This window comes from Roseovarius gaetbuli, from assembly GCF_900172365.1.
Classification (GTDB): Bacteria; Pseudomonadota; Alphaproteobacteria; order Rhodobacterales; family Rhodobacteraceae; genus Roseovarius; species Roseovarius gaetbuli.
In genome coordinates this window covers 1-55191 of the sequence record NZ_FWFJ01000026.1, presented here as the reverse complement: position 1 = coordinate 55191, position 55191 = coordinate 1, and the positions used below count along the sequence as shown (strand labels likewise).

At 61.9% G+C, this 55191-nt stretch carries 56 protein-coding genes, 9 pseudogenes and 1 riboswitch (1 of these 66 only partly in view); of the genes and pseudogenes, 38 read left to right on the top strand and 27 right to left on the bottom strand.

Translation table 11 applies throughout. The features are described from left to right. The 4 genes from ROG8370_RS13140 to fsa all read right to left on the bottom strand — a co-directional run. A protein-coding gene (locus ROG8370_RS13140) for a cytochrome P460 family protein (protein WP_085827646.1) crosses the window boundary here: on the bottom strand, positions 1 to 119 show its start. It extends 469 nt beyond the left edge of the window; the window shows 119 of its 588 coding nt (coding positions 1-119); it begins with the start codon at positions 117 to 119; the stop codon falls past the left edge of the window. Positions 120 to 232: 113 nt separating this feature from the next. Continuing rightward, positions 233 to 1153: a tyrosine recombinase XerC gene (locus ROG8370_RS13135; protein WP_085827645.1), complete on the bottom strand. Its 921-nt coding sequence runs from the start codon at positions 1151 to 1153 to the stop codon at positions 233 to 235. Then, positions 1150 to 1857 (bottom strand): DUF484 family protein, encoded by a 708-nt coding sequence (locus ROG8370_RS13130; RefSeq protein ID WP_085827644.1) that lies wholly within the window; start codon positions 1855 to 1857, stop codon positions 1150 to 1152. Before ROG8370_RS13130 ends, ROG8370_RS13135 begins: the two co-directional genes overlap by 4 nt. Positions 1858 to 1895: 38 nt before the next feature. After that, positions 1896 to 2549, bottom strand: coding sequence for a fructose-6-phosphate aldolase (fsa, locus tag ROG8370_RS13125; RefSeq protein ID WP_085827643.1), 654 nt, complete (start codon positions 2547 to 2549; stop codon positions 1896 to 1898). Positions 2550 to 2641: 92 nt separating this feature from the next. On the opposite strand from fsa, the gene ROG8370_RS13120 reads away from it, so the two are divergent. The 4 genes from ROG8370_RS13120 (at position 2642) to ROG8370_RS13105 (ending at position 7545) form a co-directional block, all read left to right on the top strand. After that, positions 2642 to 4843: a primosomal protein N' gene (locus tag ROG8370_RS13120; protein WP_085827642.1), complete on the top strand. Its 2202-nt coding sequence runs from the start codon at positions 2642 to 2644 to the stop codon at positions 4841 to 4843. Positions 4844 to 4962: 119 nt separating this feature from the next. Next, the gene (locus ROG8370_RS13115) at positions 4963 to 6195 is read left to right on the top strand and encodes an MFS transporter (RefSeq protein ID WP_085827641.1); all 1233 of its coding nucleotides are present in this window, start codon (positions 4963 to 4965) and stop codon (positions 6193 to 6195) included. A gap of 26 nt (positions 6196 to 6221) precedes the next feature. Beyond that, the gene (locus ROG8370_RS13110; protein ID WP_085827640.1) at positions 6222 to 7094 is read left to right on the top strand and encodes a 50S ribosomal protein L11 methyltransferase; all 873 of its coding nucleotides are present in this window, start codon (positions 6222 to 6224) and stop codon (positions 7092 to 7094) included. Positions 7095 to 7200: 106 nt separating this feature from the next. Further along, on the top strand, positions 7201 to 7545 hold the full coding sequence (locus tag ROG8370_RS13105; protein WP_085827639.1) for a hypothetical protein: 345 nt from the start codon (positions 7201 to 7203) through the stop codon (positions 7543 to 7545). Between the two features lie 108 nt (positions 7546 to 7653). On the opposite strand, the gene ROG8370_RS13100 is transcribed toward ROG8370_RS13105, so the two are convergent. Further along, complete coding sequence (locus ROG8370_RS13100) at positions 7654 to 7851, bottom strand: DUF1127 domain-containing protein (RefSeq protein ID WP_085827638.1); 198 nt, start codon at positions 7849 to 7851, stop codon at positions 7654 to 7656. Between the two features lie 309 nt (positions 7852 to 8160). Between ROG8370_RS13100 and ruvC the strand changes: the two genes are divergently transcribed. The 8 genes from ruvC to ROG8370_RS20975 all read left to right on the top strand — a co-directional run bounded on the left by ruvC (position 8161) and on the right by ROG8370_RS20975 (position 13526). After that, complete coding sequence (ruvC, locus tag ROG8370_RS13095) at positions 8161 to 8667, top strand: crossover junction endodeoxyribonuclease RuvC (RefSeq protein WP_085827637.1); 507 nt, start codon at positions 8161 to 8163, stop codon at positions 8665 to 8667. Further along, entirely contained in the window at positions 8664 to 9332 is a 669-nt protein-coding gene (gene ruvA, locus ROG8370_RS13090) for a Holliday junction branch migration protein RuvA (RefSeq protein ID WP_085827636.1), read from the top strand. Before ruvC ends, ruvA begins: the two co-directional genes overlap by 4 nt. 3 nt (positions 9333 to 9335) lie before the next feature. Next, positions 9336 to 10364, top strand: coding sequence for a Holliday junction branch migration DNA helicase RuvB (gene ruvB, locus ROG8370_RS13085; RefSeq protein WP_085827635.1), 1029 nt, complete (start codon positions 9336 to 9338; stop codon positions 10362 to 10364). Between the two features lie 118 nt (positions 10365 to 10482). Then, on the top strand, positions 10483 to 11121 hold the full coding sequence (locus tag ROG8370_RS13080; protein ID WP_170925239.1) for a hypothetical protein: 639 nt from the start codon (positions 10483 to 10485) through the stop codon (positions 11119 to 11121). Positions 11122 to 11244: 123 nt separating this feature from the next. Then, positions 11245 to 11727 (top strand): LysM peptidoglycan-binding domain-containing protein, encoded by a 483-nt coding sequence (locus ROG8370_RS21345; RefSeq protein WP_306372377.1) that lies wholly within the window; start codon positions 11245 to 11247, stop codon positions 11725 to 11727. After that, positions 11648 to 12472, top strand: a complete 825-nt coding sequence (locus ROG8370_RS21340) for a substrate-binding periplasmic protein (RefSeq protein ID WP_306372376.1) — start codon at positions 11648 to 11650, stop codon at positions 12470 to 12472. The genes ROG8370_RS21345 and ROG8370_RS21340 overlap by 80 nt, the downstream gene beginning before the upstream one ends. A 27-nt stretch (positions 12473 to 12499) precedes the next feature. Next, positions 12500 to 13120: a LysM peptidoglycan-binding domain-containing protein gene (locus tag ROG8370_RS20980; protein ID WP_245827366.1), complete on the top strand. Its 621-nt coding sequence runs from the start codon at positions 12500 to 12502 to the stop codon at positions 13118 to 13120. Beyond that, positions 13077 to 13526, top strand: a complete 450-nt coding sequence (locus ROG8370_RS20975) for a substrate-binding periplasmic protein (RefSeq protein ID WP_245827365.1) — start codon at positions 13077 to 13079, stop codon at positions 13524 to 13526. The genes ROG8370_RS20980 and ROG8370_RS20975 overlap by 44 nt, the downstream gene beginning before the upstream one ends. Positions 13527 to 13749: 223 nt before the next feature. Here ROG8370_RS20975 and ROG8370_RS13065 read toward each other — a convergent pair whose 3' ends face one another. From ROG8370_RS13065 to ROG8370_RS20965, 6 genes and pseudogenes are all read right to left on the bottom strand, one after another. After that, entirely contained in the window at positions 13750 to 14289 is a 540-nt protein-coding gene (locus ROG8370_RS13065) for an adenine phosphoribosyltransferase (RefSeq protein ID WP_085827634.1), read from the bottom strand. 69 nt (positions 14290 to 14358) lie between these two features. Beyond that, positions 14359 to 14727, bottom strand: coding sequence for a hypothetical protein (locus tag ROG8370_RS13060; RefSeq protein WP_085827633.1), 369 nt, complete (start codon positions 14725 to 14727; stop codon positions 14359 to 14361). A gap of 77 nt (positions 14728 to 14804) precedes the next feature. After that, positions 14805 to 15403, bottom strand: a pseudogene (locus ROG8370_RS13055) (LysE family translocator). A gap of 17 nt (positions 15404 to 15420) precedes the next feature. After that, the gene (locus ROG8370_RS13050) at positions 15421 to 16293 is read right to left on the bottom strand and encodes an S-methyl-5'-thioadenosine phosphorylase (protein ID WP_085827632.1); all 873 of its coding nucleotides are present in this window, start codon (positions 16291 to 16293) and stop codon (positions 15421 to 15423) included. Between the two features lie 140 nt (positions 16294 to 16433). Then, positions 16434 to 16943, bottom strand: a complete 510-nt coding sequence (locus ROG8370_RS20970; protein ID WP_245827368.1) for an isochorismatase family protein — start codon at positions 16941 to 16943, stop codon at positions 16434 to 16436. Continuing rightward, positions 16838 to 17257: a hypothetical protein gene (locus tag ROG8370_RS20965; protein WP_245827364.1), complete on the bottom strand. Its 420-nt coding sequence runs from the start codon at positions 17255 to 17257 to the stop codon at positions 16838 to 16840. The genes ROG8370_RS20970 and ROG8370_RS20965 overlap by 106 nt, the downstream gene beginning before the upstream one ends. Positions 17258 to 17388: 131 nt before the next feature. On the opposite strand from ROG8370_RS20965, the pseudogene ROG8370_RS13040 reads away from it, so the two are divergent. Then, positions 17389 to 18288 (top strand): annotated as a pseudogene (locus ROG8370_RS13040) (helix-turn-helix transcriptional regulator); the annotation flags it as partial. Positions 18289 to 18325: 37 nt separating this feature from the next. Here the strand turns inward: ROG8370_RS13040 and ROG8370_RS13035 are convergent. Further along, positions 18326 to 19717: a diguanylate cyclase gene (locus ROG8370_RS13035; protein ID WP_139838135.1), complete on the bottom strand. Its 1392-nt coding sequence runs from the start codon at positions 19715 to 19717 to the stop codon at positions 18326 to 18328. Positions 19718 to 19809: 92 nt separating this feature from the next. Here ROG8370_RS13035 and ROG8370_RS13030 point away from each other — a divergent pair, with 92 nt between their 5' ends. The 6 genes from ROG8370_RS13030 (at position 19810) to ROG8370_RS21430 (ending at position 23795) form a co-directional block, all read left to right on the top strand. Then, on the top strand, positions 19810 to 20088 hold the full coding sequence (locus ROG8370_RS13030) for a DUF3572 domain-containing protein (RefSeq protein WP_139838134.1): 279 nt from the start codon (positions 19810 to 19812) through the stop codon (positions 20086 to 20088). Next, complete coding sequence (locus tag ROG8370_RS13025; protein ID WP_085827630.1) at positions 20085 to 20795, top strand: HAD family hydrolase; 711 nt, start codon at positions 20085 to 20087, stop codon at positions 20793 to 20795. The genes ROG8370_RS13030 and ROG8370_RS13025 overlap by 4 nt, the downstream gene beginning before the upstream one ends. After that, positions 20792 to 21682, top strand: a complete 891-nt coding sequence (locus ROG8370_RS13020) for a DMT family transporter (protein WP_085827629.1) — start codon at positions 20792 to 20794, stop codon at positions 21680 to 21682. Before ROG8370_RS13025 ends, ROG8370_RS13020 begins: the two co-directional genes overlap by 4 nt. 110 nt (positions 21683 to 21792) lie before the next feature. Next, positions 21793 to 23355, top strand: coding sequence for a trimethylamine methyltransferase family protein (locus tag ROG8370_RS13015; RefSeq protein ID WP_085827628.1), 1563 nt, complete (start codon positions 21793 to 21795; stop codon positions 23353 to 23355). 5 nt (positions 23356 to 23360) lie between these two features. Next, on the top strand, positions 23361 to 23636 hold the full coding sequence (locus ROG8370_RS13010) for a hypothetical protein (protein ID WP_085827627.1): 276 nt from the start codon (positions 23361 to 23363) through the stop codon (positions 23634 to 23636). 6 nt (positions 23637 to 23642) lie between these two features. Next, positions 23643 to 23795: a WYL domain-containing protein gene (locus ROG8370_RS21430; protein ID WP_170925237.1), complete on the top strand. Its 153-nt coding sequence runs from the start codon at positions 23643 to 23645 to the stop codon at positions 23793 to 23795. 40 nt (positions 23796 to 23835) lie between these two features. On the opposite strand, the gene ROG8370_RS13000 is transcribed toward ROG8370_RS21430, so the two are convergent. The 4 genes from ROG8370_RS13000 to ROG8370_RS12985 all read right to left on the bottom strand — a co-directional run bounded on the left by ROG8370_RS13000 (position 23836) and on the right by ROG8370_RS12985 (position 26675). Beyond that, a complete protein-coding gene (locus ROG8370_RS13000) occupies positions 23836 to 24450 on the bottom strand; it encodes a cation efflux transmembrane domain-containing protein (protein ID WP_085827625.1) in 615 nt (204 codons plus the stop codon). Positions 24451 to 24512: 62 nt separating this feature from the next. Then, on the bottom strand, positions 24513 to 25268 hold the full coding sequence (locus ROG8370_RS12995; protein WP_085827653.1) for an ABC transporter permease: 756 nt from the start codon (positions 25266 to 25268) through the stop codon (positions 24513 to 24515). After that, positions 25268 to 25924 (bottom strand): TenA family protein, encoded by a 657-nt coding sequence (locus ROG8370_RS12990; RefSeq protein ID WP_085827652.1) that lies wholly within the window; start codon positions 25922 to 25924, stop codon positions 25268 to 25270. Before ROG8370_RS12990 ends, ROG8370_RS12995 begins: the two co-directional genes overlap by 1 nt. Positions 25925 to 25946: 22 nt before the next feature. After that, positions 25947 to 26675: an ABC transporter ATP-binding protein gene (locus tag ROG8370_RS12985; RefSeq protein ID WP_085827624.1), complete on the bottom strand. Its 729-nt coding sequence runs from the start codon at positions 26673 to 26675 to the stop codon at positions 25947 to 25949. A 52-nt stretch (positions 26676 to 26727) separates the two neighbouring features. Beyond that, positions 26728 to 26829, bottom strand: a riboswitch (TPP riboswitch). A 129-nt stretch (positions 26830 to 26958) separates the two neighbouring features. Between ROG8370_RS12985 and ROG8370_RS12980 the strand changes: the two genes are divergently transcribed. Both ROG8370_RS12980 and ROG8370_RS12975 read left to right on the top strand, forming a co-directional pair. After that, entirely contained in the window at positions 26959 to 27561 is a 603-nt protein-coding gene (locus ROG8370_RS12980; protein ID WP_085827623.1) for a heme NO-binding domain-containing protein, read from the top strand. After that, positions 27558 to 28613 carry a GGDEF domain-containing protein gene (locus ROG8370_RS12975; RefSeq protein WP_085827622.1) on the top strand — a complete coding sequence of 352 codons (1056 nt, stop codon included), beginning with the start codon at positions 27558 to 27560 and terminating at the stop codon, positions 28611 to 28613. Before ROG8370_RS12980 ends, ROG8370_RS12975 begins: the two co-directional genes overlap by 4 nt. Here the strand turns inward: ROG8370_RS12975 and ROG8370_RS12970 are convergent. The 3 genes from ROG8370_RS12970 to ROG8370_RS12960 form a co-directional block, all read right to left on the bottom strand. Further along, positions 28610 to 29851, bottom strand: coding sequence for an NAD(P)/FAD-dependent oxidoreductase (locus ROG8370_RS12970; protein ID WP_085827621.1), 1242 nt, complete (start codon positions 29849 to 29851; stop codon positions 28610 to 28612). The two genes, ROG8370_RS12975 and ROG8370_RS12970, sit on opposite strands and share 4 nt — an antisense overlap. Beyond that, the gene (locus tag ROG8370_RS12965) at positions 29848 to 32076 is read right to left on the bottom strand and encodes a TRAP transporter permease (protein ID WP_085827620.1); all 2229 of its coding nucleotides are present in this window, start codon (positions 32074 to 32076) and stop codon (positions 29848 to 29850) included. The genes ROG8370_RS12970 and ROG8370_RS12965 overlap by 4 nt, the downstream gene beginning before the upstream one ends. Positions 32077 to 32163: 87 nt before the next feature. Next, positions 32164 to 33174 (bottom strand): TAXI family TRAP transporter solute-binding subunit, encoded by a 1011-nt coding sequence (locus ROG8370_RS12960; protein ID WP_085827651.1) that lies wholly within the window; start codon positions 33172 to 33174, stop codon positions 32164 to 32166. 174 nt (positions 33175 to 33348) lie between these two features. On the opposite strand from ROG8370_RS12960, the gene ROG8370_RS12955 reads away from it, so the two are divergent. Next, positions 33349 to 34281, top strand: a complete 933-nt coding sequence (locus ROG8370_RS12955; RefSeq protein ID WP_085827619.1) for a LysR substrate-binding domain-containing protein — start codon at positions 33349 to 33351, stop codon at positions 34279 to 34281. 84 nt (positions 34282 to 34365) lie between these two features. Here ROG8370_RS12955 and bchO read toward each other — a convergent pair whose 3' ends face one another. Together bchO and ROG8370_RS12945 are read right to left on the bottom strand one after the other, a co-directional pair. After that, the gene (bchO, locus tag ROG8370_RS12950) at positions 34366 to 35151 is read right to left on the bottom strand and encodes an alpha/beta fold hydrolase BchO (protein ID WP_306372375.1); all 786 of its coding nucleotides are present in this window, start codon (positions 35149 to 35151) and stop codon (positions 34366 to 34368) included. After that, complete coding sequence (locus tag ROG8370_RS12945) at positions 35111 to 36010, bottom strand: hypothetical protein (RefSeq protein ID WP_085827618.1); 900 nt, start codon at positions 36008 to 36010, stop codon at positions 35111 to 35113. Before ROG8370_RS12945 ends, bchO begins: the two co-directional genes overlap by 41 nt. Here ROG8370_RS12945 and ROG8370_RS12940 point away from each other — a divergent pair. Together ROG8370_RS12940 and tspO are read left to right on the top strand one after the other, a co-directional pair. Next, a complete protein-coding gene (locus ROG8370_RS12940; protein ID WP_085827617.1) occupies positions 35975 to 36199 on the top strand; it encodes a hypothetical protein in 225 nt (74 codons plus the stop codon). The genes ROG8370_RS12945 and ROG8370_RS12940 overlap by 36 nt on opposite strands. After that, positions 36196 to 36657 (top strand): tryptophan-rich sensory protein TspO, encoded by a 462-nt coding sequence (gene tspO, locus ROG8370_RS12935; RefSeq protein WP_085827616.1) that lies wholly within the window; start codon positions 36196 to 36198, stop codon positions 36655 to 36657. The genes ROG8370_RS12940 and tspO overlap by 4 nt, the downstream gene beginning before the upstream one ends. Here the strand turns inward: tspO and crtC are convergent. Beyond that, the gene (gene crtC, locus ROG8370_RS12930) at positions 36654 to 37565 is read right to left on the bottom strand and encodes a carotenoid 1,2-hydratase (protein WP_503128343.1); all 912 of its coding nucleotides are present in this window, start codon (positions 37563 to 37565) and stop codon (positions 36654 to 36656) included. The two genes, tspO and crtC, sit on opposite strands and share 4 nt — an antisense overlap. Further along, positions 37523 to 39064 (bottom strand): annotated as a pseudogene (crtD, locus tag ROG8370_RS12925) (1-hydroxycarotenoid 3,4-desaturase CrtD). The gene crtC and the pseudogene crtD overlap by 43 nt, the downstream one beginning before the upstream one ends. 92 nt (positions 39065 to 39156) lie before the next feature. Here crtD and ROG8370_RS12920 point away from each other — a divergent pair. The 13 genes and pseudogenes from ROG8370_RS12920 to dxs all read left to right on the top strand — a co-directional run bounded on the left by ROG8370_RS12920 (position 39157) and on the right by dxs (position 51864). Further along, a pseudogene (locus ROG8370_RS12920) lies at positions 39157 to 40024 on the top strand (polyprenyl synthetase family protein). 4 nt (positions 40025 to 40028) lie between these two features. After that, positions 40029 to 41149, top strand: a pseudogene (locus ROG8370_RS21425) (methyltransferase). Between the two features lie 101 nt (positions 41150 to 41250). Further along, positions 41251 to 41957, top strand: a pseudogene (locus tag ROG8370_RS12910) (alcohol dehydrogenase catalytic domain-containing protein). Then, a complete protein-coding gene (locus tag ROG8370_RS12905) occupies positions 41954 to 42955 on the top strand; it encodes a chlorophyllide a reductase iron protein subunit X (RefSeq protein WP_085827615.1) in 1002 nt (333 codons plus the stop codon). The pseudogene ROG8370_RS12910 and the gene ROG8370_RS12905 overlap by 4 nt, the downstream one beginning before the upstream one ends. Positions 42956 to 43027: 72 nt before the next feature. Continuing rightward, positions 43028 to 44590, top strand: coding sequence for a chlorophyllide a reductase subunit Y (bchY, locus tag ROG8370_RS12900; RefSeq protein WP_085827614.1), 1563 nt, complete (start codon positions 43028 to 43030; stop codon positions 44588 to 44590). A 103-nt stretch (positions 44591 to 44693) separates the two neighbouring features. Beyond that, positions 44694 to 46169 (top strand): annotated as a pseudogene (bchZ, locus tag ROG8370_RS12895) (chlorophyllide a reductase subunit Z). 4 nt (positions 46170 to 46173) lie between these two features. Continuing rightward, complete coding sequence (pufQ, locus tag ROG8370_RS12890; protein ID WP_085827613.1) at positions 46174 to 46401, top strand: cytochrome PufQ; 228 nt, start codon at positions 46174 to 46176, stop codon at positions 46399 to 46401. Positions 46402 to 46524: 123 nt separating this feature from the next. Next, positions 46525 to 46674 carry a light-harvesting antenna LH1, beta subunit gene (pufB, locus tag ROG8370_RS12885; RefSeq protein ID WP_009819267.1) on the top strand — a complete coding sequence of 50 codons (150 nt, stop codon included), beginning with the start codon at positions 46525 to 46527 and terminating at the stop codon, positions 46672 to 46674. A 14-nt stretch (positions 46675 to 46688) separates the two neighbouring features. Then, positions 46689 to 46850 carry a light-harvesting antenna LH1, alpha subunit gene (gene pufA, locus ROG8370_RS12880; RefSeq protein WP_085827612.1) on the top strand — a complete coding sequence of 54 codons (162 nt, stop codon included), beginning with the start codon at positions 46689 to 46691 and terminating at the stop codon, positions 46848 to 46850. A 112-nt stretch (positions 46851 to 46962) separates the two neighbouring features. Then, entirely contained in the window at positions 46963 to 47802 is an 840-nt protein-coding gene (pufL, locus tag ROG8370_RS12875; protein ID WP_085827611.1) for a photosynthetic reaction center subunit L, read from the top strand. 2 nt (positions 47803 to 47804) lie between these two features. Then, positions 47805 to 48791 carry a photosynthetic reaction center subunit M gene (pufM, locus tag ROG8370_RS12870; RefSeq protein ID WP_085827610.1) on the top strand — a complete coding sequence of 329 codons (987 nt, stop codon included), beginning with the start codon at positions 47805 to 47807 and terminating at the stop codon, positions 48789 to 48791. A gap of 3 nt (positions 48792 to 48794) precedes the next feature. Further along, positions 48795 to 49886, top strand: coding sequence for a photosynthetic reaction center cytochrome PufC (pufC, locus tag ROG8370_RS12865; protein WP_085827609.1), 1092 nt, complete (start codon positions 48795 to 48797; stop codon positions 49884 to 49886). 117 nt (positions 49887 to 50003) lie between these two features. Continuing rightward, a pseudogene (gene dxs, locus ROG8370_RS12860) lies at positions 50004 to 51864 on the top strand (1-deoxy-D-xylulose-5-phosphate synthase). 11 nt (positions 51865 to 51875) lie between these two features. Here dxs and ROG8370_RS12855 read toward each other — a convergent pair. The 4 genes and pseudogenes from ROG8370_RS12855 to puhE all read right to left on the bottom strand — a co-directional run. After that, on the bottom strand, positions 51876 to 52322 hold the full coding sequence (locus ROG8370_RS12855; RefSeq protein WP_085827608.1) for a c-type cytochrome: 447 nt from the start codon (positions 52320 to 52322) through the stop codon (positions 51876 to 51878). A gap of 87 nt (positions 52323 to 52409) precedes the next feature. Continuing rightward, entirely contained in the window at positions 52410 to 53624 is a 1215-nt protein-coding gene (gene hemA / locus ROG8370_RS12850; protein WP_085827607.1) for a 5-aminolevulinate synthase, read from the bottom strand. After that, entirely contained in the window at positions 53614 to 53886 is a 273-nt protein-coding gene (locus tag ROG8370_RS21320) for a DUF3623 family protein (RefSeq protein ID WP_306372378.1), read from the bottom strand. The genes hemA and ROG8370_RS21320 overlap by 11 nt, the downstream gene beginning before the upstream one ends. Next, positions 53852 to 54433, bottom strand: a pseudogene (puhE, locus tag ROG8370_RS12845) (putative photosynthetic complex assembly protein PuhE); the annotation flags it as partial. The pseudogene puhE and the gene ROG8370_RS21320, both read right to left, overlap by 35 nt. Before the next feature lie 222 nt (positions 54434 to 54655). Between puhE and ROG8370_RS21615 the strand changes: the two are divergent. Then, positions 54656 to 55036: a DUF7830 domain-containing protein gene (locus ROG8370_RS21615; RefSeq protein WP_442475986.1), complete on the top strand. Its 381-nt coding sequence runs from the start codon at positions 54656 to 54658 to the stop codon at positions 55034 to 55036. The last annotated feature ends 155 nt before the right edge of the window (positions 55037 to 55191 follow it).

Genomic DNA, 55191 nt, shown 5'->3' with positions numbered 1-55191 from the left:
TGAGCCGCCTCAAGATCAAACGGGTCGGCGACATCGACCTTGCAATCCGAGGCCGCTGCCGTCTGGCCCATCATAAGGCTGGCAGCGAGGGTCGCGGCGGCAAAGAACTGGCGTTTCATATTAAATCTCCATTCCGGTCAAGAGGCACAGGGTTAATCCAAGCGAACCCTTGCATGTTTGAACTGAAATGGAACTTAACTATTACGTGAGGCCACGTGACAGTGATCGCGCCCTAGCCGCGCCCCTGTGGATGGGCGCGTGCGTAAACCTCAAGCAGGCGCGCGGTATCGACGCCGGTATAGGCCTGCGTGGTCGAAAGCGAGGCATGGCCAAGCAATTCCTGGATCGCGCGCAGATCGCCGCCGGCGTTCAAAAGATGGGTGGCAAAGCTATGGCGCATGGCGTGCGGGGTGGCCGTGGCCGGCAGGCCAAGCTGCATCCGGGTTTTCTCAACCACCTTCTGAATCACCCGCGGATTAAGCTTGCCGCCGCGCGCACCGCGAAACACCGGGCTTTGCGGGGTGATCTCATAGGGGCATATGGCAACATAACGCTCGACCGCATCGCGCGCCGGGGCGATCACCGGCACCATGCGTTCCTTGTTGCCCTTGCCGATGATACGAAGTGTGCTGCCAATCGGAAGATCCGCCCCGGTCAGGCCCAAAGCCTCGGATATCCGCAACCCACAGCCGTAAAGCAGGGTCACGACCGCCTGATCACGCGCCGAAATCCACGGTGTTAGGGATTGGACTTCAAGCGTGTCGATCATATCGCTTGCCGCTTCGGGCGACAGGGGACGGGGCAATTTGCGCTGAAACTTGGGCGAGCGGGTGGCGAGAACGGCGGTCGGCTCAAAGCCCTCGCGCTCTGACAGCCAGCGGTAAAAGCTTTTGACCGCCGAAAGCTTGCGCGCAAGCGAGCGCGAGCCAACATCATGGCCACGGGTAAAGGCCATCCAGCTTCGCATATCGGCGGTGCTTATTTTTGCCAGCGCACCCAAGCCTTGGGTCTGGCCGTGATGTTCGGTCATGAACGCAAGAAACCCCGCGACATCGCGCGAATAGGCATCAAGCGTGTTGTCCGAGGCCCCCTTGAGCGCCTTTTGTGACGCCAGCCAACCCTGCAACGAATCGCGGGCGGCCGGGCTAATCATGACAACCAGCGCCGCATGGACCGCTCGAACACCCCGGCAAAGAACGCCAGCAGGTCGGTGCCCTGTTGCGGGCTGAACTGATGCGGGTCTTCGGCGCCCATGGCGAGCATGCCGGGCAGGCGCTCGGGCCCGAAATCCAGCATGAGACAGGCCTCGGAGCGCACGAAAGTGGCGTCGCGGCCATAAATCCGCATGTCGCCCTCGTTGATCTGGCGCAAAGTCACCTGACGGGCAGGCACATCGCGCCCGCCGGTCAGGTAGGATTTGATAAAGCCGGGCTCGGCCACCGACAAAACATCGCCAAGGCGACGCACCGCCGGGTCGCTGTCATTTTGCACCGATTCAAGCACAAGCCGGATCGAATCGACCCGCAGGATATGCGCCACTTCGCCGCCAAGATCGCGCAGGAAGGCCTCGAACTCGACCGGGTCGAGCATCCGCAAAATCGCGCGATGCACCTGATTGGTGCCCGCGAGATTTTCGTAAGCGGCGGCAATCACGCTGCGGTGGGTGTCTTCAAGCCGGTCAAGCCGCGCCTCAAGACGATCCATCGCAATGCCGCGAAGATCAACGATATTGCCGCCCATCGCCCGCTCGTTTGCGGCGATGAGGGCACGCATAAGGTCTTGATCTTCAAGAATAACGTCGGGTTGCGCGATAATGCGTTCGCGCAAGGCGTCATTCATTTCCGGCTTGCTGCTCATGTCGGCCTCGGTCTTGTTTTTTGGTGTTATAGCACGGGTTACAGGATTTGCTGCCCTGTTTTTGCCCAGTCGGCCATAAAGGTTTCAAGCCCGGCGTCGGTCAGCGGATGCTCTGCCATCTTCTTGATCACGGCGGGCGGCGCGGTCATCACGTCGGCGCCGATCATGGCCGCCTGATAGGCGTGATTGACGCTGCGGATCGAGGCCGCAAGGATCTGGGTGTCGAAACCGTAATTGTCATAGATCGTGCGGATATCCGCGATCAAATCCATGCCGTCGAGGTTGATATCGTCAAGCCGCCCGATAAAGGGGCTGATGAATGTCGCGCCCGCCTTGGCCGCCAAAAGCGCCTGATTTGCGGAAAAGCACAGGGTGACATTGACCATGTTGCCCTCGCCCGAGAGCACCTTGCACGCCTTGAGACCATCCCATGTCAGCGGCACCTTGACGGCGATGTTGTCGGCGATCTTGGCAAGCTTGCGGCCTTCGGCGATCATCTCATCGGCCTTGAGCGCGACGACTTCGGCGCTGACCGGGCCCTCGACCATTTCGGCGATCTCCTTGGTCACTTCAAGGATGTCGCGGCCCGATTTCAGGATCAGCGAGGGGTTGGTGGTCACGCCATCGACCATGCCAAGATCGTTGAGTTCGGCAATTTGATCGGTTTCTGCGGTATCGACGAAGAATTTCATGAGGGGTGCCTCTGCGCGGGTTGGGTTTTCTGTCACAAGCGTTTACCTCATAGATCAGCCCACCGAAACCCCCTCAGAGAGAGGATGCCGCGTTGCCCCCGTCCAATCCCGACTTCTTTGACGAAGGCGCGCTTGTGGCGGTTCTGACGGCGCAGCCGCTGGATCGCCCGCTGGATTATCTCGCGCCCGAGGGCGGCTGTCATCCGGGGGCTTTTGTCGAGGTGCCGCTTGGCCCGCGCAAGGTCTTGGGCGTGGTCTGGGGGCCGGGCAAGGGCGGCTTCGACCTCAAGAAGGCGCGCAGCATCATCCGGGTGCTGGATGTGGCGCCGATGCGCGACGAGATGCAGGAATTCCTGCGCCGCGCCGCCGATTACACCCTCACGCCGATGCCCGCGATGCTGCGGCTTGCGACGCGCGCGCCGGGGCTGAGCAATCCGCCGTCGATGCAAAAGGTCTATCGTCTGGGTGAGGGCGAGCCGACCCGCATCACGGATGCGCGCACCCGCGTGTTTGAGGTGTTGCGCAGCTATGGCGGGCTTGGCTTTACCCTCAAGGAGCTAAGCGATCAGGCGGGGGTGACATCCTCGGTGGTCAAGGGATTGGTGAGCCAAGGCGCGGTGCGTGAGGAAGACACGCCGCGCGACATGCCCTTTGCCCATCTTGACCCCGATCTTCCGTCCAAGGCCCTGACCGAAGATCAGGAGGCCGCCGCCGAGGCGCTGCGCAAAGGCCTGCGATCCGGGGCGTATGGCACCACGCTTTTGCGCGGCGTCACCGGGTCGGGCAAGACCGAGGTCTACCTCGAGGCCGTCGCCGAGGCCCTGCGCCAAGGGCGTCAGGCGCTTGTGCTCTTGCCGGAAATCGCCCTCACGGCCGAATTTCTCAACCGGGTCGAGGTGCGCTTTGGCGCGCGCCCGGCGGAATGGCACTCGGGCGTGACCATGACCGAACGCCGCCGCACCTGGAAGATGGTCGGGCAGGGCGGCGCACAGATGGTGGTCGGCGCGCGCTCGGCTTTGTTCCTGCCGTTCCAGAACCTTGGCCTGATCATCGTCGACGAGGAACACGACACCTCTTACAAACAGGAAGACGGCGTTCTTTATAATGCCCGCGATATGGCGGTGCTGCGCGCGGCGATCTGCGGCGCGCGGGTGGTTCTGGCATCGGCCACGCCAAGCCTTGAGAGCTGGGCAAATGCCGAGGCGGGCAAATATGACCGGCTTGAGCTAAACGCGCGCTTTGGGGCGGCGGTGATGCCGGAGCTGGCGGCGATTGACATGCGGGGGCAGAAATTGCCGTCGAACCGCTGGATTTCGCCAAGCCTTCAGGCCGCCGCCAATGCCCGGATCGCCAAGGGCGAACAGGCGCTGTTGTTCCTCAACCGGCGTGGCTATGCGCCGACCACGATCTGCCGCGCCTGCGGTCATCAGATCGGCTGTGAGCAATGCGATGCGCGCATGGTCGAACACCGGTTTCAAAAGCGCCTGATCTGCCATCAATGCGGGGAAAGCGCGCCCTTGCCGACGACCTGCCCGTCTTGCGGGGCCGAGGATCGGCTTGCGGCGGTGGGGCCGGGCGTCGAGCGGCTGGCCGAAGAGGCGGCAGCGCTGTTTCCCGAGGCACGGATTGCGGTGCTCTCGTCGGACCTTTTTGGCTCGGCGCGCGCCCTCAAGGAACAGATCGAAGAGATTGCCAAAGGCGCCGCCGATATCATCATCGGTACGCAATTGGTGGCAAAGGGGCATAACTTTCCTCTGTTGACGTTGGTCGGGGTGATTGATGCCGATCTTGGCCTTCAGGGATCAGACCTGCGCGCCGCCGAACGGACATTTCAGCTTATGCGCCAGGTGGCGGGGCGCGCCGGGCGGGCCGAGCGGCGCGGCACGGCCCTGTTGCAGACCTTTCAGCCCGAGCATCCGGTGATCCGCGCCATTCTTGCGGGCGACGAAGAGGGGTTCTGGCGCGCGGAGGCCGATGCGCGCCGCCATGCGGGCGTGCCGCCCTATGGCCGGATGGCGGGGATCATCCTGTCCTCGCCCGATATGCAGGTTGTGTTTGATATCGGCGAGGACCTTGCGCGGCGCGATGGCCCCTTGCGCGCCGTGGGCGCGCAGGTGTTCGGCCCGGCCCCGGCGCCGATTGCGCGCATTCGCGGGCGCCACCGCGTGCGGCTTTTGGTGAAGGCGCCGAAAGGTGCCGCACTTCAGGGTGCGGTGGCGGCTTGGGTGGCACAGGTACGGCTGCCGCCGCAGGCCCGGCTGAGCGTCGATATCGACCCGCAGAGTTTCTATTGAGATCGGTTGTGGCGCGCGCGCTTTCTTGAAAAGAAAGCGGTCCGAAATCTTTTGAAGATTTCGGATGCCGACGGGTGTGTCCTCTCGCCAAAGCCGAAACTTGGGCGTAAAGAAAACCCATGAAACCACAATTCCCCTTGGGCGACGCGCGCCAATTGCCATTCTGGCGCCGTCCCGTGACCTTACTGTTCCTGATGGCCGCCGCCATGCCAGTGGCCTTTGCCACATGGTCGGCGCTGCTTAACAACTTCGTGATCGAGGTGGCGGGGTTCAACGGCTCTGACATTGGCTGGCTTCATACGGTACGCGAAATCCCCGGCTTTTTCGCTATTGGCGTGATCGCCCTGATCATGTTCATGCATGAACAGGTGCTCGGCCTCATCGCGCTTTGCCTTTTGGGCGTGGCCACGGCGATGACGGCGCAATTTCCCTCGCTTGGCGGCATCCTGACCATCACCATGCTAAGCTCGATCGGGTTTCACTATTACGAGACCGTCAATCAATCGCTGCAATTGCAGTGGATCGACAAGCTGCGCGCGCCGCAGATGCTGGGCTGGTTGATGGCGGCGGGATCGGGGGCGACGCTTGTGGCCTATGTCCTGATCGTGATGACATGGGAGGCGCTCAACCTGACCTATAACACGGTCTACATGATCTCGGGCGGCTTTACCGCCTGCGTCGCGGTGTTCTGCTTTTTTGCCTATCCCCGGTTCGAGGCACCCAACCCGCAGATCAAGAAAATGGTCCTGCGCCGCCGCTACTGGCTTTATTATGCGCTGCAATTCATGGCCGGTGCGCGGCGCCAGATTTTCGTGGTCTTTGCCGGCTTCATGATGGTCGAGAAATTCGGCTTTCAGGTGCATGAGGTCACGGCGCTTTTCCTGATCAACCTTGTCGCCAACATGATCTTTGCGCCGCTGATGGGGCGCGCGGTTTTCATGTTTGGCGAACGGCGCACGCTGATCTTTGAATACGTCGGGCTTGCCTTGCTCTTTACCGCCTATGGCGGGGTCTATTTCTTTGGCTGGGGCGTGGTTCTTGCGGCGACGCTTTACGTGGTGGATCATATCCTGTTCTCGCTCGCGCTCGCGCTCAAGACCTATTTCCAGAAGATCGCCGATCCCGGCGATATCGCCCCGACCGCCGCCGTGGCCTTTACCATCAACCATATCGCCGCCGTGTTCCTGCCGGCCCTTCTGGGCTATTTGTGGCTGGTCTCGCCTGCGGCGGTGTTCTTCATGGCCTCGGCCATGGCTTGTGTCTCTTGCGCGCTTGCGATGATGATTCCGCGCCATCCCGAGGCTGGCAATGAAACAATCTGGTCGCGTTTCGTATCCGCGCCCGCCGAATAATTCCCCCGATCTGAAAGGGTTTGACGATGCCGACCTTTACCGCCCTGACCACGCTCACAGGCAAAGACAGCGCCGAGGCGCTTGCCGAAGCGCTTGAGGCCCTCACGCCCGAACCCACCGGCGTTGGCGCCTTCGAAATGGAAGACGGCTCTGGCCTCTGGGAGGTCGGATCTTACTTTGAAGAGGCCCCCGATCAGGCCGGTCTTGCGCTTTTGGCGGTGATGCATGGCGCCAAGCCCTTCACCATTTCCGAACTCCCCGAGACCGATTGGGTCGCCAAGGTGCGCCGCGAGCTGACCCCGGTCGTGGCCGGGCGGTTCTTTGTCTACGGAAGCCATGACGCCGACAAGGTGCCAGCCGACTGCGAGCCTTTGCTGATCGAGGCGGCGATGGCCTTTGGCACCGGGCATCACGGCACCACGCTTGGCTGTCTGCGCGCGCTTGACCGGCTGGCCAATGCCGGGTTTGTCGGCAAGTCGGTGATCGACATCGGCTGTGGCACGGCGGTTCTGGCGATGGGCGCGGCGCGGATCTGGCCCGGCGTGATGCTGGCCAGTGATATCGACGAGGTCGCCGTCGAGGTGGCCGCCGCCAATGTCGCCGCCAATGATCTTGTCGGTCGCGTCGAATGTGTCGAGGCCGCCGGTCTTGATCACCCGCGTCTTGTGGCCGCCGCACCGTTCGATCTTGTCTTTGCCAATATCCTCAAGGGCCCGCTGATTGATCTCGCGCCTGACGTCACGTCACGCTTGCAGGGCGGTGGCAAGGTGATTCTCTCGGGAATTCTGAACGAACAGGCCGACGAGGTGATCTCGGTTTATTGCGCCCTTGGAAACAGTCTTGCGCATCGCGAAGAGATTGGTGACTGGACCACCCTGACATTGGAAAAGTTCTCGTGAAATAAGTCAAAATTCTGACTGACTGATCCTCCCGCCTTAGTCTTGCCACATTTCGAGCCTAAATTTTATTGATCGCGGTGGGGGCCGTGGAAATGGGATTTTTGCAATGGGTGACGCATTCCAAGGATTTGACACTCGACTGAAATCAATTGAACGGAAACGCGCCGGTATGGAGCGTGGATATGTCGGTCGTGTCGGCAAAGACGGGCTTATTGTTTTTCGCCCGAAACGTCGCCAGGGCGGCATTTCTTTGCGCGGGATTTTTTATCTCGTGGCAGGGTTCATCTTCTTCAAGGCCGTGATCATCGCCCATCTCGGGGCGGGCCTATATGAGGAACGCCTTGCGCAACTTGCGGAGGGCAGCGTTGTCGAACAAGCCGGGGCGGCTGTGATGCAGCCCGATGCCGTAAGCGCGATGTTTGCAAGCAAACTTCGGCCATTCCTGCGCTAAGGCTTCTACGCGACTAATCCCATCTATCTTGACCCTTGGGTCAGACATCACAAAGCCCTGTGCGGTGCGAACCGCAACAGGGCTTTTGCTTTTCGGCTTTCGCCGCGATTAGATCTGGCGTGCAATCTCGTTGATATCGCCACGGGCCAGACCGATATCATCAAGCTCGCGATCCGAAAGCTGCGACAGCGCATTGCGCGTGGCGCGACGTTCGTTCCAGGCAGAAACCACGCCGAGGACGCGAGCGAAAAACCCACCGAAACCGGCGGAGGGATTGAGGGTGCGGCTGCTGTCGATGCTGGCCATGAGTTTCATTCCTTGACTATGAGGGGTGCAGCGCTTGTCTGCGTCTGAGGGGCAGGTAGTCAGAGAAAACCGCGCCTACAAGCCGGGTTTATTGCATAGTCCTTATGCGTTTTATGCATGGGTCCAGAGCCAATTTAAATGCATTGGTATCAGTACTTTAACGTTCTCTCATCCTCGTGACTGTCACGTGATGGCGCCATATTTGCAACGAACTGCCCGCAAATCATGCAGTTTGGAAACGCGCATTCTGCTTGGTCTTTGTTCTCGTTTCGTGCTATCGCTTGAAAAACAGATGGGCAGGGCAGGAAAATGCGGGTTTTGGGAATTGATCCCGGGTTGCGAAACCTTGGCTGGGGACTGATTGATGTGAATGGCAGTCGGCTTAGCCATGTGGCCAACGGTATTTGCCATTCAAGCGGCACCGATCTTGCGGCGCGGTTGCTGTCTCTTTACGACCAACTTACCGATATTTTGCACCGCTATACCCCCGAGGCGGCGGCGGTCGAACAGACTTTCGTCAACAAGGATGGTGCGGGAACCCTCAAGCTTGGGCAGGCGCGCGGGATCGCGCTTTTGGTGCCGGCCCAATTTGGCCTTGCGGTCGGGGAGTATTCGCCAAACACCGTCAAGAAGACCGTTGTCGGCGTAGGCCACGCGGCCAAGGAACAGGTTGCGCATATGGTCAAGGTGCAATTGCCCGGCGTGGAATTGGCCGGGCCGGATGCGGCGGATGCCTTGGCGGTGGCGATTTGTCATGCCCACCACGCGCGCAGCACCACGATGCTGGCCGACGCGGTTGAGAGGGCAAGCGCATGATCGGGCGGATCGCAGGGCGGATTGACTATCGCGCCACCGACCACGTTTTGATCGACGTGCGCGGCGTTGGATACCTTGTCTATTGCTCGGAACGCACGCTGTCGTCGATGCCGGGCGTGGGCGAGCATGTGGCGCTTTATACCGACCTTCTGGTGCGCGAGGATATCCTGCAACTCTTCGGCTTTACGACGCTGGTCGAAAAGGAATGGCATCGCTTGTTGATGAGTGTACAGGGCGTTGGCGCCAAGGCGTCGCTGGCCATTCTGGGCGCGCTTGGGCCGGATGGCGTCGGGCGCGCGATTGCGCTTGGCGACTGGAACTCGATCACGGCGGCCAAGGGGATTGGCGCAAAAACCGGACAGAGGGTGGTCAACGAGTTGAAAGACAAGGCGCCCACGGTGATGGCGATGGGCGCGGCCCCTGCGCCGGAGCTGGATGAGGGCGCGGACGAGGTGATCGAGCGCGCGCCGCGCGCCGCCGCCCCGGCCCCGGCGGGCGGGCCCAATCGCGGCGCGCAGGCCGAGGCCTTATCGGCCCTGACCAACCTTGGCTATAGCCCCGGCGAGGCGGCAAGCGCCGTGGCGCAGGCGGCGGGCGAGGCGCCGGATGCGGCCACGCCGGAATTGATCCGACTCTCGCTCAAGCTCTTGGCGCCAAAGGGGTAATCCATGTCATCGCCCGATCCGACTGTGCGCCCCGAAGAACTTCCGGAAGATTTTGACCGCAGTTTGCGCCCGCAGGCCCTGAGCGAATTCATCGGTCAGGCCGAGGCGCGCGCCAACCTTTCGGTCTTTATCCAATCGGCGCGCCAACGCGGCGAGGCGATGGATCACACGCTGTTTCATGGCCCCCCTGGTCTTGGCAAGACGACCCTGGCCCAGATCATGGCCAAGGAACTTGGCGTCGGGTTTCGCATGACCTCGGGGCCGGTGCTGGCCAAGGCGGGCGATCTGGCGGCGATCCTGACCAATCTTGAACGCAATGACGTGTTGTTCATCGACGAAATTCACCGGCTGAACCCGGCGGTGGAAGAGGTGCTTTACCCCGCGCTGGAGGATTTCGAGCTTGATCTGGTGATCGGGGCGGGGCCCGCCGCGCGCACGGTGCGGATCGAGTTGCAGCCCTTCACGCTTGTCGGGGCGACCACGCGGCTTGGGCTTTTGACGACGCCGCTGCGCGACCGCTTCGGCATTCCGACGCGGCTTCAGTTTTACAAGATCGAAGAGCTGCACGAGATCGTGACGCGCAATGCGCGGCTGTTGAATATCCCTACCGACAGTTCCGGCGCGATGGAGATTGCACGCCGCTCGCGCGGCACGCCGCGCATCGCCGGGCGGCTGTTGCGCCGAGTGGTGGATTTCGCCGTGGTCGAGGGCAATGGCGTGATTTCCAAGGAACTTGCCGATAGTTCGCTGACACGACTGGGCGTCGATCACCTTGGGCTTGATGGCGCGGACCGGCGATATTTGCGCCTGATCGCCGAGGCCTATCAGGGCGGACCGGTCGGCATTGAAACGCTCAGCGCCGCGCTCAGTGAATCGCGCGACGCGCTTGAAGAGGTGATCGAGCCGTTCCTGTTGCAACAAGGCCTTATCCAGCGCACCCCGCGCGGGCGGATGCTGACGCAGGGCGGGTGGCATCATCTTGGCCTGCCGGTTCCCGGTGCCAAGGGGCAATCGGATATGTTCGAGGATTAGGGCGAGGGGCGCAGTATCCCGTAGGGTGGGTGAAACCCACGCGCCTGCGTTGGGCGCAGGGGATGGCGTCGCCGGGTAAGCTTTGCTATCGGGGGGCGCAAAACGAAAGGGTCACCCGATGAGCGAGCCTCTGACGCCACAAGATGTTGAGGCGCTGTTCACGCGCAGCGACGAGAGTTTCCTGTTTGCCCGCTGGGGCCGACCGATCGTGCCGATCGTCTTTGGCGTCGATGACAAGACCCTGAGCGTGGTCAAGGGCGCGATCGAGGCGGTGGTGACGCTGGCCAATCACAAGATGGCCGAGACCGACCCCGAGCTTGGCGCGAACCTGATGCTGTTTTTCTTTCGCGACTGGCAGGAATTGCTTGAGGTGCCCGATCTTGATCGCCTTGTGCCTGATCTCGCGCCGCTTGTGGCACGGCTTGTGGCGGCGGATGCCAATCAGTACCGGATTTTCCGCTTTGACGAGGGCGGCGCGATCAAGGCCAGTTTCGTGTTCCTGCGCATGGACGAGCAGCTTGGCGCGGTGCCCGCCGAAACACTTGCCCTGGGCCAGGTCGTACAGACCATCCTCTTGTGGTCGGATCGCGCGTTTCAGGATCGCTCGCCGCTGGCGGCACTGCCCGACGGCGGGCAGGTGATTCTGCGCCCCGAGATCGCGGCGTTGATCCGGGCGGGCTATGATCCGATTTTGCCCGCCGCAAGCCAGGACCCCAGCCATGCGCTGCGCCTTCAGGCGCGCCTGTCGCTGATGTAAAACCGCCAAATTTCAAGGCGCTACTCGCGGGGCGCGTGGGGCGTGTCACTTTTCACTTAAAGCGGTCCTTGACCCAAGCGGGTGGTCTGGCCTTATTGCCCCATTATCTGGGGGTTGTGTATTATGTTGAATACTATTGCTAGTGGTCTCTTGGCGGTTGCCGGGATGTTTGGCACGGCGGCGGCGGGGCAAACCTGTGGTGGCGTTTATACTGTCAAACGCGGCGACAGCCTGTCGTTGATTGCCGACAGCCAGTATAAGGACGCCGACATGTGGACGGCGATCCATAACACCAATCTCGACAAGATCGGCGAAAGCCCGGATTCGATTTATACCGGCATGACGCTGCGGCTGGCCTGCATCAACGGGATGCCGCGTGGGCTAACTGGTGGCACCGAGATGCGCAGTGTCCCCGCCCGCTCCGCGGCCCCGATTGTTCAGGTGGCGGGCAATGCCGCGACCCGTGGCAAGATCAACATGCTGACCGCCGACGATTTCGCCCCTTTTACCGAGCGGACCCTGCCCAATGGCGGGCTGTTGCGATGTGGTCAATGCCGCCATGGCCAAGGCGGTACCGGCGCAGGGCTATGCGATCCACTGGGTTGAAGATTGGGCGTCGCATCTTGATCCGCTGTTGTCCAACGCGCTTCTGGATGCGGGCTTTCCCTGGTATCGGCCTGATTGCGCGGCGCAGCCCGATGAATGCCGCTGTGAGAATTTCCTTTTTTCCGACGCGATTTTTGAAATCCTGATCCTGTTGTTCACCGACAAGGCCCGACCGCTGGCCTTTGACGCCGATGACGATTTGATCGGCAAGCGGCTTTGCCGCCCGGCGGGTTCGTTTGCCCATGACCTTGATCGCTCAGGGCGGCGCTGGCTGTCCGAGGCCAAGATCACCCTGGAACAACCGCGCAGCGTTGCGCAATGTTTTGATCTCTTGATCCAGGGCAGGGTCGATGCGGTGGCGATCAACGAATTCACCGGGCGCACCGCGCTCAAAGAGCTGACCCTCAAGGATCAGGTCGAGAGCGTTCAGACGCGGCCGCTCTCTATTCAGGGGCTGCACGTGGTGGTGCATAAAAGCCATCCTCAAGGCGAGGCGATCATCGCGCTTTTCAATCAGGGTCTGGCGGGGATCAAGGCGGATGGCACCTATCAGCATATTCCGTTGAAAAACTCGCCTGATCGCTCGAAAGGGCAAGATCAGCAGAATATTGTCCCGCTAAAACGCCATTCTGGAAGTACCGTTTGTCAATTGGCCTGTGACGAGAACAGTGTTCCAAGTTTCCGAGGCGATTTTGGCGTAGCGGAGTTTTTCAACAGAATAAGCAGATCATGGAAAGCCACATGACCCGCATTTGGGCGGGGTTCTGATCCGATGGCACGCGCATTCAAAGGCATGATCTGGACGGCGTTGATGCTTGTGCTGCCGGGCATGGCACAGGCGCTTTGCGACGTCACCTATCGCGCACAGGCGGGCGACACCCTGATTTCCATTGCCGCCGCGCATTATGAGGATCAGGATCAATGGACCCTGATCTATTATGCCAATCAGGCCAAACTTGCAGACAATCAACAAGACGTCGCCGCGGGCGCCGAGCTCTATATCCCGTGCCCTGCCACCAGCGTCGTACCCGATGCGACGCCGCTGTTACAGTCCGGCGCGGAAATGACCCTTTTGACAGGCGGCAATCACGCGCCCGTCACCGATCAGGACTGGCCGGGCAACGGGCTTGTGACCGAGCTTTTGAACGCGGCGCTTGAACTAAGCCCGGCGCCGGTGCCTTACGAGGTGATCTGGGTCGATGACTGGATGCAGCACCTGTTTCCGCTTCTGGATGAACAGCGCTATGACATGGGTTTTCCCTGGGTTAAACCCGATTGCGGGGCATCCGGGGGGGGGCAAGATCTGTCAGAATTTCCACTTTTCCGAGCCGGTTCTCGATCTGCCGATCATGCTGTTCAAGCGGGCGGACAGCGGGCTGACGTACAAGAGTGACGCCGATATTGTCGGGCGCCGCCTGTGTCGCCCGGCGGGGGACATCACCGATGATCTGGACCGGGCCGACCGGCGTTGGATCAGTGAGGGCAAGGTCACCTTGATCCAGCCCGCAAGCCCCGAGGCCTGTTTCGAGGCGCTGATGGCAGGCGAGGTCGATGCGGTGACGGTGAATGTGTTCGGGGGCGCATCCAGGATTGTGGCGATGGGTCTGCGCGGTCGCGTTGTGCCGCTTGATCAGCCGCTCTCGCGGGAGGCACTTCATGTGGTGATCTCGAAAAAGCACTGGCGCGGGACAACCCATTTGTACCGGGTCAATGCCGGGTTGAAGGCCCTGCGAGACAGCGGGCGCTACACGGAGATCGTAGAGCGCCATCTTGGGATATTCTGGCAGCAGCTGCATTAGGGGCGATCGCCGGATTTGAGTATTTATGGAACGATGAAAGACATGCTAGAGCATGTTGCTCAAAAGTGGGCACCGGTTTTGAGCTTCTCGAACATGCGGAATCAAGAGCATGTTGCTCAAAAGTGGGCACCGGTTTTGAGCTTCTCGAACATGCGGAATCAAGAGCATGTTGCTCAAAAGTGGGCACCGGTTTTGAGCTTCTCGAACATGCGGAATCAATACCTTAGAGCCCGTCAAAAGAGCAAAGAGCGTGCACCTCCATGCCCATGGTTTCAAGGCGGGTGCGCCCGCCAAGATCGGGCAGGTCGATGATGAAGGCACAGCTTAGGATTTCGCCGCCCAAACGCTCGATCAGGCGGATGCTCGCCGCCGCAGTGCCACCGGTGGCCAAAAGATCGTCGACCACGAGGATTTTCTCGCCCGGCTGAATGGCGTCATCGTGAAGCTCGACGGTCGCCTCGCCATACTCAAGCGTATAGTCCTCGGAAATCACCGCAGCGGGCAGCTTGCCCTTTTTGCGGACCGGAACGAAGCCGACGGACAGCTGATGGGCGATGGCCCCGCCAAGGATGAAACCGCGCGCTTCAAGGCCGACGACCTTGTCGATGCGCTGTCCTGCGTAGGGCTGTACCATCTGGTCAATGGCGATCCGAAACCCGCGCGCGTCGGCGAAAAGCGTGGTTACATCGCGAAACATGATCCCGTCATGGGGGAAGTCCTTGATCGTGCGAATGTAATCCTTGACGGTTTTGGTTTTGGGCATTGGCGAGGCTTTCGGGGTTGTGGCATTGCCGGCCCGGTGTAGGCGCAAGGCAGGGGCGAGCGCAAGGGATCAGGTGGCGCGGCGGTATTCTGCGATGGCCTGTGTAAGGGCGCCGACGCCCCAGAGCACGAGTGCAAAGATCACCACGCAGACCATGAAGTTGAGCGCGGTTTGCAACAGCCGCTGACCGCGCGTCGCAGGTTTGGCGAGAAACGGAATTTCCGGGCGCAGCAAAAAGCGCGAGGCGAGGTAGGCAAATAGAAGCCCTGCGAGGAGCCAATAGGTCACGTCGAAAATCAGCGGATCATAGGTTTGCGCCAGATAGCTTGCGAACCCGACCAGCAAAATCCAGCGGATGACCTGAAACACCTCGTCGGTGAAGGCCTCAAAGCGGCGGCCCATGGCGTAGCGCCATGATTTATCGGTGATCCGTGTCATGGCTTTTGTTGTGACGCCCAAGCCAGACCGCGTCCAGTCTCGGCAGGTCCGCGCGCGAAGAGTTTACCAGCGTCGCGTCATGCCGCGCGGCGCAGGGTTGCGGTCATAACGCCCATCCCGATCAAGGCCACGCCGCCCGAGCGTGTCAGCCATGTGATCACCGAAGGTCGCCTGATCGTGGCGCGCAGGCGATCGGCCAGCAGGGCATAGGCAAGCGCATTGAGCGCGGCGAGCGCGACGAAGGTGGCGGTCAGGATCACGAATTGCGGGGCAAGCGGGGCATCAAGAGTGACGAACTGCGGCACGAAGGCGATGAAAAACCCGATGGATTTGGGGTTGAGCGCGGTCACGGCGTGCTGTCGGGCGTGGCCACGGTCTCAAGTCCATCGATGCGCGGCGTGAGCAGCAATTTCAGCCCCATCCAGACCAGATAGGCCGCGCCAATCCATTTTAGCAGCGTGAACAGCGTGGCCGAGGCCAGCACAAGCGCGCCAAGCCCCAGGAGAGAGGCGCTCATCGCGATCAGATCGCCCAAGGCCACGCCCGTCGCCGAGGCAAGCGCGACCCGTCGGCCCTGTGACAGGGCATAACTTAGCACCAAAAGAACTGTCGGGCCGGGAATGAGCAAAAGCGCGGTCGAGGCGGCCACGAAGGTCAGCCAGAGATCAAGCGGCATGTCAGGGCCCTTTTTGGTCAGAGAACACGGCCCGCGACCGCGTCAAGTTTGGCCACAAGGGCCGGATCGCGGGCCTCGGGGGCGGTGAGAATGGCGAATTCAAGCGCGCGGTCACAGCCATGCGGACAGGCCGCGCGATCCGCGCCCAAAAGCGCGGGCAGGCGGCGCACCATGTCGCGGCCCTTGTCGGCATTGCCCATCAAGGTGGCGATGATGGCGGTCACATCGACCTCGCCGTGATCGGGGTGCCAGCTATCGTAATCTGTGATCATCGCGACGGAGGCATAGCAAAGCTCTGCTTCGCGGGCGAGTTTGGCCTCGGGCATATTGGTCATGCCGATCACGTCACAGCCCCAGACCTCGCGGTACATTTTCGATTCCGCCAGCGTGGAAAATTGCGGGCCTTCCATCGCCAGATAGGTGCCGCCCTTGTGCACGGTGACACCGGCCGCGCGCGCCGCCTCTTCGCAGGCCGCACCAAGGCGCGGACAGGTCGGATGCGCAACGCTCACATGGGCGACGCATCCGGTGCCAAAGAAGGATTTTTCGCGCGCAAAGGTGCGGTCGATGAACTGATCCACGATGACGAAATCGCCCGGCGCCATGTCTTCGCGAAACGAGCCCGAGGCGGACACGCTGATCACATCGGTGACGCCAAGCCGCTTGAGCGCGTCGATATTGGCGCGATAGGGCACGGTGGTCGGCGAATGCACGTGACCGCGCCCATGGCGCGGCAGAAACGCCATTTTGACACCCTCAAGCGTGCCGGTCAGGATCTGATCCGAGGGCGCGCCCCAAGGGGTTTCAACCGCCTGCCAGGTGGCATCCGCGAGCCCGTCAATCTCGTATAGGCCAGAGCCGCCGATTACGCCGATCATCGTGTCAGTCATGTGAAATCCCTGCAAAATGGAGTGTTTGACAAAGTGTTACGACGGTTTGGGTCAAATGAAAATGCCTGCACCGGTGAAGGTGCAGGCAAGGCGCGCGCCGCCCTCATCCCCGAAGACGGGCGCGCCGGGCCGGGCAGAGGTTAGCCCAGCTTTTCGACAACCTCGTCCGTGCTCCAGACGGCGTTGGCCATGTAGCGAAAGTTGATCAGCGCGGCGAGATATCCGTCGCCCTCGGGCAGCATTGCGGCGGCGGTGCCATCAGAGACCACGGCCACCTCAAACCCCTGCTCAAGCAGCTCGCGCATATGGCTTTCGGTACACAGGTTGGCCGACATGCCCGCAAGGATCACCTGATCAATGCCACGCTTGCGCAGTTGCAGGACCATGTCATTGGTTTCGGGGCCGTAAACCTTGTGCGGCGAACAGATGATGGTTTTTCCGTCATGAATATACTCTTTATATTCAGGCATATAGTCGGCGCCAGATCCCTCGAACCCGTCGAGCGACAGCGGCCCCGCGCGATCAAACATGCCGATCTTGTGCATCAGCTTTTCAAGCGCGCCTTCGAATTTCCAGCCGTGATCGGTGGGGTAATAGTAATGCGGCGAGATCGCCACGGTGAGGCCCTTGGCCTTGGCCGCGCGAAACAGGCGACCGATGTTTTCAACCGTTGGTTGCGCGTCACGCTTTCGCCGACCACGCCCCATGTCACCCCGTCGGGCGACAGGAAATCGACCTGCGGGTCGGTGACCACAAGCGCCGTGCGCGACAGATCAAGCACCATGTCACTTGGCGGCAGGGCCGGTTCGGCGGGGGGCGCATAGGGGTCTGTGGTCTGCGCCTCGGCGGTGCCTGCGGCGAGGGTGGCGGCGGTCGCCGCGCCAAGCGCTGCGGTGCCGGTCAGGGCCTGGCGGCGGGTGAACCTTGGGTTATTTCCATGATCGTGGTCGTTGCAATTGCACATCTTGGCATCCTTTTTAATGAGTGGTTTCGCATGCCTTAAGCTGGCAGGTCCGATGTGCCTTTTCGTCCTGAAAACGTGGCTTCACGATTAGTTTTGGTGCCAGTTCTGCCAAGGCATGACAAAATGTCCCCATGCATATGACCCATCCAAACCCTGACCCGCATGACCGTGTCCTGACCGAGTTGGACATCGAGGCCGATCCGTTCGCCATTTGCGCGCTTGAAGGGGCTTGCTCGCTCGGCCTTGGGCGTGCGCCGGGGGCGACCTTGCATTATGTTCTGGGCGGGCGGGGGCAGCTAAGCTTTCAATCCCTGCCGCCGATTGATCTCGCGCCTGGGCGGCTGGTGCTTGTGCCTTCAAGCCTGCATCATTCGCTGCGCAATCATGGCGGTGGTCAGGTCGGATTGCCGGTCTGCCAGCCTGCGGGCCTTGATCTTGAACAGCATGTTGAGCGCGGCGAGGGTGGCGGAAACATGGTTGTGCTCTGCTCGACGGTCAAGCTTGGCCTGCGCGACACGCACGGGCTTGTCGATCTGATGCGTGTGCCGCTGACGCTTGACCTTGGCGATGCGCCGGGGGCGGCGCAGGCGATCAATGCCCTCGTCGGCGAGGTGACGCAATCGCGCACCGGGCGGCGGGCGATGATCCGGGTTTTGTTGCTGCAATGCGTGATCGAGATGCTGCGCCAGCGGCTGGATGCGGGTGACCCGGCGGTTCTCTGGCTTTGCGCGCTGGCCGATCCGGGCCTGTGGCGCAGCCTGCGCGCGATGCTGGATGATCCGGGCGCCGCGCATTCCCTGGAAGGGCTTGCCGAGGTCGCAGGCATGAGCAGGTCCCGCTTTGCCGAGCGGTTTCAGATGTCTTACGGTCGCGCGCCGATGGGGTTTTTGCGCGCCCTTCGCCTTGCGCGCGCGGCGCAGTTGTTGACTGAGCGCCGCGAGCCGGTGAAACGCATCGCAGAGATGGTGGGCTTTACCAGCCGCAGCGCCTTTACCCGCGCCTTCATCGAGGTATGGGGCCAGTCGCCGCGCGCCTTTCGTCAGGAAAAAAACTGGTTGATTGCCCGCCTCAGGCCGCCGAGCGGGCGCAAAAGGTCACCTTGTTGCGCCCCTGCGCCTTGGCCAGGTAAAGCGCGCGATCGGCCTCATCAAGCAACAGATCAACGGTCGGGGCGACATAGGCAGCGCTGGGCGTTGCCATCGTCACGCCGATGCTGATGGTCACATGCAGCGGCTCGCTCTGGCCCGGCACGGTGATCGGTGTCTGGCGGATCACGTGACAGAGCCGGTCTGCGGTCTTCTGGGCGTGAAAGCGATTGCTGCCGGGGGTCACGATCAGAAACTCCTCGCCGCCGATCCGCGCCAGCATATCGCCTTCACGCAGATGCGCGCGAAGCTGATTGGTCACGGCGCAAAGAACACTGTCGCCGGCGGCATGACCGTAGCGGTCATTGACCTGTTTGAAGAAATCTAGATCGGCCACCATGACGGCAAAGCTGCCCTCGTTCTGGCGCGTTTCCTCAATCAGGCGATTCAGGAAGGGCAGGGCATAGCGCCGGTTATAGGCGCCGGTCAGCGGATCGACCACAGCCGCCTGAAGGTCCAGCAAAAGCTGTGTGCGCATTTGCTTGCTCCAGCGTTTGTGGCAAAGTTGATTGTCCATCCGAAGCGCAAGTTCATCGCGGTCCGCCAGCCCGATGATCACATCATTTGCCCCCATATCCAGCAGGGTGATGGCAAGCGGGCTTGTGTCGTCATCCAAAAGCGCGATCACCGGACAGCAATGGGTACGCTGCGCGGCCTTGAGCTCGGCCAGAAGGCGCAAGCCCTCTTCGGCATCGGCAAGCCCGATCCGCAAAAGGTAAACATCCGGGATTTGCTGATCCGGGGCAATCGGCATGGCCTGTTCGGTCCCGTAAGCGCTGAACTGATGGGGCGAATCCTGGGTCATCATCCCCTGAAGCGCGAGCGCCTCCGGCTTGGAGCGCGCAACGATGGCGATACGGCCCGGTCTTTGAAACTCGCGCCGCGCCTCGGCAAAGCCGAGCACATGCGGCACTTCTGATTGCATGGTCAGGTCGTGATTGTTGTGATGCTGGCGCAAAAGGTTGCGCAGCCGCGCCAGCAAAAGCGGCTCTTGCACCGGTTTTGTCAGGATATCATCGGCCCCTGCGCGCAGAACCGCATGGCGTTCATGCACACAGGAATGGGTCTGCAACAGGATGATCGGTGTGGTGGTCAGGGCTTTGATCTTGCGCAGGGCGGTCACGAACTCTGCGGCGGCCGTGCCCGACAGATGTGCACTGGCCAGAATCAGGTCGGGCCGGGTGCTGGCGGCCATTGCCAGCGCCTCGGTTGCCGAACTGGCCTGAACCACTTCGTAATGGGCCGCCGACAGTTTGACCTTTAGGACAATCCTGTTGGTGGCCAGATCATCGACAATCAGAATTTTATCTGACATGGCACAGCGCCTTTCTGACTTGCCCTTTTTGCATGCTCAACTATCCATGTAAGAAGTTAAGAAAACCTTTCACGAAATTAACCTAGGTGACCATGCAGCAAGAATCCGCCGAGACGATCGCATTGCAGGCTTTGGCCTGGCTGGCCGGGCATGACGAGCTTTTGCCGGTATTTTTAGGGGCAAGCGGCGCGTCAGAGGCCGATTTGCGGTCGCGCGCCACCGAGCCGGAATTCCTTGGCGCGGTTTTAGACTTCTTAATGATGGACGACGCCTGGGTTGTGGAGTTCTGCGATATGCAGGGGCTGAGCTATGAAACCCCGATGATGGCGCGCGTGGCCTTGCCCGGCGCCGAACAGATCAACTGGACATGAGCGGGCCCGCGCAAGACCACCGTGTCGATGGCATCCTGTTTGACAAGGATGGCACGCTGTTTGATTTTCACGCCACCTGGAGTGTCTGGGCCCATGGCGTCATCAGCGAGCTTGCCGAGAACGACGCGAGCGTGATGCAGCAGCTTGCGGATGTGGCGGATTACGACCTTGCGCTGCGGCGGTTTCGCCCGACCAGTCCGATCATCGCGGGCACCAATCGCGAGGCGGCGGAATGTCTTGCGCGGGCATTGCCGCGCCGCGCGGTGGACGAGATCGAGATCTACCTGATGCAAAGCGCCGCCCGAGCGCCGCTTGCGCCTGCGGTGCCGCTTGTGCCCTTTCTGGACGGGCTGGCGCGGGCGGGGCTGCGGCTTGGGGTGATGACCAATGACACCGAGCACGGCGCGCGCGCGCATCTTGGGGCGGCAGGCGTGGCCGGGCATTTCCATTTCATCGCCGGGTTTGATTCCGGGCATGGGGCAAAACCCTCGCCCGCGCCGCTTTTGGCCTTTGCCACCGCGATGGCGCTTGATCCCGCGCGCATCGCAATGGTCGGCGATAGCACGCATGATCTGATGGCCGGGCGCGCCGCGGGCATGCAGACCATCGGCGTGTTGACCGGCCCGGCACAAGAGGCCGATCTAGCGCCGCTGGCGGATGCGGTGTTTCCCGATATCGGACATATCACCGGCTGGCTTGGGGCATGACGCGCCACCCGCTGTTTGGCCTGATCCTGGCCGTGTTTGGTGCGCTGACGCTGACGCCGGATGCCTTGTTCATGCGATTGTCAGAGATGGGCGGCTATCAGATGGTCGGCTGGCGCGGTCTTTTGATGGGCATGGTGATGCTGGTGCTTTGGGCGCTGACGAGCCGGACGCGGCGGCGTGATCTTGCGGTGCTGGCCAGTGGATACGGCGTGCTGATCCTTGTGTGCCAGTATTTCAATGCGACGCTCTTTAGCCTTGGCATCGCCCATGCGCCGGTGTCGATCGTGCTGTTCTCGGTGGCGACGGTGCCGGTCTTTGCCGCGCTTTTCGCCCGGCTGATCATCAAGGAACCGACGCGCCCGGCCACATGGGTCACGATTGCGGTGGTGATGGCGGGCATCGCTTTGGCGGTCTTCGGCGGCGAGGGCGCAGGCGTCGGCCTTGATCGCACGGCACTTTGGGGGGCCTTGGCGGGCTTGGGCGTGGCGATGGTTCTGGCGATGAACTTTGTCATCCTGCGCGCCCAGCCACAGATACCGATCCTTCTGGTGATCGGCCTTGGCGCGCTGATCGCTGGTGCCACGGGCGCGACCATCACCGGAAGCAGCGTGATGATGCAGGGCAATGTCTGGGCGATTGCGATCTGCGGGTTGGTGATCTTGCCGGTCTCGTTCTTTTCGCTCTCGCTGGCCTCGCGCTACACCCATGCCTCGAACGTCAGCCTTGTGCTGTTGCTTGAAACCGTTCTGGGGCCGCTTTGGGTCTGGCTTGGGATGGGCGAGGCGCCGACGCCACTTATGCTTGCGGGCGGCGCAGTGGTCGTGGTGAGCCTTGCCATTTATCTCTGGTTCACCGGGCGGCGGGTGGCCGCGAGGGCGGCGGCGTGACCGGCCTGAGGTCGCGAAAATCAAAAACGACAGGATAAGTCGCAAAGCGGCATGTTGCGCCCGCAAGAGCGGTGTTTCGTTACATCAGACGAGCACGCGGAGAGCATGACATGGCTGAAGATCTCAAACGCAGAACACGCAGTGGCGGGCGCGCGGGCAGTGTGGCCCGACGCGGCAGCGCGGTCATCGAACAGATGCCGTGGAACCCGCCAATCAATATCGACCGCCCGACCGAGCCCCTGAACGAGGCCGGCGTGCTCGCCGTGCATGACGGCGCGATGCGCATTCTCGAAGAGATCGGCATCACCTTCCTCAATCCCGAAGCGGTCGAAATCCTGCGCGCCTCGGGGGGCTGCACCATCGAGGGCGAGAACGTCCGAATGGGGCGCGATTTCGTGATGGAGATGATCGCCATGGCCCCCGAGCAATGGACGATCACCCCGCGCAATCCCGATCACACCCTGACGATCGGCGGGCAGCATCTCAACTTTGGCAACGTGTCGTCGCCGCCAAGCTATTGGGACATGAAAATCGGGCGCAAGGTGACCGGCACCCGCGAGATGTGTCAGCACCTTCTGATGCTGAGCCAGTATTTCAACTGCGTGCATTTCATCGGCGGCTATCCGGTCGAGCCACAGGACATCCACGCCAGTATCCGCCATCTTGACGTGCTTTATGACAAGCTGACCCTGACCGACAAGGTGGCGCATGCCTATTGCCTTGGCAAGGAACGCGTCGAGGATGTGATGGAGATGGTGCGCATCGCGGGCGGTCTCAGCCATGAGGAATTTGAGGAAAAGCCGCGGATGTACACCAACATCAACTCGACCTCGCCGCTCAAGCATGACTTTCCGATGCTCGATGGCTGGATGCGGATGGCGCGGCGCAATCAGGGGCTTGTGGTGACGCCCTTTACGCTTGCCGGCGCGATGGCCCCGGTCACCATGGCGGGCGCGGTTGCGCAATCGCTGGCCGAAGCGCTCTGCGCGGTTGTGCTGGCGCAACTGATCCGGCCCGGCGCGGCCTGTGCCATCGGGACGTTCACCAGCAATGTTGACATGAAATCAGGCGCGCCCGCCTTTGGCACCCCCGAATATATGCGCGCCACCCAGATGACCGGGCAAATGGCGCGGTTTTACAAACTGCCGATGCGCGCAAGCGGTGTTTGCGCCGCCAATGTGCCCGATGCTCAGGCGACATGGGAGACCTCGAACAGCCTTTGGTCGGCGGTGCAATCGGGCGCGCATATGGTCTATCATGCGGCTGGCTGGCTTGAAGGGGGGCTGATCGCGAGCCCGGAGAAATTCGTGATGGATTGCGAGATATTGCAGCATATCCAGCGGTATATGGACCCGATGCTAACCGCGACAGGTGTCGATGATATCGCCATTGATGCTATCCGCGAAGTCGGTGATCAGGGCCATTTCTTTGGCATTCAGCACACCCAGGATCGTTACACGACGGCGTTTTATCAACCCTTCCTGAGTGATTGGCGCAATTACGAGGCCTGGGAGGCGGCCGGGGCGGTCTGGACGCCTGCGCGCGCGCATCAGATCTATCTTGATATCATCGAGAGCTTTGAGGCACCGCCCATGGGCGAAAGCATCCGCGAGGAACTTGCGGCCTTTGTTGAGCGGCGCAAGGCCGAAGGCGGCGCGCCGACGGATTTCTGAGGCTGGTGGCGCCCCTTTTGCGGGCGCTCCCACCCGCCCACCCCGCGCCCGCAAAAGGGGCGGGTCGGCGGGCCGGGGAAAAGATCGCCAGTGCGATGCCGGGCAAGGCGCCGCAGGTGCCCTTGCATGTTTCGGGCTGGAACCGGATGTCGCGGGATGGGGCCGATGCCGAGCAGTTGCTTCGATATATCCGCGATGATGCCGAGATTGAAATTGCCTATCTCGATCTGGAAGAGCGTCAAAGCCGCAGGGCGATCCAACCCTTGGCGTTAATTTATTAAATTGATGTGGTGGTTCTGATTGCCTGGTGCACCCTGCGACAGGATTTCAGGCATTTCCGGATCGACCGGATCACGGAGTGTGCGCCAACCGGGCGGCATTTTACGGCAGAGTCGGCGGCGCTTCGCGATAGCTGGGCGCAACGCGCCGCTTTGCCTTGATACTGCCCTTCGAGATTTCAAAGGTGACCTTGCTGCGCAGTTACGCTTTGTGGCGACGTTCGTGCAAGGCCTGAGTGACGATCTGAAAGGCAGAGGACAGGAACAGCCCCGCCATCACCGCCGCCACGATCACATCGGGCCACCCCGTTGCCGTGCCCCAGACGGCCAGGGCGGCAATGATCACCGCGACATTGCCGATCGCATCGTTGCGAGAACACAGCCAGACCGAGCGCACATTGGCATCCCCGTCCTTATAGCGCAGCAGCAAAAGCACACTCGCAACATTTGTGGCGAGCGCCAAGACCCCGACACTGCCCATGATCGAGGCCTCAGGCAGGCCGAGGTAAAACACCCGGTAGAGGGTCGAGCCGAACACCCATGCCCCCATGAGGGCGAGGCTTATGCCTTTGGCGAGGGCGACTGCGCTGCGAATGCGGGCGGACTTGCCGATCACCGCAAGCGAGATGCCATAGGTCAGAGCATCGCCGAGGAAATCAAGCGCGTCGGCCTGAAGCGCCTGGGATTGTGCGAGGTGGCCGGCGCTCATCTCGACCAAAAACATCGTGGCATTCAAGGCAATTACGATCCAGAGCCGCCGTTTGTAATCGGCAGACATGCCTTCAAAGTTGCTGGTGTGATCGTGGTGCCCTGACATTGGCTCTCGCTTTCCGGTCAAGCACTAACATGCCGCATTGGACTTGCACAGGCGGGCATTTCCTAGGCGGGCCCATGCCGCGCAGCCTTGCCATCGAGCCACTTGCGACAGGCCCGATCCACCCCGGCATGCAGCAGAAGCGTCAGCACCGCCAGCACGATCAGCGCAGCGAACATCAAATCAATCTTGGCGCGCCCATTCGCAAGAAGCATCAGGTAGCCAAGGCCCTTTGACGCACCGACCCACTCGCCAATAATCGCCCCGATCGGGGCATAGACAGCTGCCAGTCGCAACCCCGAGGCAAAACCCGGCAGGGCCGCGGGCACCCGGATATGCCACATAAGGCGGTGCCGGTTCGCGCCCATGATTCGCCCCAGATCAAGCCAGTGTTGCGGCGTGCGCATCAGCGCATCAAAGAACGCCGAGGTGACCGGAAAATAGATGATCAAAAGAGCCATCGCCACCTTGGACCAAAGCCCATAACCCAGCCAGAGCGTCAGGATCGGCGCGAGGGCAAAGACCGGGATCGACTGGCTGAACACCATCATCGGCCGGATCAACCGGCGCGCCATCGGCGAGGCGGCAAGACCAATCGCCGAAAACCCGCCAAGCACCGCCCCCAGAGCCAGCCCAAGCAGGACTTCGGCCCCGGTGATGGTGGCGTGATGGGCGATCAGCGCGCGGCTTTTCCACAGCGTTTCGAATACCCGCACCGGATCGGGAAGGATAAAGGGCGGCAGATCGGCCAGCATCACCAGAGCCTGCCAGAGGACAAGCGCAAGGGCCGTCGAGGCGATGATGGTAACGAGGCGCGTCATCATGCGGTTTTATATCCCAGGCTTGCGGCATCAAAGAACGCCCGCTCAAGCCGGGTTGCGGTGATGAATGTCTCTTCCACCGCGCGCATCTCGTCGGGGCCAAGGCCCTGCCATGCGCGATCAAGCTGATCCCGCAGATAGGCGACCACAGCTTCGAACCCTGCACCGCTATGCAAGCTGATCCATTCCCCGAACCAGAACGGCAGGTCCCCGGCCTTATCGGCATGCGGGTTGGCCCAGCTGAGGTAGGACCACTCCGCGACGACCAGAACCGCAAGCATCTGTTCATAGCGCCCCGAGCGGGCGGCCTTTGCCATCAGCGCCTGAAACTCTTGCGTTACCGGATGGGCGGGGGCGGGTGGTTCGGTGGTGCCGCCAAGGGCGGGGATGGCGCGCAGGAAATAGGTGTTCTCGGGCCCCGAGATCAGGCCGAGAAACTGCGCCGCAGGGATCGCATCGCCAAGGCTGGGTGCCTGTGCGATGGCCGAGGCCAACAGCCGCACGAACCCCTCGATGAACAGGTAATCCTGGCGCAGATAGGCCAGCATTTTATCCTGCGCGAGAGTTCCTGCGACCAGATCGTTGGTAAAGGCGTGGCTGGTGGCCGCAGTCCAGTCAGGCTGGCACAGCGACTTGAGGTGATCGGTGGGGCGCATCGCGGGCTCCTTTTGCATGGGCTCAGGCGGTGGCGCGCAACAGCGCCAGAAGGCGGCCCTGCGCGGCAAGTGTTTCGCTATCATCGACCGGGCGTGGCGGCGCGCCCTTGGGCGGCGCGAAGTCGGTCAATCCGGTTTCGGACAGGATATGGATCGCATCGCCAAGGCGGGCGGCCTCGGCCGGGTCATGGGTGACCATCAAAACGGTTCGCCCGACAAGATGTTCCGCGCTCAGGTCCTGCATCTGGGCGCGGGTGCGCGCATCAAGCGCCGAAAATGGCTCGTCCAGCAAAACGATGGGGCGATCCTCCATCAGGGTGCGCGCAAGCGCCACCCGCTGGCGTTGGCCCCCCGAAAGAGCATCCGGCGTCTTGCCCGCATGATCGGCCAGGCCGACGCGCTCCAGCATGGCAAGCGCGCGCTCTTTGTCGCGCGGCGCACCACGCAGGCGCGCGCCAAGCGTGACATTGCCCAGCACGTCAAGCCAGGGCATCAACAGATCCCCCTGCGCCATCAGCGCCATCCGCCCCGGCAAGGCAAGCCCGTCAGAGGCGGTGATCGTGCCGGTGAAATCGGTCACGTCATCGACCCCTGCCAAAAGCCGCAATAGCGTGGTTTTGCCAACACCGGATGGGCCAAGCAGGCAGGTCCAGCGCCCGGCAGGCATGACGAGGCGCAGCGGCCCGAAAATCGGCGTGTCGCCAATTCGGGCGCTCCCCTCGATCACAAGGTCGGGCGGTTTCGGGCGCATCGGCGGCCTTCCTTTGTTTGACGCATGGCAAAAGGCAGGAAGGGCGCCGGGGTGTGGCGCAGTTTCCGTTCCCTCCGCCGGTGCGAGCCGGATCAGGTTCGGTGGGTTGGTCTTGCGACCTCTCAGCCCGAAACGGGCACCCCAACGGATGTGAAAGATGTAGCAATGCCCCCCTGCCATGGCAAGCCTTGGCCGACCTTTGCGAAAAATTGCCTGAATTTCAGGCGTTCAATGCTTGTTAACCTGAGCATGGCACAGTTGCGCGGTATGAGTGGAGAATGCGATGCACGGGCTGGTTAACCGCGCCATAGAAAGATTTGTTCGCGACACCTATGGGCGCGATGTTTGGATTGAAACGATAAGACGGCTCGATCTGGGGTATACCGAGTTTGAGGCGATGATGACCTATGAGCCGCAAGTGACCAAAAAGGTCCTTACGGCCCTGGGGCAGCGCCTTGATAAGGCGGTGCCGGATCTGCTTGAAGATATCGGCACTTACATGATTTCACACCCCAATATTGAGGCGCCGAGACGGCTTTTGCGCTTTGGCGGGGTGGATTTTGTGGATTTTCTGCATTCCCTTGATGATCTGCCCGAGCGCGCGCGCCTTGCCGTGGCGGACCTTGATTTGCCGCTGCTTGAACTGCGCGATCATGGCGAGGGCAGCTATAGCCTGAATGTCGGCTTGTCCGAACATCACGATCTGCGTTTGGGGCATGTGGTGATGGGGGTTTTGCGCGCGATGGCGGATGATTACGGCGCCTTGGTGTTTCTGGAACACAGAGGCGCAAGCGCAGGGCGCGAAGTGATCTTGATTCGCCTGCTTGAAACGGCATTTGCCAGCGGCCGGAGCTTTGAACTTGGGGCTGGGGGGCTCGCTGGATGAGTGACGAAAAGTATTCTTCCTACGACCTGCTTGATCTTTTGTGCCCGATGCACGCGGTGCTCAATGGCACCGGGCATGTGGTGCATGCCGGGCCGACCCTGCACAAGGTATTTGACGCAAAGCCGTTGATCGGCGCCCGGTTCCTGGAGCGGGTTGAACTGCGCCGTCCGCATGTGGCCGATACGATGGAGGGGCTGCGGGGCTGTCATGGCGCGCGGCTGCATTTGCGTTTGCGCGACGGGCTGCGCACCGGCATGAAAGGTGTGCTGATTGCCCTGTCGAAAGACGGGGCGTCGCTTGGGCCGCCGGGGGGGGCGATCATCAACCTGTCCTTTGGTATTTCCGTGGTCGATGCCGTGCGCGACTTCAGCCTGAATGCCGGGGATTTTCCGGCGACTGACCTGACCATCGAGATGCTCTATCTGATCGAGGCGAAATCGGCCGCGATGGAGGCGTCGCGCAAGCTTAACCTGCGGCTTCAGGGGGCGCGCATTGCCGCCGAGGAGCAGGCCTATACCGACACGCTGACCGGCCTCAAGAACCGCCGCGCGATGGATCATGTGCTTGAGCGGCTGATGCAGACCGAACAAGATTTTGCCTTGATGCATCTCGATCTGGATTTCTTCAAACAGGTGAATGACACGATGGGCCATGCCGCCGGAGACCAGGTGTTGCAGGATGTGGCCCGGCGCATTTTGGCGGAAACCCGCGCGGACGATCTTGTCGCGCGCACCGGCGGGGATGAATTCGTGCTGATCTTTGCCGGGCTGACCGGGCGTGAGCGGCTGACCGAGATTGCCACACGTCTGATCATGCGCCTTGAAGAGCCGGTCCTGTATAACGGTCAGGAATGCCGGGTCTCAGGCAGCATCGGCGCGACGCTTAGCTGTGCCTATGAGGCCCCCGATATGGCGCGGATGATGGCGGATTCCGACCTCGCGCTTTATGCCGCCAAGGCGCGCGGGCGCGGGTGTCATGTGATCTACGAGCCCGCCTTGCGCGACGATGCCCCCCGCTGCGCGGCATCGGCTAGGGCGCTCTGCCCCCGTTAGAAGCGCGCCGGATCATAGGGCGAAAGGTCGATGTTGGGCCGCTCGCCCATGGCAAGACCGGCGGCCAGCCGCCCGGTTTTCGGCCCCATCATGAACCCCCAGTGGCTATGGCCAAAGGCGGCGATAAGGCCGGGTTGCCCTTTGATCGGCCCAATCGCCGGCAGGCTGTCGGGAAACGATGGGCGCAGGCCCGACCAAGTTTCATAGCGTGCTTCTGCGAGATCCGGGCAAAGCTTGCGCGCGACCTTCGCAAGCGCCTGTGCCCGCGCGGGGCTTGGCTCGGTCTCAAGCCCGCCGAATTCGGCGGTGCCCGCGGCGCGCAATGCGCCCTCCATGCTGCTCGCGACGAGCTTCATATCGGTGTCCATAACCGAATTGTTGAGCGTGACCGGCGCATCAGGAAAGGCAAGGTGATAGCCGCGCTCGGCCTCAAGCGGGACATCAATCCCAAGCGGCGCCAAGAGCCGCGTCGACCAGGCGCCGGCGGCCAGAACAACATTTGCGGCGCGGATCGGGCCGCTGTCAGTATTGATCTGCCAATCCTCGTCGGTGCGCAAAAGCCCGGTGACCCTGGCCTTAACCACGGTGCCGCCCAAACCGCAGAGCTTATCGGCCAGCACCGCGCAAATACGCCCCGGCGAAAGCGCGCGGGCCTGTCCCTTGATCAAGAGCGCGGATTTGAAGGCAGGCGACAGGGCCGGTTCAAGATCGCGCAATGCGGCGGTATCAATCGCTTCAAGCTCGGCGCCATATTTCAAGCGCAGCTGATTGGTGAAACTGTCAAGCCGGGCGGGGGCCGCGCCGCGACTGGCCATCACGTAATAGCTGTCTTTTATCAGGTCTTCATATCCGGTGCCGACCAAAAGCTGGCGGTAGAGCGTGACATTGTCGTGGTTCAGCGCATGCATCGCCGCCGCAGTGGCCTCAACCCGGTCACGTTGCCCCGCGCGCAGAAACCTGAGCGCCCAGGGTAAGAACCGAAGTGCATGGCGCGGGCGCAGATGCACTGGCCCCGACGGATCAAGCACCCAACGCGGGATATCGCGCCACAACCCCGGAAGCGATTGCGGCACCACGGAAAACGGCGAGATCACCCCGGCATTGCCCATCGAGGCCCCCTGACCGGGCGCATCGCGATCAATCAGGCGCACCGGCGTGCCGCGCTCGGCCAGAGCAATGGCGGTGCAAATCCCGACGATGCCGCCGCCGATCACGGCGGTGGGCTGCGGCGTGCTCATGCGCTCTGCGCCGGAACCGCCGCCGCCCGGCTTGCGATCACCTGCATCGCGATTGCGGGCGCCATGACCACAAGGGCGGCGATGTCGCTGCCGAGGCTGGGCGCGACCAAAAGCACGCCGCCGACCAAAAAGCTAAACCGCCAGAGCCCACGCAGGGGCGCCAACAGGAACCCGGCCACCGCCGCCCCGACGCAGAAAATCCCGAACCCGCAGGTGATCGAGACCTGAAGGAAGGATCCAAGCGTGAAATATTCCGGCAAAACGATCAGGATTGTCGGCGCATAGACAAACACCATCGGTACCATCAACTTGCCAAGGCCAAGCGTAAAGGCGGTCATCCCGGTGCGGAACGGGTTGGCATTGGCAATCCCCGCCGCCGCATAGGCCGAGGCACAGACCGGCGGCGTGATCTCGGAAATCACCCCGTAGTAAAGCACGAACATATGCGTCGCGAGCGGTGGCACGCCAAGCTGGCTGAGCGCCGGGGTGGCGACCGCAACCAGCATAATATAAAGCGCCGTCGTCGGAAGGCCGGCCCCCATCAGGATACAGGCCATCGCGATCAGAACCAGCGAGATGAACTGTTGCAACGAGGGTTGGCTGAAGGCCTCGATCGGCATCCAGTCGAGCATCGGCGCGATCATCATCGACAGATCCGAGGCGCCGTTGGTGACCATGAACCCCATGCGAAAGCCGACACCGGTGGTGTTGATCACACCGACCACGATGCCCACCGCCGCCGAGGCCGCCCCGACCGCAAGCGCGTATTGCACGCCGACGTGAAAGCTATCCAGAAGATCGCCGAAATCCTGGCGTTTGTTGCGGTGCAGCGACCCAATAAGCGTGAGCGCGCCAAGCACCCCGGCGATTGTCGGCGAAAAACCGGCGCCGCTCATCGGCGAGGCCTTCCAGAAGATAAAGCCCAAGAGCCCAAGCGGGATGATCAGGGTCGCGGGTTTGTCGATGCCGCAGAACCCAACGATGATACAGAGCATCAACCCCATGAAGGCCGCCATATTTGGCGAATAGCCGGAAAACAGCACCATCAAGAGCGCGATCAGCGGCACGATCGTGACCCAGCCCTCGCGCCAGACCGCCAGAAAGCGGGGCAGATCCTCTTTGGCATAGGCCGTAAGGCCAAGGCGGCGGGCAGTGAAATGGACGATCGAAATCACGCCGATATAATGCATCAAGGCGGGTACGATGGCGGCGATCACGATGGTGGTATAGGGCACCTCGAGATACTCGGCCATAAGAAAGCTGGCCGCGCCCATGATCGGCGGGGTGATCTGGCCACCGGCCGAAGATGCGGCCTCAACCCCGGCGGCGAAATGGCCGGGGTATCCCATCTTTTTCATGTTCGGGATGGTAAGCGAGCCGGTCGAGACGGTGTTGGCAATCGACGAGCCGGAGATGGTGCCGAAAAACGCCGAGGAGACGACCGACACCTTGGCAGGCCCGCCGGTATAGCGCCCCGCCAGCATCATCGCGTTGTCGATGAAAAACTGGCCAAGGCCCATGCGCTGGGCGACGACGCCAAACAGCACAAAGTGGAACACCACCGTCGAGACCACCCAAAGGGTGATGCCAAAGATGCCCTCGGACGGGAAATACATGTTGTTGACGAACTGCCGCCAGTCGACGCCCGGATGGCGCAGGATCTGGGCGGGCATTTGCGGACCGAACAGCGCGTAGATCATGAACACCATGATGATCATCGGCAGAACAAAGCCAATCGTCCGGCGGGCGATTTCCAGCGTCGAGATCACCAGGATCGTGCCAAGCGCCACATCGGTCGTGGTCGGATTGCCCTGGCGCAGGGTTTGTTCGGGGATATCAAGGCCAAAGCCGGTAAAGCCCCGCCAGCTTACCCAGAGAAACAGGGCGGCGGTGATGCTCAGCACGATCAAGGCCCAGTCATAGAGCGGCACATTGCCCGGCGCCGCAAGACTTGGGCCCTTGTAATGCAGGCTGCTTGCCGTGCGGATCAGTGGGAAGCTGATGAAAATAAAGAAATAAAGCCCCGCAAGGTGAATGCCCATATGCACATGATCGACCGGCGTGCCAAAGCCTGCGGTCCATATGTGATAGAGCGCAAAGATGATCGTCGCCCAATACCCGATTTTCTTGAGCAGGGGCCCGTTATCGCGGGTGTTGAGCGCGGAATCGTACTTTTTCTCAAGCTCTTCCAGAGCCTTGGCATCCAGCGTGTGCTCGCTGCTCATGGCGTAACTCTCCTGTCGGGGGGGGCAATTGGGGGGCTGAAATGGGGGCGGGTGTCAGATGACCCCGCCCCCGATGGGCGCGCTGGCTTACTTCAGCATGCCGATTTCGCGATAGTACTTCTCGGCACCGGGATGCAGCGGCACGCCAATACCCTCAACGCCTTCAAGCGCGGTCTCAACAGTGATCGCCTTGCCCTTGGGGTGGCCGTTGTCCAGAAGCTTGCGCGCGGTCGAGGACCAAAGCGCCTTGGTGATCTCATAGATCAACTCTTCGGGTTGATTGGCGTTGGTGATCAGCATCCCCGACACGGCCAGCGTATCAACGTCGTAATCGACGCCGGGATAGGTGCCCGCCGGGATCAGCGACTTGATATAATAGGGTACGGCGGTATTGCCGGTGACCAGCTCTTCTTCGCTCCAGTCATAAAGCTCCATGCCCTTGGTGTTATCAAGCTGGATCATCGCCGCAACCGGCGTGCCGGCCGCATAGAAATAGGCGTCAAGCTGACCATCGGCCAGACGTTCGGCGCTTTGGGTGTTGTTGAGCTCGGCCTCTTCGATGTCATCGCGGGTGATGCCATGCGCGGCCAGGATCAGCTCAACCGCGATCTGCGTGCCTGATCCCGCCTGTGCGATACCGACGCGCTTGCCCTTGAGATCGGCCAGACCGTCAAGGCTCGCGCCCTTGGGCAGCACAAGATGCAGATCCTCGGGGAAAAGGTTGGCAATCACGCGCACGTCGGGCTTTTGATTGCCCTCGAAGACGCCGATCCCTTTATAGGCAAAATGAAGCGTCGCGGCCCCGGTAAGACCGGCCTCCATCTGGCCTGCCTGCACGGCATTCACGTTATGCGCCGACGCATTGGTCGATTGTGCCATCGCCACAAGACCCGGCACACCACAGTTGCCACCCTCATCGCATGCGCGCGAGCCGGGCGGGTTGGAAATGGCGTTGGCAATGATGCCGCCAATCGGAAAATAGGTGCCCCCGGCACCACCGGTGCCGATGCGGAAAAAGGTCATGTCCTGCGCAAGAGCGGGCCCTGCCAAGAGCGCGCCAGCCATCAGCGTGGCCGAAAATCGTTTCATAAATGTCATGTTTGACGTCTCCACTGTTGTTTTCGTTGCGGGCGGGTCGTGAGTTGGCCAATAGCAACGCCCAATGGCGTTGGGCCGCGCCCCCCGATGGCTCGCATGGTGGCGCAGAAAAAACATAAATACAAATCGCAAATTATTGGGTTAATATAAAAATATCTTATATGCGGGGCGCCGATGAACCTTCTGCAACTTACAGTGTTTCGCGAAGTGATGCTTGCCGGCTCGGTCAGCCAGGCAGCGCGCAACCTTGGGCGCACCCAGCCGGCCATCTCAAGCACAATTGCCCAGCTTGAAACCGAGCTTGGGTTTTGCCTTTTCGAACGCAAGGGCAAGCGATTGTCGCCGGTGCCCGAGGCGCATTACCTGTTGGTTGAGGCGACGGAAATCCTTGACCGGTTGACCTCGGCGCAGCGAAACATGCAAAATCTGCGCAACCTTGAAAGCGGCAGCCTGCGGATCGTGGCGATGCCGGGGCCCTCGGTGTTCCTGTTGCCGCGGATGATAAGCCGGATCACCGAGGCCCATGCCGGGATCAAGGTGACCGTGCTGACCCGAAGTTCGCCGCAGGTGCACCAATTGATGTCAACCCAGAGCTATGACCTCGGGATTGCCGATCTTGGTGTCGAATTCGGGGTGAATACCCAATTGGTGCGCTCCGAACCCTTCGCCAGCGATTGCATCTGCGCGCTGCCCGCCGATGACCCGCTTGCACAAAAATCGGTGCTGACGCCAGCCGATCTTGACGGCAGGCCGCTCGCCGCGCTGCATGCGGATCACCACAGCCATAAAGAGCTTCACAAGGCGTTCTCGATGGCCGGGCGACACTTGGATGTGCGCTTTGAGACGCAATATTACCTGCCGCTTTTGACCTTTGTCGAAGACGGTTTGGCCTGTGCGATCATCGACACGCTGAGCGCGGAAAGCTATTTGCATTATCGCGGGGCGGATCAGGATCGGGTGGTGTTTCGCCCCTTTCGCCCCGGTATCACCTTGGCCTTTGCCACGCTTACCCCGGCGCATCGCCCCCCCTCGAAACTGGCGCAATCCTTCATCGCGCTCTGGCATGACGAGGTGCGCCGCATCAATGGGTTTTGGGGGGCGATCTAGGGCGCGTCGGGCCAGTTAGCCGGATCAAGGATCACGCCAAGAACGCGCTCGGGGTCTTCTTCATGCGCAAGGTGCCCGAGCCCGTCAAGCGTGATCGCGCGCGCGGGGCATACGGTTGGCGGCGCGGATGGATGTCTCGGGCGGCACCGCCAGATCGTGCGCGCCGGTCACCAGAAGGCACGCCGTGATCCCCGGCAGGGCCTCCAAAAGCCCGTCCAAAGACCATTGCGCCATCATGTGAAAGGTCGCATCCACATGCTCGCGATCCCCGATCAGACGCCCGTAAAGCGCCAGCCCCTCTGGCGAAATCCGTGATCCGGTGCCCTCGATCAAACGGCGCGCGCGGGTGGTCTTGTCCGCTCCGAGGGTGAACCGCGACGCGGTGAACGGATTGAGCGCCAACAACTTGACCAAGGCCGGAAAAAGCCAGTCGGCAACCCCTTCAAATCGGCCCAAAGCGGCATTTATCCTCAGGATATCGGGTGGCTGTCCGGTCGGCCCGGCCAGGTTCTGCGCAAGGGCCACCGCCACCGCCGCCCCGGCGGAATGGCCAATGATTAATGACGGCTGCCAGCCTTGGGCCAGGCAAAGGCTGGTGATATCCTCACTCATCCCCGCAAGGCCAAGGCGACGGCGCGCCCCGGCGCGGGTAAACCCCTGACCGGGCAGATCAAGCGCAATCACCCGGTGGGTGCGGGCCAGGGCGGGCATGATATCGCGCCAGCTATGGGTCGAGGCCCCGGCACCATGGATCAACAGAGCAAGCGGCCCGCTGCCCATCTCCTGAACGTGCCAATGATGCGGCGGGTGGTGAATGCGGCGCGACACGTCATTCAGCGGCCAGGCGGCAAGATCGCGGCCCCAATCCATCGCTCAAACCCCAAGCGTGGCGGTCACAGCCGTCGAAATCATCCGCGCATCGGCGCGCGCCCATATCAGACGCCAGCTGCGCGGGGGCGGTGCCCGGCCGCATCGCCGTGTCGATGACAATCATCGGCAGACCCTCGGCCCGCAACAGGCTGGCAAGGCGTTTGGTGTCGGCTGCGGCCTGTAGGCGGTCGCCTTGCCCCTCAAGCGTGATATTGGCGCGCGCATCGGTCAAAAGCGCGATCGCGGGGCTAAGACCCTGACCTTGTGCCTGACGGGCAAGGGTCGCCTCAAGCGCGCTTGCCAAGGGCGTGCCGCCGCCACCGGGCAGGCCCGCAAGTTGGCGCTTGGCCTGTGCAAGGGCGCGGGTCGGGGCAAGGATCACATCGGCGGTGGTGCCGCGAAAGGCGATCATCGCCACCCGGTCACGCCGGGCATAGGCCTGCGCCAGCAACAGTTCGACCGCGCCCTTCGCCTCGGGCCGCGCAGGCAACGGGCGGCCGCGTTGCCGCGTCTTGCGTCGTTGCCCTGCGCCCGATCCGGTGGCGGTATTGCGGCTTGGCCGGGTCCGGGTCAGCTGATCGAGCAGGGCAGGCGGTAGCAGGGCGGCAATCGCATCGATCAGGATGTCGTCGGGCATATCCGCCAGTTCGGCGCTTGATTGCGCTTGGTCCTGTGGCTCTTCGGGCGGGCTTTGCTCGGGCGGGTCGGGCTCTTGCGGCACTTGCGTGGCGCGCGGGGGATAGACAAGCTCGGCCGCAAGGCGCAGGTCATCGGGCGTTACCTCATCTGCGATCACCAGAAGCTTGGCTGGCTTGCCCTGGCGATGCTGCGCGTTGCCAGCGGCGCGATCCTGCCGCATTCGCCGCTGATCTATGCGCGCCCCTTGCCCGAAACCGCCTTTCTGGTGGATGCCGCCGCCGGAACCACCGCCCCGGCCACCGATTGGAGCGATACGCTCTATGCCGCCCTTGCGCGCCTCAAGGCGCAGGATCTTGAGCGTAGCGCAGGCTTGAGGTGCAGCGCCGCGCAGGGTAGAGGGACAGCATGATCTGGATTTGCTTCGCGATCTTTCTCGCCGCGTGTTTCGCCGCGGGCTCGACCGGCAGTCTTTTCATGCCCGGCGACTGGTATGCCAAGCTAAGAAGACCCGTCTGGACACCGCCCAACTGGATGTTCCCGGTGGTCTGGACCTTGCTTTACGTCTGCATGGCAGCGGCCGGCGCGCGGGTTGCGGTCAGTGATGGCAATGGCATCGCGATGGCGCTCTGGTCTTTGCAGATTGCGCTCAACGGGCTCTGGACGCCGGTGTTTTTCGGCCTCAAGAACATGCGCCTTGGCCTGATCGTTCTGATGTTGCTCTGGCTGTCTGTTGCGCTCACGATGATTGCGCTCTGGATGGTGGATAGCGTCGCGGGGATGCTGTTTTTCCCCTATCTCGTCTGGGTCAGCATCGCTGGAATGCTGAACCTCTCGGTGCTGCGGCTCAACCCGGACGTGGCAAGTTAATCAAACCGCCACCGGGCGCGGCGCGGCACCCTAATCGCCAGCATCGGCTTTAACACAGGATTGCGAAAGCGTTTGAGATCAAGCGCTTCGTGCGCGCCGACGGTTTCTTCGCCGTCAAGACAAGTGCGCACCGCCGAGCGCGCATAAAACGGCGCATCCAGCATCGCTTTGACCTGTTTCGGGCGATACCCGGCATCGGCGCGGGTCCCGCGCGCCACACCCCAGAGACTTCGGGCCACGCGCGCCTTGGGGTGCGGCTCGATCACCTCGCCGTGGCCCTGCGCGTCAAAATACACCGCTGCGGCAAGCGTGCTGCCGTCAAGGCGGGTGGCGTCGTAAAAACAGGTGCTGCCGCCGCCAAGCGGATACCGCCCCCATGTCCAGCGCTCGAAATCCTGTTCAAGCGCGCGGGTGCCGAAATTAGCATCGAAATAGCCGTGCCCCTGCCATCGCCAGCCGGGCGTATCAAGGTCCACCTCGATGGTTGATGTCGGCCCAAAGGGACGCCAGATATGCGCGCCATCCGGCGTGAGCGCCAACTCGACCCCGGTCAGGGCCGAGGGCGTCAGGCGGATCTGTCCCTGAACCCGCGAAATCAACGGCGGCGAGGATACCTCATTGATATCAATCACCCAAACCCCGTCGCGCCAGTGCATCGCGGAGGGCCCGATCACAAGGCTGTCGGGGGTCTGTCGCAGGGCGTTTGTGCCCCGATCGGTCATGGTGAACCGCCCGCCGGGGCCGTAGGTGGCCACGTTCAGACAGACATGATTGGCCGGATTGCGCCGCCCCGACCAGGCATACCAGGGGGAAAAGACCGACCCGATAAAGCCGATCACGCTGACGGCGCGTTTGCCATCATCGCTTATGCCGTCGACGTACCACCAGGCATAGCCGTTTGGGGGCACGTCGAGGTTAAAGTTCGGTCGCTCAAGATCGCCTCGGCCGCGTGCCGGGCGGAGAGCGTTGCCATCGGCACCCCCGCCCCCGGATGCGCCCCGCTCCCCGCAAGGTAAAGCCCCGCTATCGGCGTGCGCGCCGTCGGGCGCTGAAACGCCGCCATCATCGCATGCGGGCTCTGCCCGTAAAGCGATCCGAGGCTGGCCGGAAACAGCCGCTCGAAGCGCCCCGGCGTCGTCAGCGCAAACGCCTCCGGCAGCGGATCGAAGCGCAGCCCGAAGCGGGCCAGGGTCAGAAAGGTGCGTGTCTGACATGGGGCAAACTCCTCGGAGGGGTGCGACAGGCCGCAAAGCGGTGGCGCGTTCAGGATGATTTCAAAGCGTTCACGCTCGGGTGGCGCATCAGGCAGGCCGCGATCCTGCGCGCAGAGGTAAATCGTCGGCGCACGTGGCGGGCGCCCGGCGTGCAGATCGTCAAACTCGGCCTTCGGGCCGGCGCAGAAGAACACGTTGTGATGAACAAGGTCGACGCCCGCCGACTTGGCGGCAAAGGCCCAGACCTGCGCCGAAAGGCTGCGCTCGGCCTTGAGGGTCTGGCGCGCAACGGTGGTTGCGGCGGGGCCCAGAAGGCCGCTGGCAAGCGCGCGGATCGCCGTTGAACAAAACGCTATCGGCCTCGATCCGGCTGTCATCGGCAAGGGTTACGCCGCTAACCGCCCCGTCCGCCGTGTCGATCCGGGTGACATGGGCGTTGTATCGAAAGGTGGCGCCGCGCGCAGTGGCAAGCGCGGCAAGGCTCTGGGCAAGCCGGTGCATGCCGCCCTTGACCACCCAGACACCTGCCGCCTCGGCCTGCCAGATCAGCGACAAAAGCGCGGGCGAGCGATAGGGCGAGCCGCCGACATAGGTGGCATAGCGGCCAAAAAGCTGCGCCAGACGCGGTCATCGAACTGTCGCGCCAGCGTGCCCGCAAGGCTTGAAAGTGGCGCCATCGCGCGCAACAGGCCCGGATCGCGCGCCACGACCCGGCCAAGTGCAAGCGGCGAGGGGGCGGCGGCTTGCATCATTGGCCCGTCAAAACCCGCGAAAAGGCGGCGGGCACGGGCACAAAAGGCGGTGAATTGCGCGGCGGCGCGCGCGCCTGCGAAGGTCTCTATGGCGGCGGCGCTTTGCGCCTCTTGGGCAAACAGGTCAAGCGTGCTGCCGCACGGCCAGAAATGCCGCGCAAGAACCGGTTGCGCCACCAGCGTCAGGTGATCTTCAAGCCGTTCATCAAGCGAGGCGAACAGGGCCTCGAACACCGGCCGCAGTGGCAAAACCGTTGGCCCGGCATCCACCGGCCCAGCCGATGACGGCACACATCGCATCTTGCCGCCGGGGGCGGCGTGGCGCTCGAGCACCGTGACGCCGAGGCCCGCATGCGCAAGCCGCGCCGCCGCCGCAAGGCCCGCGATGCCGACGCCCACGACCTTGCCGTGCGCGGCTGAAGAGGCTTGGGCGGTTTTCATAAGGGATTGTTGACTCGCGCCCGCAAGCTGTCCATGATAGTTTACATATAAGATGTCATATATAAATGACATACGGCGGAAAGGACGCGCTGATCACCATCAAGACCCGCATTCAAAAGGCTGTTGGCGAGGCGATCACCCGTGGTCAGACCGATATGGCGCCGACCCGCCTTGCGCGCGCTTGATTATGCCACAAGCCCCGGCGGCGCACGCATTCGCCCGACGATCCTGATGTCGGTCGCCATGGCTTGTGGCGATGATCGCCCCGAGATTTCAGATGCCGCCGCCGTTGCGCTTGAACTTATTCACTGCGCCAGCCTCGTGCACGATGATCTGCCCTGATTTGACGATGCCGACATCCGGCGCGGCAAGCCGTCGGTGCATCGCGCCTTTAGCGAACCGCTTGCGGTGCTGACCGGCGATAGGCTTATTATCATGGCGTTTGAGGTGCTGGCGCGGGTCGGCCCGCAGGATGCGACGCGGGCAAATCACCTTATCCTGTCGCTGGACCGGCGCAGCGGCATGCCGAACGGCATTTGCGCGGGGCAGGGCTGGGAAAGCGAGGCCGAGGTTGATCTTGAGGCCTATCACCGCTCGAAAACCGGCGCGTTGTTCATTGCCGCGACCCAAATGGGCGCGATTGCCGCCGGCCATGAGCCAGAGCCCTGATACGAGCTTGGCGCGCGCATCGGTGCCGCCTTTCAGGTGGCCGATGACCTGCGCGATGCGCTTTTGGATGCCGATACCCTGGGTAAACCCGTCGGTCAGGATGACCTGTACGGGCGGCCTAACGCGGTGACCGAATTTGGCGTGCTTGGCGCGACGGACCGGCTCAAGGATATTCTGGCGGGGGCGATTTCGTCGATTCCGTCCTGCGAGGGCGAGGCGCAGCTGGCGCAGATGGTACAGATGCAGGCCGAGCGGATCATGCCGGTCCTGCCTGCGCGGATGCGGGCCTAGGGGCATGATGGCAACGGGGGATCTTCCCGAGACCCCGGCGCGCCCGAAGCGCGGGCCGGGCGGCTGGATCACCCGGCTGATCGCGCGCCCCGGATTTCAACGATGGGCCAGCGGTTTCCCCCTGACGCGCGGCGTGGCGCGGCGCGATGGAGCGGCGATTTTCGATATTGTTCAAGGCTTTGTTCAATCTCAGGTTCTTTCGGCCCTGGTCGAACTTGAGGTGTTTCAGCGTCTCGCCGAGGCCCCGCACTCTGCGCGCGATCTTGGTCCGCGGGCGGGCGTGCCCGAAGAGCACATGCAAATCCTGCTTCAGGCGGGGGCGGCGCTTGGCCTGTTGAAGGGTCGCCGCGACGGGCGCTTTGCCCTCTCGCGCAGGGGGGGGCGCGATTTTGGGCGTGCCGGGGCTTGAGGCGATGATCCGTCATCACGGTGCGTTTTACGCCGATATGGCCGATCCGGTGACCCTTTTGCGTGGCGAGCGCGAGACCGAATTGGCGCGCTTCTGGCCTTATGTCTTTGGGGCGGCGGCCGAAATGGAGCCCGAGATTGCGGGCCGATACTCCGACCTCATGGCGCAATCGCACGGCTTGGTGGCGCAGGATGTGCTGCGTGTGGTGTCGCTCAGGGGGCGGCGGCTCAGGTGCGTTTTTGCAAGAGGTTGCGGCGCAATACCCTGGCCTGTCGCTGACGTTGTTTGACCTGCCCGAGGTGATTTCATCGGCGCAAACCCGGCTGGAGAGCCTCGATCTTGGCGCGCGCATCGCGCTTTCGCGGGGCTCGTTTCGCGACGATGCCCTGCCCGTGGGATGCGATGCAATATCGCTGGTCCGGGTGCTCTATGACCATGACGATGCAAGCGTGCGCGCGCTCTTGGCCAAGGTTCATGCTGCCTTGCCGCCCGATGGCCGCCTGATCATCGCCGAGCCGATGGCCGGTGGCGCCCGTCCCGCACCCGAGGGCGATGTCTATTTCGCATTTTACACGATGGCGATGGGGACCGGGCGCGCTAGGTCGCCCGAGCGCATCGCGGAAATGTGCCGTGAGGCGGGGTTTCAGGATGTCAAATTTCCCTTCGCGCCAAGGCCCTACGTTGCAAGCGCGGTCTGTTGCGTCAAGTCCGCGTGACGCCATGCGGCGCAAAGGTGTAAAGAATGATGGACGCAAATAGATGTGCATATAGACTTACACAAGAGAATCTCCATGCATTTTTTCACGCCGGGATTGTGATCGGAGGCCGTCATCGAAACCTGCGCTTTCATCTGAAAGGTCCCGAAGACCTTGGCGTTGAAACCCTAAAGCTCAAGGCTCCGGGTACGGGTGATCTGGTGGTTGATGTGGCCCACTCCGGCATCTCGACAGGCACGGAAAAACTGTTCTGGTCGGGCAAGATGCCGCCCTTTCCGGGCATGGGATGTCCGCTGGTTCCCGGCTATGAGGCCGCGGGCGAAGTGGTCGAGGCCGCACCCGGCACCGGCTATCGCGTTGGCGATCATGTATTCGTGCCCGGCGCCGATTGTTTCGCCGATGCCTTTGGCCTTTTTGGCGGCGCGTCGCAGCGTCTTGTGACCAAGGCCGAGCGGGTCACGCGGATTACCGCGCGATCTATGACGCCTCGGGCGATCCCGAGATTCTCAACACCCTGATCGGCCGTCTGGCCAAGGCCGGCGAGGTTGTTCTGGCAGGTTTTTACCCCGACGCGCTGAGCTTTGCCTTTCCGATGGCATTTATGAAAGAGGCGCGCCTACGCGCGGCTGCGGAGTGGTCGCATGACGACCTGACCGCGACCCGCGCGCTTGTGGAAAGCGGCGCCCTGTCGCTGGCCGGGCTGATCACCCATCAGGCACTCCCCACAGACGCGCAACAGGCCTATCGGACCGCGTTCAGCGATCCGACCTGCCTGAAAATGATACTCAACTGGAAGGACGCGGCGTGAAGGACGACATACCGAATCTCAAGGATTTCTACCAACGCCTGCGCGACGAGGCGCATCAGGATCTGGCCGATATCGTCACCGAAGAGCCGAAATCAAAGACCCAGATCATCGCCATCTATGGCAAGGGTGGCATCGGCAAATCCTTTACCCTCGCCAACCTGAGCCACATGATGGCCGAGCGCGGCAAGCGCGTGTTGCTGATTGGCTGTGATCCGAAATCCGACACCACAAGCCTGTTGTTCGGCGGCAAGGCCTGTCCGACGATCATCGAGACCTCGACCAAGAAGAACCTGGCCGGCGAGCCGGTCAAGATCGGCGATGTCTGCTTCAAGCGCGGCGGTGTTTTCGCGATGGAGCTGGGTGGCCCCGAGGTTGGGCGCGGCTGTGGCGGGCGCGGAATCATCCATGGCTTCGAGCTTTTGGAAAAGCTCGGGTTTCACGACTGGGATTTTGATTACGTCCTGCTCGATTTTCTGGGCGATGTGGTGTGTGGCGGTTTTGGTTTGCCGATTGCGCGGGACATGGCGCAAAAGGTTATTCTGGTGACCTCCAACGACCTTCAGTCGCTTTACGTGGCCAATAACGTCTGCTCGGCGGTGGAATATTTCCGCAAGCTGGGCGGCAATGTCGGGGTCGCGGGCCTTGTGATCAACAAGGACGACCATTCCGGCGAGGCGCAGGCCTTTGCCAAATCGGTGAACATTCCGGTTCTGGCGGCAATCCTGCAGGATGACGATCTGCGCAAGAAATCCGCCAATTACCAGATCGTCGGCACCGCGCAGAGCCAATGGGGCGACCTGTTTGCAGAGCTGGCCGATGCGGTTTCAATCGCGCCGCCCGTGCGCCCTGATCCGCTTGATCAGGACGGGCTTCTGGCGCTGTTCGACAGCAAGGATACCGGCGGCGATATCGTGCTTGAACCCGCCACGGATGAGGACATGCGCGGTAAATACGCCGCGCCGAAAGCGTCCCTTGAGGTGGTCTATGATGAGGCATGAGAGCCACGCGCAGAGCGCCAAAAGCAAGCGCGATGCCCCGGATTACCGGCACGCCCCCGCAAGGCGCCCGGCATGAGCGATGAAGTTACATATGACGCGGCAGGCTCGGTCGAGGTGATCACCGGCACGCCAAACGAAGAGGCGCCGATGATCGCGGGCGACGGTGCCGGGGCCTGTCAGTCCGGCGCCGAGTTGGAAAAGGCCGCGCGCATGGCCGGGCAGTCTGAGCTGCTCGACAAATATGCCGCCGATTATCCCAAGGGGCCGCATGATCAGCCCCAATCCATGTGCCCGGCCTTTGGGTCGTTGCGCGTGGGTTTGCGGATGAAGCGGGTGGCGACGGTGTTGTCCGGTTCGGCCTGTTGCGTCTATGGGTTGACCTTCGTCAGCCACTTTTACGGCGCGCGCCGCTCGGTTGGGTATGTGCCGTTCAATTCCGAAACGCTGGTCACCGGCAAGCTCTTCGAGGATATCCGCGAAAGCGTGCATGAGATGGTCGACCCGGACCGTTTTGACGCGGTTGTGGTGACCAACCTTTGCGTGCCAACCGCCAGCGGTGTGCCGCTGCGCCTGTTGCCACGCGAGATCAATGGCGTGCGGATTGTCGGGATTGATGTGCCGGGATTTGGCATTCCGACCCATGCCGAGGCCAAGGATGTGCTGGCGGGTGCGATGCTCAACTATGCGCGCAAAGAGGTCATGGCAGGGCCGGTTGCCGCGCCCATAGGCGGCAAATCGCATCGCCCGACAGTGACCCTTCTGGGCGAGATGTTCCCGGTTGATCCAATGATGATCGGCCAGATGCTGGCGCCGATGGGCCTTGCTACGGGGCCGGTCGTGCCCTGTCGTGAATGGCGAGAGCTTTACGCCGCGCTGGATTGTGGCGCCGTGGCCGCGATCCACCCGTTCTATACCGCCGCCGTGCGCGAGTTTCAGGCCGCAGGCCGCCCCATCGTCGGCAGCGCGCCGGTCGGCCACGACGGCACCGCCGCCTGGCTTGCCGGGGTCGGTGATGCCTTTGGCCTTGCCGCCGACAAGGTGGCCGCCGCCCAAAACGCGTTCTTGCCCGCGATAAAGGGCGCGCTTGCCGGTGCGCCGATCAAGAGCACGATCACGCTCTCGGGCTATGAAGGCAGTGAATTGCTTGTGGCGCGTCTTTTGATCGAAAGCGGCGCGCATATTCCTTACGTGGGCACCGCCCGTCCGAAAACGCCCTGGTCGGAGGCTGATGCAGAATGGCTTGCCGCCAAAGGGGTAAAGGTCAAGTTCCGCGCCTCGCTTGAGGATGATTGCGCCGCGATGGAAGCGATCAAGCCGGATCTGGCGATTGGCACAACCCCGGTTGTGCAAAAGGCCAAGGAACTTGGCACCCCGGCGCTTTACTTCACCAATCTGATTTCGGCGCGCCCGCTTATGGGCCCGGCCGGGGCGGGAAGTTTGGCCGAGGTGGTCAATGCCGCCATCGCCAACAAGGGCCGGATGGACGATATGCGCGCCTTTTTTGAGGGGGTGGGCACCGGCGACACGGCAGGCATCTGGGAGGGTAGCCCCAACCTGCGCCCTGATTTCCGTGCAGCGCATCAAAGGAAGCTTGATAAGCAAGCCCGCGCCGCCAAAGCGCAGGAGATGATGTGATGCGCATTCGGCAGGCATATCGCATTTTGGGGGCGCTGCCCCCGTCGCCCAAGGGGCGACTCCCCCGGGATATTTCTGGCAAGAAGAAACCGGCAGGTGTGCCATGTTGATTCAGGATCATGATCGCGCGGGCGGGTATTGGGGTGCGGTTTACGCGTTCTGCGCCATCAAGGGCTTGCAGGTGGTGATCGACGGTCCTGTGGGCTGTGAAAATCTGCCGGTTACGAGCGTGTTGCATTACACCGACGCCTTGCCGCCGCATGAATTGCCGATTGTCGTGACCGGTCTTGGCGAGGCCGAGATGGGATCGGGCACCGAAGAGGCCATGAAACGCGCCTGGGGCACGCTTGATCCGGCGCTTCCGGCGGTGGTGGTCACTGGCTCGATTGCCGAGATGATCGGTGGTGGCGTGACGCCGCAGGGCACCAATATCCAGCGCTTTTTGCCGCGCACCATTGATGAGGATCAATGGCAGTCGGCGGATCGGGCGATGACCTGGTTGTTCACCGAGTTTGGCATGACCAAGGGGCGTATGCCGCCCGAGAAAAAGCGCGAAGAGGGTGCCGCGCCGCGCGTCAATATCCTTGGGCCGATGTATGGCACCTTCAACATGCCGAGTGACCTGCACGAGATCCGCCGCCTGGTCGAGGGCATCGGGGCCGAGGTCAATATGGTGATGCCGCTTGGCGCGCATCTGGCCGAGATGCGCAACCTGGCCAATGCCGACGTCAATATCTGCATGTACCGGGAATTCGGGCGCGGTCTTGCCGAGGTTTTGAGCAAACCCTACCTGCAGGCGCCGATCGGGGTGGTCTCGACCACGCTGTTCCTGCGCAAGCTCGGCGAGATGCTTGGGCTTGACCCCGAACCCTTTATCGAGCGCGAAAAGCATTCGACGATCAAGCCGGTCTGGGATCTGTGGCGCAGCGTGACGCAGGACTTCTTTGCCACCGCCAATTTCGCCATCGTGGCCAATGAAACCTATGCCCGCAGGATCCGAAATTTCCTTGAAAACGACATGGGCCTGCCCTGTGCCTTTGCGGTCTCACGCAGTGCGGGCACCAAGACCAACAACGAGGAAGTGCGCGCGCTTGTCGCCCAAAAGCGGCCGCTGATCCTGATGGGCTCGATCAACGAGAAAATGTATCTGGCCGAACTCAAGTCGGGCCACGGCCCGCAACCGTCGTTCATTCCCGCAAGCTTTCCGGGGGCTGCGATCCGGCGCGCCACGGGCACGCCGATGATGGGCTATGCCGGCGCCACCTGGATCATGCAGGAGGTGTGCAACAGCCTGTTTGACGCGCTGTTTCACATCCTGCCGCTCGGCACCGAAATGGATGCTGTCGATGCGACCCTCACGCCGTTGCGCCGCGATTTCCCCTAGGACACCGACGCCAGCCGAGAGCTGGACCGGATCGTGGCAAGCCACCCGGTTCTGACCCGGATTTCCGCCGCCAAGGCGCTGCGCGATGCTGCTGAAGAGGCGGCCCTGCGCCAGGGCGACGAGCGCGTGGTGTTGCAGACCATACAAGCGATTTCCCCCCGTGCCGTCGGGGACACAGTTCGAGAGGAGGACTGAAACGATGACTGACATGACATCAAATCCGCCACGGGTGCGCAGCCGTCAGGCCCGCCGACGTGGTCTGGAATTCAAGGTTTACTTTGCAATGATTTTCGCCCTCGCGCTGCCGTTTGCAAGCGCGCGTTGGGTGCGCGACGTGATCCAGCACCGGACCCTTGATCTGCGCGGCCCGCTGGCGCGCGCCTGGGCCGAGGCGGATCGGACCACGCCACTGATTTTCTCGGTCTGAAAGGGCCGGGATCAAGAGCTGCCTGCCCGTCACGGGCGGACAGAAACCTGCGGGGCCATGATGGCCCCGAAGGACCCGGTCGCGGGGTTCGCGACGTCAGCATAACGTTCCGGAGGAAAGTTCATGGCTGATAAATCCGACCTGTCGTTCACAGGTCTCACCGACGAGCAGGCCCAGGAGCTGCATTCCGTCTACATGAGTGGCCTTTGGCTGTTCACGGCGATTGCAGTGGTTGCACATATTGCAACCTTCATCTGGTTCCCGTGGTTCTGAGGAAGGGGTAGAAAATGGCTAAGTTTTACAAAGTATGGCTGATATTCGACCCCCGCCGCGTGTTCGTGGCGCAGGGCGTATTCCTGTTATTGCTGGCTGCAATGATTCACCTCGTGCTTCTGAGCACCGACGGTTTCAACTGGTTTGAAATCGCCGCTGCGAAGTACGGGCAGTGATCGTGCGGCCCACATAATCGCTGCGGGCGGGGCGCGCCTCGCCCGCAGCCACTTAACGAAACTATCGGCTGACAGGGTGGACCGGACAGCCGGACAACGCGGGGACCACGTGATGGCTTTGCTCAGTTTTGAAAGAAAGTACCGTGTCCGCGGGGGAACGCTGGTTGGCGGCGATCTTTTCGATTTTTGGGTCGGGCCCTTTTATGTCGGTTTCTTCGGGGTCACGACAGCATTTTTCGCCCTCCTCGGCACACTCCTTATTTTTTGGGGGGCGTCCCAACAGGGCACGTTCAACCCATGGCTAATCAATATCGCGCCGCCTGACCTTAAATACGGGTTGGGCATGGCGCCGCTGATGGATGGCGGGCTTTGGCAGATCATTACGATGTGCGCGACCGCCGCCTTCATCAGCTGGGCGCTGCGCGAAGTCGAGATCTGCCGCAAGCTTGGGATGGGTTACCATGTGCCCTTTGCCTTCAGCTTTGCCATTCTCGCCTATGTCACGCTCGTGATCTTTCGCCCGCTTCTGATGGGCGCCTGGGGGCATGGATTTCCCTATGGGATTTTCAGCCACCTCGATTGGGTGTCCAACACCGGCTATGCCTATCTGCATTTCCATTACAACCCGGCGCATATGCTGGCGGTGACCCTGTTCTTTACCACCACCCTGGCGCTTGCGCTGCATGGTGGTCTGATCCTGTCGGCGGCCAACCCCGAAGAGGGCGAAGAGGCCAAGACGCCGGATCACGAGGATACCTTCTTTCGCGATCTCATCGGATATTCGGTGGGCACGCTGGGGATTCACCGGCTGGGGTTTCTCCTGGCCATCAACGCCGTGTTCTTCTCGGCGGTTTGTATCATCATCTCTGGCCCGGTCTGGACCAAAGGCTGGCCTGAATGGTGGAACTGGTGGCTGGAGTTGCCGATCTGGCCTGGCCAAGGGGGGATGTAACAATGGCTGAGTATCAAAATATCTTCACCCAAGTGCAAGTTCAGGGCAAACCTGAATGGGGCATGGATGACAGCGGCGAGATGATGGCCGAACGCGCAGGCAAGCCGTTCTTTTCCACCCTCGTTGGCTGGATCGGCAATGCCCAGATCGGGCCGGTCAACCTTGGAATGCTGGGCGTCGTAAGCCTAGCAAGCGGGTTGATGTGGTTCTTTATCGTCGGCATGAACATGCTGGCACAGGTCGGCTGGTCCCTGCCGGAATTCCTGCGACAGCTGTTCTGGCTGGCGCTTGAACCGCCAAGCCCGAAATACGGTCTGTCGATGCCGCCGCTCAATGACGGGGGCTGGTATATCATCAGCTCGTTCTTCCTTTTGGTGTCGGTCATGGCCTGGTGGATGCGCACCTACCAATTGGCGCAACAGCAAAAGATGGGCAAGCACGTGGCCTGGGCCTTTGCCTCGGCGATCTGGTTGTTCCTTGTGCTGGGGCTGTTCCGTCCGATCCTGATGGGCTCGTGGAGTGAGGCCGTGCCTTACGGCATCTTCCCGCACCTCGATTGGACCACCGCGTTCAGCATCCGCTACGGCAATCTTTACTACAACCCGTTCCACTGTTTCTCGATCGTGTTCCTTTATGGCTCTGTCTTGCTGTTTGCGATGCATGGCGCGACCATTCTGGCGGTCACCCGCTTTGGCGGCGACCGCGAGCTGGAGCAGATATTCGACCGCGGCACAGCCTCTGAACGCGCCGCCCTGTTCTGGCGCTGGACCATGGGCTTTAACGCCACGATGGAGGGTATTCACCGTTGGGCCTGGTGGTTCGCCGTTCTCACGCCGATCACCGGCGGCATCGGGATATTGCTGACGGGCACGGTTGTCGACAACTGGTTCATCTGGGCGCAAGAGCACAACTTTGCACCGCTCTATGACGGGTCTTATGGCTATGACGCTTACGGCTCTTATGAAGCCTTTATTGGTCGGGGGGAATGATCCATGTTTCCGAAATGGTTTGATAAATGGAACCGCGAAAACCCCAAGGATATCTATGGGCCTGCCGTTGCTGTCGGTGTGGTCGGGGGCGCGGTCTTTGTGGCGGCTCTGTTGGTGACATGGGGCCAACCCATGGCCACCGAGAGCCTGCAGACGGGGCCACGCGGCACCGGCATGTCGCGGCCAGAGTTCAAGGCCGACCTGGCCGCGCCTGATCCCGGCATCGAGGTGTTTCTCGCCTCGACCTCGGCGCCGGTGGTGCCGCAGGGCGGGGAGCAGACCGCAGGCGATGTGCGCGAAAACGTGGTGCCCGCCTTTGCCGATCTTACGGTGGAAAACTATGACCGCCTGCTGGTGGCGATGCGGTCATGGACCGGCATTCCCGATCTGTTTGAAGATCCCGAAAGCTATCAGTCGACGGTCGCGAGCCTGATGATCGCGATGACCCAGAACATCAACGAGAACTGGGATGGCCATGTGAACGCCAACAAACAGGTCGGCGTGACCTGCTTTACCTGTCACCGTGGCCAGCCGGTGCCAAGCGATATCTGGTTCAAGATCACCCCGGTCAACGAAACCGTCGAGGGCTGGTCGGCCAATCAGAACCGGGTCACCCCGCTAAGCCAGTATTCATCGCTGCCCTCGGATGCGCTTGAAAAGTTCCTGCTCGATGGTGAAAGCATCAAGGTGCATGACCTTGACAGCCGCGTCGCCGGTATCCCCGGCAAAGACGGCTATCCCGGCATCCAAAACGCCGAGCGGACCTATGCGCTGATGAACTATATCGCCAACTCGCTTGGGGTGAACTGTGTCTTTTGCCACAACACCCGCGCGTTTTACGATGGATCGCAGGTCACACCGCAATGGGGCACCGAGCTGCTTGGCATCTCGATGGTTCAGGAGCTGAACAACGACTATCTTGTTCCGGTCGGCGGGTTGCTTCCTGAAAACCGGCTTGGCCCGATGCAGGGCGATGCGCCCAAGGCGGCCTGCAAGACCTGTCACAAGGGTTATCAGCAACCGCTGCAAGGCACCAATGTGATCAAGGACTGGCCCGAACTGGCCAGCACGGATGCGCCGGATTACGGCAACTAGGACTGGGCGTGGGGCGGTGCCAATCGCGCCGCCCTCGCCACATCACGAAAAGCGCCGTCCGCGCGCCCCTCTTTGGTTGCGAGGCCGGTGCAAAGGCACCACGGAAGGGACGGCGCGATGACACATACCAAACCCCACACACCGCTTTTGGATCGCGTTGCCGGCCCCTCTGATCTGCGCCAGGAGGTGATTTCGGCGGTGTCGGAAACCGGTGGGCACCTTGCGTCAAGCCTTGGGGTGGTCGAGTTGAGCGTTGCCATTCACGCGGTCTTCAATACGCCGGTGGACAAGCTGATCTGGGACGTGGGCCACTAGTGTTACCCTCATAAAATCCTGACCGGGCGGCGTGATCGCATCCGTACCCTGCGCCAAAAGGGCGGGCTGTCGGGCTTTACCAAACGCAGCGAAAGCGCCCATGATCCGTTCGGCGCCGCGCATGGTTTGACCGCGATCAGCGCCGCGCTCGGCTTTGCCGTGGGCCGCGACATGGGGCAGGCGACGGGCGACGCGATTGCCGTGATCGGCGATGGCGCGATCAGTGTCGGCATGGCCTATGAGGCGCTCAACAATGCGGGCTCCGAGGGGTGCCGCCTGTTTGTCATTCTCAACGACAATGAAATGAGCATCGCCCCGCCGGTCGGCGCGATGTCGTCTTACCTCAGCCGGATGTACGCCAGCGAGCCGCTGGCGCGGATGACATCGCTGGCCGAAGGATTCGAGGCCGCCTTGCCGCCGCCGATGCGCGAAGGCGCGCGCCGCGCGCGTCAACTGGTGACTGGCCTGACCGGAAGCGGCACCGTGTTCGAAGAGCTTGGGTTTCAATATGTTGGCCCGATTGATGGTCATGACATGGGTCAGCTTTTAAGCGTTCTGCGGGCCGGTTTTGATCCATTTCTGCACGGTCAAGGGCAAGGGCTATGCCCCCGCCGAGACCAGTGCCGACAAGTATCACGGCGTCGCCAAGTTTGACGTCGGCACCGGCACACAGGCCAAATCGAGCGGCGGCGCGCCGTCTTATACCTCGGTCTTTGGCGCGGCTTTGGCCGATGAGGCCGCGCGCGACGACCGGGTCGTGGCGATCACCGCAGCGATGCCCGGCGGCACCGGGCTTGATGCGATGGCCGAGCGCTTTCCCGCGCGGGTATTTGACGTCGGGATTGCCGAACAGCATGGCGTGACCTTTGCCGCCGGCATGGCCGCCAGCGGGCTCAGGCCGTTTTGCGCGATCTGTTCGACCTTCCTGCAACGCGCCTATGATCAGGTGGTGCATGACGTCGCGCTTCAGCGGCTTCCGGTGCGCTGTGCCATTGATCGGGCCGGTCTTGTGGGCGCCGACGGTGCGACCCACGCCGGGGCGTTCGACATCGGCTATCTCGCCAACCTGCCGGGGTTTACCGTAATGGCAGCGGCGGATGAGGCGGACCTGATGCATATGGTGGCCACGGCCGCCGCGCATGACGATGGCCCGATTGCCTTTCGCTATCCGCGCGGCGCCGGGCGCGGGGTGGCCCTGCCGACGCGGGGCGTGGCCTTGCCGATTGGCAAGGGCCGGGTGATCCGCGAGGGCGAAGATGTGGCGGTCCTGTCCTTTGGCGGACATCTTGCCGAATGCCTTGCGGCGGCTGATGCGTTTGGCGACGAGGGGATTTCGGCCACCGTCGCCGATGCCCGCTTTGCCAAGCCGCTAGATGCTGACCTCTTGATGCAGCTGGTCACGCACCACCGCGCCCTGATCACCGTCGAACAGGGCGCAATGGGCGGCTTTGGCGCCATCGTCATGCACGAGCTGGCGCGTCGCAGGGCGTTCGACAAGGGGCTGGTGCTGCGCACTATTTGCCTGCCGGATCGCTTTATCGAGCAGGCAAGCCCGGCGGAAATGTATGCCGATGCAGGGATGAGCGCGGGCGATATCGCCGCGACGATCAAGGATGCCCTGACGGCGCGCGCCGAGGTTGTGCCGCTGCGCCAGATTCTCTGAAGCCCGTGCGCCTATTTGGCAGGCGCGCTGGTGACGCTTTCGAGGTACGCCCAGACATCACGCGCCTTGGCGCTATCCTTCAATTTATAGGCCATCTTGCCGCGCGCGCTTGGATCATCAAGATAGGCGCGCAGGAAATGGGTCGCGTCCTTCACATAGACCACGAAATCCTCTTCATTCCAGCGCAACCCCTGTTTGCCGGCGCTAACCATCGAGGTTGAATAGTAAAAGTTCGGCATGCTTCCGGCGTGCCGACCAACCACGCCATAAAGGTTGGGCCCGGTGCGCCCGCCGCGAATGATCACGGTTTCGGTCTCGTCGACCACCGAATGACAGGCCCGGCAATCCTTGAAAATGGTCTTGCCACGGGCAATGTCCGCCCCGAAAGCAGGCAGGGACAGCGCCGAGACAAGCACGCAAGCCAGTGTAAAGTGAATCGCGGTTAGCTTGAGTGTCATGGGGTGGCCTCGCGCTTACGTACCCCTCTACTAAGGCGTAAACGTGGGTCGCAAGTCAATGGCCGCGCGCCCCTGCTCACGCTCTTGTCAGGCGACCGCGTGGGCGATCGCGCATTGCTTCCACAAGGTTGTGAGCGCCGCCACAAGGTGGTCGATATCCGCATCCGAATGCAACGGCCCCGGCGTGAAACGAAGCCGCTCGGGGCCCTTGGGCACGGTGGGATAATTGATCGGCTGCACATAGATCCCGTAATCGCGCATCAGGATATCGGCCAGCATCCGGCATTTGACCGGATTCTTGATCATCACCGGGATGATGTGGCTTGGGTTGTCGAGATGCGGAATGCCCTGGGCATCAAGCTTGGCGCGCAGCTGTGCCACCTGGGCCTTCTGCGCGCGGCGCTCGTCCGAGCTTACCTTGAGATGGCGGATGCTGGCGGTGGCGGCGGCGGCCACGGCGGGCGGCAGGGCGGTGGTAAAGATGAACCCGCTGGCGAACGAGCGGATGAAATCGCACATCGCCGCCGATCCGGTCACATAGCCCCCCATACAGCCATAGGCCTTGCCCAACGTCCCCTCGATCAGGGTGATCCGGTCGGCGAGGCCAAGCTGTTCCGAAACACCACCGCCACGCGGCCCGTAAAGGCCGACGGCATGAACCTCGTCAAGATAGGTCATCGCGCCGTGCTTTTCGGCGACTTCGACGATCTCGGCCATCGGGCTGATGTCGCCATCCATCGAATAGACGCTCTCGAACGCCACGATCTTGGGGGCATTGGCAGGCAGGGCGGCCAGCTTGCGGTCAAGATCTTCGGGGTCGTTGTGATTCCAGATCACCTTTTTCGCGCGGCTGTGGCGGATGCCTTCGATCATGCTGGCGTGGTTGAGCGCATCCGACAGGATCACCGCATCCGGCAGGCGCGACCCAAGCGTCGACAGGGCCGCCCAGTTCGAAACATAGCCCGAGGTGAAGAAAAGCGCGCCCTCCTTGCCGTGCAAATCGGCAAGCTCGCGTTCCAATACAAGGTGGTGATGCGCGGTGCCCGAAATGTTCCGGGTCCCGTCGGCACCGGTGCCACAGCGATCGACCGCATCTTTCATCGCCTCACGCACAGTGGGGTGTTGCCCCATCCCGAGATAGTCGTTCGAGCACCAGACCGTCACCTGGTCGGGCGTATCCTCGTCATGGCTCCTGGCGCGCGGAAAGGCGCCGCATTGCCGCTCCAACTCTGCGAAAATGGGATAGTTGCCTTCCTCTTTCAGCGCATCAAGTTGCGCCGTGAACATGGCGTCAAAATCCATGGTGTCCCTCCGGTCTTGTCGTGTCATTTGAAGATTTTGGCGCAGGAAGCATCCAGCGCCAGAGTTTCGCATCGGGCAGCGGCAACACCATCAACCAGTGTTCCAAAAGCGCCAGCCCGCTTATTGCCGCCAAGAGGGCAAAGCCAACGCCTGCCTCGATGCTCGATGCTCGATGCCGAATAACGCCGTTCAAGCCAACAGGCGACGGCAAAGGAAAGCGCCGAGACCGAGATCGGAAAGAACCAGCTGAACGGACCCACACGGAAATGACTGGCCAGATGGCGCAACGCGTGGGGCAGAAATTCGGTGTTGATCTTTGGCACGCCCAGAAACAGGTTCAACTTGGCGGTGATGCGCGCAAAGTATAACAACGTAAACGTCCAGAGGCCAAAGGCATTTGCCGCCCCCTGGCCATAAAGTCACATGATGATCAGCACGCCCACCAACACCATCTCGTGATAGGCAATCGTCCCCCAGGCGCGAATGAACCTCTCCCACCCCGGCAGGTTCTCGGGGCAGGGATGGGTGTTCGGCCCGGCAATCGCACCGGTCAGAAACGCAAGCTCGATCCAGCCCCAGATCGCCAGTGCCGACAAAAACGCGCCATAGACCGCTCCGGTCGTGAGGGTGCTCAATGTCGTTTCATACCCCCAGATGCCAAGCGCCATCACCGGCAGCGTGGCAAACACCGCCAAACGCCGCGCTACCGCGCCAGAGCGGTCGGCAATCCGCACCACCACAAGGATCGCCCCGGTGGAAAACCACCAGAGAAAAAGCGCGGACAGGGCTGCGATCCAGGGGCTATGCACGCGTGATCCTTCTTCTTGGCTGAAATACTCCGGGGGGTGTGGGGGGCTGGCCCCCAGCCGTTCTGGTTCGTGTGGCCACAGAAGTTAAGCTTCGCGCATTTGGCTTCAATGAGACAACTTTCTGACTATATATAGGTGCAAGAATGCTGTTTCTCATTGTTTGGACTTATTGCAGGAGGCTTCATGGAGCAGAACTCAACTGGGAATGCTTAGGGTCGCATATTGACCCCCTCTGGAACCATTACGCGACAAGTTCTTGCCGCAACCGTCGGAACTGACGGTCAAGTTGTTCGTATTGCTGACTTGTTGGTTAGCGATAGGATTTTGGTCGGAGAAATGCGCATGAAGATCACGGAGGCGCATTCTCGCGGGCAAGATGCATATGCTGAGTGCGCCTGCTGTAGGAAACCTGTATACATTGCGTTTGCCCGCAATCCAGGTGGAAACGGCTCATCTCCATACTTCAAACACTATGGCGATGCCGGGAAAGAATGCCCTTGGACAACCGATAGACCAGACGATCCGCGTTCTATTAGAGCGCAGCAGTATGAAGGTAGGCAAAAATCTGCAAGGCATGACAAACTAACAGAGAGGTGGTCCTAGTTTTTCGACCAGTTTGCAGCCCTGTTATGGTGGATCAGGGTTTCATGTCAGGCTGCTAATCTCGTTGGTTCTGTTTTGCTTGCATAGGCCTCATTCGGGGTCAAGATGCCGTGGGTGGAGTGCGGCCGTTCGGCGTTGTAATAGGCCAGCCATTT

Coding starts and splice junctions, on each gene's coding strand:
- ROG8370_RS13135 (WP_085827645.1), bottom strand. CDS start 1,153: ATGATTAGCCCGGCCGCCCGCGATTCGTTGCAGGGTTGGCTGGCGTCA.
- ROG8370_RS13130 (WP_085827644.1), bottom strand. CDS start 1,857: ATGAGCAGCAAGCCGGAAATGAATGACGCCTTGCGCGAACGCATTATC.
- fsa (WP_085827643.1), bottom strand. CDS start 2,549: ATGAAATTCTTCGTCGATACCGCAGAAACCGATCAAATTGCCGAACTC.
- ROG8370_RS13115 (WP_085827641.1), top strand. CDS start 4,963: ATGAAACCACAATTCCCCTTGGGCGACGCGCGCCAATTGCCATTCTGG.
- ROG8370_RS13110 (WP_085827640.1), top strand. CDS start 6,222: ATGCCGACCTTTACCGCCCTGACCACGCTCACAGGCAAAGACAGCGCC.
- ROG8370_RS13105 (WP_085827639.1), top strand. CDS start 7,201: ATGGGTGACGCATTCCAAGGATTTGACACTCGACTGAAATCAATTGAA.
- ROG8370_RS13100 (WP_085827638.1), bottom strand. CDS start 7,851: ATGGCCAGCATCGACAGCAGCCGCACCCTCAATCCCTCCGCCGGTTTC.
- ruvC (WP_085827637.1), top strand. CDS start 8,161: ATGCGGGTTTTGGGAATTGATCCCGGGTTGCGAAACCTTGGCTGGGGA.
- ruvA (WP_085827636.1), top strand. CDS start 8,664: ATGATCGGGCGGATCGCAGGGCGGATTGACTATCGCGCCACCGACCAC.
- ruvB (WP_085827635.1), top strand. CDS start 9,336: ATGTCATCGCCCGATCCGACTGTGCGCCCCGAAGAACTTCCGGAAGAT.
- ROG8370_RS13080 (WP_170925239.1), top strand. CDS start 10,483: ATGAGCGAGCCTCTGACGCCACAAGATGTTGAGGCGCTGTTCACGCGC.
- ROG8370_RS21345 (WP_306372377.1), top strand. CDS start 11,245: ATGTTGAATACTATTGCTAGTGGTCTCTTGGCGGTTGCCGGGATGTTT.
- ROG8370_RS21340 (WP_306372376.1), top strand. CDS start 11,648: ATGGCGGGCTGTTGCGATGTGGTCAATGCCGCCATGGCCAAGGCGGTA.
- ROG8370_RS20980 (WP_245827366.1), top strand. CDS start 12,500: ATGGCACGCGCATTCAAAGGCATGATCTGGACGGCGTTGATGCTTGTG.
- ROG8370_RS20975 (WP_245827365.1), top strand. CDS start 13,077: ATGCTGTTCAAGCGGGCGGACAGCGGGCTGACGTACAAGAGTGACGCC.
- ROG8370_RS13065 (WP_085827634.1), bottom strand. CDS start 14,289: ATGCCCAAAACCAAAACCGTCAAGGATTACATTCGCACGATCAAGGAC.
- ROG8370_RS13060 (WP_085827633.1), bottom strand. CDS start 14,727: ATGACACGGATCACCGATAAATCATGGCGCTACGCCATGGGCCGCCGC.
- ROG8370_RS13050 (WP_085827632.1), bottom strand. CDS start 16,293: ATGACTGACACGATGATCGGCGTAATCGGCGGCTCTGGCCTATACGAG.
- ROG8370_RS20965 (WP_245827364.1), bottom strand. CDS start 17,257: ATGTGCAATTGCAACGACCACGATCATGGAAATAACCCAAGGTTCACC.
- ROG8370_RS13035 (WP_139838135.1), bottom strand. CDS start 19,717: ATGTCAGATAAAATTCTGATTGTCGATGATCTGGCCACCAACAGGATT.
- ROG8370_RS13030 (WP_139838134.1), top strand. CDS start 19,810: ATGCAGCAAGAATCCGCCGAGACGATCGCATTGCAGGCTTTGGCCTGG.
- ROG8370_RS13025 (WP_085827630.1), top strand. CDS start 20,085: ATGAGCGGGCCCGCGCAAGACCACCGTGTCGATGGCATCCTGTTTGAC.
- ROG8370_RS13020 (WP_085827629.1), top strand. CDS start 20,792: ATGACGCGCCACCCGCTGTTTGGCCTGATCCTGGCCGTGTTTGGTGCG.
- ROG8370_RS13015 (WP_085827628.1), top strand. CDS start 21,793: ATGGCTGAAGATCTCAAACGCAGAACACGCAGTGGCGGGCGCGCGGGC.
- ROG8370_RS13000 (WP_085827625.1), bottom strand. CDS start 24,450: ATGTCAGGGCACCACGATCACACCAGCAACTTTGAAGGCATGTCTGCC.
- ROG8370_RS12995 (WP_085827653.1), bottom strand. CDS start 25,268: ATGACGCGCCTCGTTACCATCATCGCCTCGACGGCCCTTGCGCTTGTC.
- ROG8370_RS12990 (WP_085827652.1), bottom strand. CDS start 25,924: ATGCGCCCCACCGATCACCTCAAGTCGCTGTGCCAGCCTGACTGGACT.
- ROG8370_RS12985 (WP_085827624.1), bottom strand. CDS start 26,675: ATGCGCCCGAAACCGCCCGACCTTGTGATCGAGGGGAGCGCCCGAATT.
- ROG8370_RS12980 (WP_085827623.1), top strand. CDS start 26,959: ATGCACGGGCTGGTTAACCGCGCCATAGAAAGATTTGTTCGCGACACC.
- ROG8370_RS12975 (WP_085827622.1), top strand. CDS start 27,558: ATGAGTGACGAAAAGTATTCTTCCTACGACCTGCTTGATCTTTTGTGC.
- ROG8370_RS12970 (WP_085827621.1), bottom strand. CDS start 29,851: ATGAGCACGCCGCAGCCCACCGCCGTGATCGGCGGCGGCATCGTCGGG.
- ROG8370_RS12965 (WP_085827620.1), bottom strand. CDS start 32,076: ATGAGCAGCGAGCACACGCTGGATGCCAAGGCTCTGGAAGAGCTTGAG.
- ROG8370_RS12960 (WP_085827651.1), bottom strand. CDS start 33,174: ATGACATTTATGAAACGATTTTCGGCCACGCTGATGGCTGGCGCGCTC.
- ROG8370_RS12955 (WP_085827619.1), top strand. CDS start 33,349: ATGAACCTTCTGCAACTTACAGTGTTTCGCGAAGTGATGCTTGCCGGC.
- bchO (WP_306372375.1), bottom strand. CDS start 35,151: ATGGATTGGGGCCGCGATCTTGCCGCCTGGCCGCTGAATGACGTGTCG.
- ROG8370_RS12940 (WP_085827617.1), top strand. CDS start 35,975: ATGCTGCGCGTTGCCAGCGGCGCGATCCTGCCGCATTCGCCGCTGATC.
- ROG8370_RS12945 (WP_085827618.1), bottom strand. CDS start 36,010: ATGCGGCAGGATCGCGCCGCTGGCAACGCGCAGCATCGCCAGGGCAAG.
- tspO (WP_085827616.1), top strand. CDS start 36,196: ATGATCTGGATTTGCTTCGCGATCTTTCTCGCCGCGTGTTTCGCCGCG.
- bchY (WP_085827614.1), top strand. CDS start 43,028: ATGAGCGATGAAGTTACATATGACGCGGCAGGCTCGGTCGAGGTGATC.
- pufQ (WP_085827613.1), top strand. CDS start 46,174: ATGACTGACATGACATCAAATCCGCCACGGGTGCGCAGCCGTCAGGCC.
- pufB (WP_009819267.1), top strand. CDS start 46,525: ATGGCTGATAAATCCGACCTGTCGTTCACAGGTCTCACCGACGAGCAG.
- pufA (WP_085827612.1), top strand. CDS start 46,689: ATGGCTAAGTTTTACAAAGTATGGCTGATATTCGACCCCCGCCGCGTG.
- pufL (WP_085827611.1), top strand. CDS start 46,963: ATGGCTTTGCTCAGTTTTGAAAGAAAGTACCGTGTCCGCGGGGGAACG.
- pufM (WP_085827610.1), top strand. CDS start 47,805: ATGGCTGAGTATCAAAATATCTTCACCCAAGTGCAAGTTCAGGGCAAA.
- pufC (WP_085827609.1), top strand. CDS start 48,795: ATGTTTCCGAAATGGTTTGATAAATGGAACCGCGAAAACCCCAAGGAT.
- ROG8370_RS12855 (WP_085827608.1), bottom strand. CDS start 52,322: ATGACACTCAAGCTAACCGCGATTCACTTTACACTGGCTTGCGTGCTT.
- hemA (WP_085827607.1), bottom strand. CDS start 53,624: ATGGATTTTGACGCCATGTTCACGGCGCAACTTGATGCGCTGAAAGAG.